Source organism: Candidatus Villigracilis affinis (assembly GCF_016705895.1).
GTDB lineage: Bacteria > Chloroflexota > Anaerolineae > Anaerolineales > Villigracilaceae > Villigracilis > Villigracilis affinis.
The window spans coordinates 1-57,671 of the sequence record NZ_JADJKT010000043.1 but is presented as its reverse complement, the minus strand read 5'-3'; the positions used below and the strand labels follow the sequence as shown (position 1 = coordinate 57,671).

50 protein-coding genes (1 of these 50 running past the window's edge) are annotated in these 57,671 nt (G+C 53.1%); 27 read left to right on the top strand and 23 right to left on the bottom strand.

The annotated features are described in order from the left end of the window. Positions 1-346: the 5' portion of a M23 family metallopeptidase gene (locus tag IPI86_RS25105; protein WP_345300785.1), read on the bottom strand. It extends 320 nt beyond the left edge of the window; 346 of the gene's 666 nt are visible here — the first part of the coding sequence; the start codon lies at positions 344-346; its stop codon lies beyond the left edge, outside the window. A 192-nt stretch (positions 347-538) separates the two neighbouring features. Between IPI86_RS25105 and IPI86_RS25100 the strand changes: the two genes are divergently transcribed. Continuing rightward, positions 539-1,330, top strand: coding sequence for a 4Fe-4S binding protein (locus IPI86_RS25100; protein ID WP_345300784.1), 792 nt, complete (start codon positions 539-541; stop codon positions 1,328-1,330). On the opposite strand, the gene IPI86_RS25095 is transcribed toward IPI86_RS25100, so the two are convergent. The 3 genes from IPI86_RS25095 to IPI86_RS25085 all read right to left on the bottom strand — a co-directional run bounded on the left by IPI86_RS25095 (position 1,327) and on the right by IPI86_RS25085 (position 5,890). Then, positions 1,327-2,547 carry a glycosyltransferase gene (locus IPI86_RS25095; protein ID WP_345300783.1) on the bottom strand — a complete coding sequence of 407 codons (1,221 nt, stop codon included), beginning with the start codon at positions 2,545-2,547 and terminating at the stop codon, positions 1,327-1,329. The two genes, IPI86_RS25100 and IPI86_RS25095, sit on opposite strands and share 4 nt — an antisense overlap. A gap of 2 nt (positions 2,548-2,549) precedes the next feature. After that, the gene (locus IPI86_RS25090) at positions 2,550-3,947 is read right to left on the bottom strand and encodes a GH116 family glycosyl hydrolase (protein ID WP_345300782.1); all 1,398 of its coding nucleotides are present in this window, start codon (positions 3,945-3,947) and stop codon (positions 2,550-2,552) included. A gap of 347 nt (positions 3,948-4,294) precedes the next feature. Beyond that, the gene (locus tag IPI86_RS25085; RefSeq protein ID WP_345300781.1) at positions 4,295-5,890 is read right to left on the bottom strand and encodes a hypothetical protein; all 1,596 of its coding nucleotides are present in this window, start codon (positions 5,888-5,890) and stop codon (positions 4,295-4,297) included. A 173-nt stretch (positions 5,891-6,063) separates the two neighbouring features. Here IPI86_RS25085 and IPI86_RS25080 point away from each other — a divergent pair, with 173 nt between their 5' ends. Next, positions 6,064-6,198, top strand: a complete 135-nt coding sequence (locus tag IPI86_RS25080; protein WP_345300780.1) for a hypothetical protein — start codon at positions 6,064-6,066, stop codon at positions 6,196-6,198. A gap of 42 nt (positions 6,199-6,240) precedes the next feature. Continuing rightward, positions 6,241-6,363, top strand: coding sequence for a hypothetical protein (locus IPI86_RS25075; RefSeq protein WP_345300779.1), 123 nt, complete (start codon positions 6,241-6,243; stop codon positions 6,361-6,363). Between the two features lie 368 nt (positions 6,364-6,731). Here the strand turns inward: IPI86_RS25075 and IPI86_RS25070 are convergent, their stop codons facing one another. Continuing rightward, positions 6,732-7,595: a hypothetical protein gene (locus IPI86_RS25070; protein ID WP_345300778.1), complete on the bottom strand. Its 864-nt coding sequence runs from the start codon at positions 7,593-7,595 to the stop codon at positions 6,732-6,734. A gap of 217 nt (positions 7,596-7,812) precedes the next feature. On the opposite strand from IPI86_RS25070, the gene IPI86_RS25065 reads away from it, so the two are divergent. The 3 genes from IPI86_RS25065 (at position 7,813) to IPI86_RS25055 (ending at position 9,749) form a co-directional block, all read left to right on the top strand. Then, positions 7,813-8,070: a hypothetical protein gene (locus IPI86_RS25065; protein WP_345300777.1), complete on the top strand. Its 258-nt coding sequence runs from the start codon at positions 7,813-7,815 to the stop codon at positions 8,068-8,070. Beyond that, the gene (locus IPI86_RS25060) at positions 8,067-8,399 is read left to right on the top strand and encodes a hypothetical protein (RefSeq protein WP_345300776.1); all 333 of its coding nucleotides are present in this window, start codon (positions 8,067-8,069) and stop codon (positions 8,397-8,399) included. Before IPI86_RS25065 ends, IPI86_RS25060 begins: the two co-directional genes overlap by 4 nt. A gap of 330 nt (positions 8,400-8,729) precedes the next feature. Continuing rightward, on the top strand, positions 8,730-9,749 hold the full coding sequence (locus IPI86_RS25055; protein ID WP_345300775.1) for a tyrosine-type recombinase/integrase: 1,020 nt from the start codon (positions 8,730-8,732) through the stop codon (positions 9,747-9,749). Positions 9,750-9,815: 66 nt separating this feature from the next. On the opposite strand, the gene IPI86_RS25050 is transcribed toward IPI86_RS25055, so the two are convergent. Beyond that, positions 9,816-10,640 carry an aminotransferase class IV gene (locus tag IPI86_RS25050; protein ID WP_345300774.1) on the bottom strand — a complete coding sequence of 275 codons (825 nt, stop codon included), beginning with the start codon at positions 10,638-10,640 and terminating at the stop codon, positions 9,816-9,818. Between the two features lie 71 nt (positions 10,641-10,711). Here IPI86_RS25050 and IPI86_RS25045 point away from each other — a divergent pair, with 71 nt between their 5' ends. Continuing rightward, positions 10,712-13,138 (top strand): hypothetical protein, encoded by a 2,427-nt coding sequence (locus IPI86_RS25045; protein ID WP_345300773.1) that lies wholly within the window; start codon positions 10,712-10,714, stop codon positions 13,136-13,138. After that, positions 13,135-14,817, top strand: coding sequence for a serine/threonine-protein kinase (locus IPI86_RS25040; RefSeq protein WP_345300772.1), 1,683 nt, complete (start codon positions 13,135-13,137; stop codon positions 14,815-14,817). Before IPI86_RS25045 ends, IPI86_RS25040 begins: the two co-directional genes overlap by 4 nt. Before the next feature lie 80 nt (positions 14,818-14,897). On the opposite strand, the gene IPI86_RS25035 is transcribed toward IPI86_RS25040, so the two are convergent. Then, positions 14,898-15,551: an intradiol ring-cleavage dioxygenase gene (locus IPI86_RS25035; RefSeq protein WP_345300771.1), complete on the bottom strand. Its 654-nt coding sequence runs from the start codon at positions 15,549-15,551 to the stop codon at positions 14,898-14,900. A 73-nt stretch (positions 15,552-15,624) separates the two neighbouring features. On the opposite strand from IPI86_RS25035, the gene IPI86_RS25030 reads away from it, so the two are divergent. The 10 genes from IPI86_RS25030 (at position 15,625) to IPI86_RS24985 (ending at position 25,471) form a co-directional block, all read left to right on the top strand. Then, the gene (locus IPI86_RS25030) at positions 15,625-17,004 is read left to right on the top strand and encodes an MATE family efflux transporter (protein WP_345300770.1); all 1,380 of its coding nucleotides are present in this window, start codon (positions 15,625-15,627) and stop codon (positions 17,002-17,004) included. Between the two features lies 1 nt (position 17,005). Continuing rightward, complete coding sequence (locus IPI86_RS25025; RefSeq protein WP_345300769.1) at positions 17,006-18,352, top strand: toll/interleukin-1 receptor domain-containing protein; 1,347 nt, start codon at positions 17,006-17,008, stop codon at positions 18,350-18,352. A gap of 332 nt (positions 18,353-18,684) precedes the next feature. After that, complete coding sequence (locus IPI86_RS25020; protein ID WP_345300768.1) at positions 18,685-20,037, top strand: ABC transporter transmembrane domain-containing protein; 1,353 nt, start codon at positions 18,685-18,687, stop codon at positions 20,035-20,037. Continuing rightward, a complete protein-coding gene (locus IPI86_RS25015; protein ID WP_345300767.1) occupies positions 20,030-20,443 on the top strand; it encodes an ATP-binding cassette domain-containing protein in 414 nt (137 codons plus the stop codon). The genes IPI86_RS25020 and IPI86_RS25015 overlap by 8 nt, the downstream gene beginning before the upstream one ends. A 27-nt stretch (positions 20,444-20,470) precedes the next feature. After that, a complete protein-coding gene (locus tag IPI86_RS25010) occupies positions 20,471-22,366 on the top strand; it encodes an ABC transporter ATP-binding protein (RefSeq protein ID WP_345300766.1) in 1,896 nt (631 codons plus the stop codon). A gap of 78 nt (positions 22,367-22,444) precedes the next feature. Further along, a complete protein-coding gene (locus IPI86_RS25005) occupies positions 22,445-23,116 on the top strand; it encodes a DUF3592 domain-containing protein (protein ID WP_345300765.1) in 672 nt (223 codons plus the stop codon). 115 nt (positions 23,117-23,231) lie between these two features. Next, positions 23,232-23,438, top strand: coding sequence for a hypothetical protein (locus IPI86_RS25000; RefSeq protein ID WP_345300764.1), 207 nt, complete (start codon positions 23,232-23,234; stop codon positions 23,436-23,438). Next, a complete protein-coding gene (locus IPI86_RS24995) occupies positions 23,387-24,232 on the top strand; it encodes a GNAT family N-acetyltransferase (RefSeq protein ID WP_345300763.1) in 846 nt (281 codons plus the stop codon). Before IPI86_RS25000 ends, IPI86_RS24995 begins: the two co-directional genes overlap by 52 nt. A gap of 63 nt (positions 24,233-24,295) precedes the next feature. Then, positions 24,296-25,069: a GNAT family N-acetyltransferase gene (locus IPI86_RS24990; protein WP_345300762.1), complete on the top strand. Its 774-nt coding sequence runs from the start codon at positions 24,296-24,298 to the stop codon at positions 25,067-25,069. 90 nt (positions 25,070-25,159) lie between these two features. Then, positions 25,160-25,471, top strand: a complete 312-nt coding sequence (locus tag IPI86_RS24985; protein WP_345300761.1) for a hypothetical protein — start codon at positions 25,160-25,162, stop codon at positions 25,469-25,471. A 43-nt stretch (positions 25,472-25,514) separates the two neighbouring features. On the opposite strand, the gene IPI86_RS24980 is transcribed toward IPI86_RS24985, so the two are convergent. The 7 genes from IPI86_RS24980 to IPI86_RS24950 all read right to left on the bottom strand — a co-directional run bounded on the left by IPI86_RS24980 (position 25,515) and on the right by IPI86_RS24950 (position 33,847). Further along, positions 25,515-26,333, bottom strand: a complete 819-nt coding sequence (locus tag IPI86_RS24980) for a hypothetical protein (RefSeq protein WP_345300760.1) — start codon at positions 26,331-26,333, stop codon at positions 25,515-25,517. A gap of 83 nt (positions 26,334-26,416) precedes the next feature. Then, positions 26,417-27,364, bottom strand: coding sequence for an alcohol dehydrogenase catalytic domain-containing protein (locus tag IPI86_RS24975; protein ID WP_345300759.1), 948 nt, complete (start codon positions 27,362-27,364; stop codon positions 26,417-26,419). Between the two features lie 33 nt (positions 27,365-27,397). Continuing rightward, positions 27,398-28,177 carry an RNA methyltransferase gene (locus IPI86_RS24970; protein ID WP_345300758.1) on the bottom strand — a complete coding sequence of 260 codons (780 nt, stop codon included), beginning with the start codon at positions 28,175-28,177 and terminating at the stop codon, positions 27,398-27,400. A gap of 27 nt (positions 28,178-28,204) precedes the next feature. Continuing rightward, the gene (locus IPI86_RS24965; RefSeq protein WP_345300757.1) at positions 28,205-29,197 is read right to left on the bottom strand and encodes an ABC transporter ATP-binding protein; all 993 of its coding nucleotides are present in this window, start codon (positions 29,195-29,197) and stop codon (positions 28,205-28,207) included. Beyond that, positions 29,194-31,122, bottom strand: coding sequence for a dipeptide/oligopeptide/nickel ABC transporter permease/ATP-binding protein (locus tag IPI86_RS24960; RefSeq protein WP_345300756.1), 1,929 nt, complete (start codon positions 31,120-31,122; stop codon positions 29,194-29,196). Before IPI86_RS24960 ends, IPI86_RS24965 begins: the two co-directional genes overlap by 4 nt. A gap of 6 nt (positions 31,123-31,128) precedes the next feature. Next, positions 31,129-32,157: an ABC transporter permease gene (locus IPI86_RS24955; RefSeq protein WP_345300755.1), complete on the bottom strand. Its 1,029-nt coding sequence runs from the start codon at positions 32,155-32,157 to the stop codon at positions 31,129-31,131. A 61-nt stretch (positions 32,158-32,218) separates the two neighbouring features. After that, complete coding sequence (locus tag IPI86_RS24950; RefSeq protein WP_345300754.1) at positions 32,219-33,847, bottom strand: ABC transporter substrate-binding protein; 1,629 nt, start codon at positions 33,845-33,847, stop codon at positions 32,219-32,221. A gap of 195 nt (positions 33,848-34,042) precedes the next feature. Here IPI86_RS24950 and IPI86_RS24945 point away from each other — a divergent pair, with 195 nt between their 5' ends. From IPI86_RS24945 to IPI86_RS24935, 3 genes are all read left to right on the top strand, one after another. After that, positions 34,043-35,896, top strand: coding sequence for a S9 family peptidase (locus IPI86_RS24945; RefSeq protein WP_345300753.1), 1,854 nt, complete (start codon positions 34,043-34,045; stop codon positions 35,894-35,896). Between the two features lie 74 nt (positions 35,897-35,970). Further along, positions 35,971-37,110: a creatininase family protein gene (locus tag IPI86_RS24940; RefSeq protein ID WP_345300752.1), complete on the top strand. Its 1,140-nt coding sequence runs from the start codon at positions 35,971-35,973 to the stop codon at positions 37,108-37,110. A gap of 100 nt (positions 37,111-37,210) precedes the next feature. Further along, positions 37,211-40,849, top strand: coding sequence for an adenylate/guanylate cyclase domain-containing protein (locus IPI86_RS24935; RefSeq protein WP_345300751.1), 3,639 nt, complete (start codon positions 37,211-37,213; stop codon positions 40,847-40,849). A gap of 247 nt (positions 40,850-41,096) precedes the next feature. Here IPI86_RS24935 and IPI86_RS24930 read toward each other — a convergent pair whose 3' ends face one another. From IPI86_RS24930 to IPI86_RS24900, 7 genes are all read right to left on the bottom strand, one after another. Continuing rightward, entirely contained in the window at positions 41,097-42,512 is a 1,416-nt protein-coding gene (locus IPI86_RS24930; RefSeq protein ID WP_345300750.1) for a trimethylamine methyltransferase family protein, read from the bottom strand. 71 nt (positions 42,513-42,583) lie between these two features. Then, positions 42,584-43,594 (bottom strand): RIO1 family regulatory kinase/ATPase, encoded by a 1,011-nt coding sequence (locus tag IPI86_RS24925; protein ID WP_345300749.1) that lies wholly within the window; start codon positions 43,592-43,594, stop codon positions 42,584-42,586. Between the two features lie 278 nt (positions 43,595-43,872). Then, complete coding sequence (locus IPI86_RS24920) at positions 43,873-46,329, bottom strand: ABC transporter permease (protein WP_345300748.1); 2,457 nt, start codon at positions 46,327-46,329, stop codon at positions 43,873-43,875. 83 nt (positions 46,330-46,412) lie between these two features. After that, complete coding sequence (locus IPI86_RS24915) at positions 46,413-47,516, bottom strand: acetylxylan esterase (RefSeq protein ID WP_345300747.1); 1,104 nt, start codon at positions 47,514-47,516, stop codon at positions 46,413-46,415. Further along, positions 47,513-48,634, bottom strand: a complete 1,122-nt coding sequence (locus tag IPI86_RS24910; protein ID WP_345300746.1) for an alpha/beta fold hydrolase — start codon at positions 48,632-48,634, stop codon at positions 47,513-47,515. The genes IPI86_RS24915 and IPI86_RS24910 overlap by 4 nt, the downstream gene beginning before the upstream one ends. 96 nt (positions 48,635-48,730) lie before the next feature. Further along, positions 48,731-49,063: a DUF4491 family protein gene (locus tag IPI86_RS24905; RefSeq protein ID WP_345300745.1), complete on the bottom strand. Its 333-nt coding sequence runs from the start codon at positions 49,061-49,063 to the stop codon at positions 48,731-48,733. Next, positions 49,060-49,479 (bottom strand): DUF4491 family protein, encoded by a 420-nt coding sequence (locus tag IPI86_RS24900; protein WP_345300744.1) that lies wholly within the window; start codon positions 49,477-49,479, stop codon positions 49,060-49,062. Before IPI86_RS24900 ends, IPI86_RS24905 begins: the two co-directional genes overlap by 4 nt. 218 nt (positions 49,480-49,697) lie before the next feature. Between IPI86_RS24900 and hemG the strand changes: the two genes are divergently transcribed. Both hemG and IPI86_RS24890 read left to right on the top strand, forming a co-directional pair. Further along, a complete protein-coding gene (gene hemG, locus IPI86_RS24895) occupies positions 49,698-51,059 on the top strand; it encodes a protoporphyrinogen oxidase (protein WP_345300743.1) in 1,362 nt (453 codons plus the stop codon). Between the two features lie 141 nt (positions 51,060-51,200). After that, a complete protein-coding gene (locus tag IPI86_RS24890) occupies positions 51,201-52,523 on the top strand; it encodes a BCD family MFS transporter (RefSeq protein ID WP_345300742.1) in 1,323 nt (440 codons plus the stop codon). Positions 52,524-52,710: 187 nt separating this feature from the next. Here IPI86_RS24890 and IPI86_RS24885 read toward each other — a convergent pair whose 3' ends face one another. Beyond that, positions 52,711-52,929, bottom strand: a complete 219-nt coding sequence (locus IPI86_RS24885) for a type II toxin-antitoxin system MqsA family antitoxin (protein ID WP_345300741.1) — start codon at positions 52,927-52,929, stop codon at positions 52,711-52,713. A 41-nt stretch (positions 52,930-52,970) separates the two neighbouring features. Further along, on the bottom strand, positions 52,971-53,246 hold the full coding sequence (locus tag IPI86_RS24880) for a DUF4258 domain-containing protein (protein ID WP_345300740.1): 276 nt from the start codon (positions 53,244-53,246) through the stop codon (positions 52,971-52,973). Positions 53,247-53,449: 203 nt separating this feature from the next. On the opposite strand from IPI86_RS24880, the gene IPI86_RS24875 reads away from it, so the two are divergent. The 4 genes from IPI86_RS24875 to IPI86_RS24860 form a co-directional block, all read left to right on the top strand. After that, complete coding sequence (locus IPI86_RS24875; RefSeq protein ID WP_345300739.1) at positions 53,450-55,399, top strand: AAA domain-containing protein; 1,950 nt, start codon at positions 53,450-53,452, stop codon at positions 55,397-55,399. Between the two features lie 227 nt (positions 55,400-55,626). Continuing rightward, positions 55,627-56,145, top strand: coding sequence for a hypothetical protein (locus tag IPI86_RS24870; RefSeq protein WP_345300738.1), 519 nt, complete (start codon positions 55,627-55,629; stop codon positions 56,143-56,145). Beyond that, on the top strand, positions 56,138-56,653 hold the full coding sequence (locus IPI86_RS24865) for a DUF6036 family nucleotidyltransferase (RefSeq protein ID WP_345300737.1): 516 nt from the start codon (positions 56,138-56,140) through the stop codon (positions 56,651-56,653). Before IPI86_RS24870 ends, IPI86_RS24865 begins: the two co-directional genes overlap by 8 nt. Before the next feature lie 478 nt (positions 56,654-57,131). Next, positions 57,132-57,671, top strand: a 540-nt coding sequence (locus IPI86_RS24860) for a hypothetical protein (protein WP_345300736.1), incomplete at its 3' end; no start/stop codon positions are given.

Below are 57,671 nucleotides of genomic sequence, written 5' to 3'. Positions count from 1 at the left end.
CCGTGCTGCGACCGGTGTTTCCAGAGTAGCCAATGTGCTGGCCTGCTGTGACCGCGTCACCGACTTTGACGAGGGCGTAATTCCTCTCATCCATGTGGCCATAGATGGAGAGCAGGTTGCCATCGTGACTGATGCGGATGTGATTCCCATAGCCGGTGTTATCGGCTGCCACACGGACCACACTGCCCGGCAGGGTGGCGTAGATCGGTGTGCGCAAGGGGATGCCCCAGTCGATGCCGTTGTGCCCATTCGTGATCGGATACCATTGCGGATTCTCACCGAAGCGTTGGGTGATGGGGAAAGTGGATTTCACAGGGTAGAGCAGTTTGAGTCCAGCGGGGGGCATGGTGTTCTCCTTTTTTGTGCTTTGTCCAATTGGCGGGTAGTGCAAACCCATTGTAGCAAATTGAGTTGAGCTATTCAAGCAATGACCATTGCGCAACGAAACGGGAGGAATGTCACTTGGGTGAGGAATATCCGCTGGCTATACTGATGAAACTGTGGGGATATTTCATCATAAAAGCATCAGGAGGCTTGCATGTGTGAATTCTGTACGCAGCATGGGGAAGGGGAGAAGTGGTATTTGACCATGGAGAACTACTCCAAGGATCTGTTGAACCAAAATCAACGCCGCAAATATGCAGCGGACTTCCTGAATGGGTTCGACAAACGGGTTCCGAAGAGCATTAAGCAGTTGGACAAGATCCGCAAGACACCTTTGATGAAGCTCGCCAAGCCTGTTTTGACTCACATGCAAAAAGAGGATCATTACGGGCAGGTTGTACCGATGGAAGATGTGGAGAAGATATTTGGGATGGTGCAGGGCGCGGTGCGGCTTCCGTGTGTTTGTCGGCGCGTGACCACGGGCAACATGAACGCACGTTATTGCTACGGCCTGACCATGGACAAGGAATTGATGGACTCGCTAGACGATTCCTTTAGTTTGGAGACTTTATCGAAGGAAGAAGCACTTGAGTCCATTCGCAAATTGGACAAAGAAGGACTCGTCCATTCTGTGTGGACATTCAAAACCCCGTTCATCGGCGGGCTGTGTAATTGTGACCAGGATTGCATGGCCTACCGTATTACCCATGCCCGCAAAGATTACCCTGTGATGTTCCGCGCGGAATGGATCGCAAGTGTCTCTGCGGATGCGTGCAACGGCTGCCGCCTGTGCATGAGACAATGTCAATATGGCGCGATACGATATTCATCGAATAACAAGAAAGTGGTGATCGACCCGACGGCTTGTTATGGCTGCGGTGTTTGCCGCGCGAGTTGCAGCAAGAATGCGATCGAACTGCATCCGCGGGAGATTGCTTTCAATTAAACTTGCGTCACTGATTCGGCAGGAACGGAAACAGGCGGAACGACAGTCACATAGCGATTCTTCTTTTTATCGCGGATGGCTTGTTCGTATACATCCAGTAGTTTTCCCGTCAAATTCTCGATGTTGAAGGACTGGGCTTTTTTATAAGCCGCTTGCGCGAACTTTTGCATTCTCTCGGGGTTTGAGAGGAGTCTTTTGATCGCAGCTGCCAATGCCTCGGGGTTATTCTCTACGAGATAGCCCTGCTGACCGTGCTTGAGAATATCGCGCGTGCCACTGGCTTCAACTGCAACCACAGGCAGGCCAGCCGCCATCGCTTCGAGTGTTGCAAGTCCCTGAGTTTCTGTGATGGATGCAAAGCCGAATAAATTCGCTGCTTTCATATAGGAGGGAGTCTCAGCAAATGAAAGCGAGCCGGTAAACGTTACACGCTTTTGGATGCCAAGTTCTTTTGCCAGCTCTTCCAGGCTTTTTCTATCGGTACCATCGCCAATCAGCACGAAGCGGAATTGGGGAATATCTTTTATGACCAGAGCCGCCGCATGTAATAAAGTCGGCCAATTCTTTTCCGGGGCGAGCCTGCCAATGGAGATCATCACAATATCTTTTTCCCAGCGTCGTTTTTTGCGTATCTTTTCTCCGCTGGCGGTGCGATACGCTTCCAGGTCTACACCTGTGGGGATTACCGTAAAGTTATTCTTCAGCCCGTAATTATTGACCAGTGTTTCGCGCATACTCTCTGATGGGATAATGATGTGCTGGCAGCGGCGCATGAAATCCTGAAGCAAACGGTCCACAGTACTCTTTATAAAATTCTGGACGGTCTCCATGGGGAAAGGTACGTAGTGGGTATACTCACGGTATTGCGTATGGAAGGTAAAGACCAATGGCAGGTTAAGCTCCTGTGCTTTTGTTGCGGCAGTATTCCCAAGCAGAAAGGGATGATGGGTGTGAATAACATCCAGCTTGATGGCGGGGATCAAGCGATCAATAAAAGGAGAGATGGGAATCGCGGTTGGAATATCAATCCCGGTTGGCAGGTTTAGGCTTGGATAGCGAAAAATGAACGGGTCTTTATCCGTATAATCCATTTGTTCCTGTGCAAAGATGAACACATTGTGGCCCCTGTGGGTAAGTTCATCCCGAAACGAACGCACAGAGCGGACAACCCCGCTGATGACTGGTAAATACGTGTTCGTAAAATTGGCGATATGCACGGTTACTCCTTTTCATCCTTGCTGACAGAGGAGACAATATCGGTTTTTGTTTTCATAAAATATTCAAGCACATAATAGGCATAGACCACCATGCCGGCATTCCATGAGAGCGGCGATTCAGACTTATACCAAAAACTGGATAAAGGTCTCCCGTTGGGGCCGTAGACTTCATGCACCTGCTGATCGTCCACAATGACTTCTGCAATGCGTGACAGGATTCCATGTGATTCTTCGACTCGTCCGCTGCGCGCGAGTGCCACCACGTGCCAGGCACCGATCCAAAGCCAGGCAGCGTCGGTGTGATAATTTGCCACGCCGCCCAGACGGTTTTCCAGTGCGATCAGGTTGGGCGGATAGGATGGATACGCAACCTTGGTCGGAACCGGGCTGGCCATCCCGTTGACAATGATCGCATCCATAATGAAATTTGCCTGTTCTGTGGATGCCAATCCCCAGGCGACTGCCAACAGATTCCCACTGCTGGTGAGTTGATCGAGCGAGTCACTGGCGGCGTAATAGCCAAGGGCAGGGCGCCAAAGATGTGCCTGAATTGCCTGTGCAACCTGCTCTGCTTTTTTTGAGTAAAAAGATATTTGATCATTCAGCCCAAAATGCTTGGCGGCTTCGGCCATTTCCTGCAGGGCTTTCCAGTAGGTTACATTCGTATAAAGCACGCGTCCATTGCGGGCGATGCTATCGGCCCAATCGGCGAAGGCTGCCTGGGTGAGCAGGCCGTCTGTGCTTTCCAGGACCGATCTCTCCGCCCATGAAATGGCGTTGACGAGTGACTCCCAGTGCGTTTTGAGGAATTCGCGGTCTTCTGCCTGAAAGCTGTAGTGAATGGCTGCGATGACCATCAAACATTGACCATCCAATGAGATCGTGCCGTGTCCGCTGATGTATTTCGGACGCATGGGAATTTCAGTGGGCTGTTCCCTGCCAAGCAGGGAATGCATAAAGCGTGTGACCATGCCCATGGAATGTAATTTGACGGGGAATTGCCCTTCGGGAGTCTGGTGATCGAGAAAGGCTTCCAAGGTGTCTTTTACCACCTTGAATTCCTTCAAAGCCAGCAGCCCAAAGGATGCAAAACTGAAATCACGCGCCCAACTCTCGCGGAAGTTGCGATAGCCGGCATGCAGGATCTCTCTTGTTTTGCGATTCCCGAAGCGGCGCACTTCAATAGCCGACCGCAGGTTGTCGGCTGCGATGAACAAGGCTTGGGCTTCGATCGTATCAAAATCCTCCGCTTTGGACAGCACCGCACGCGACATCAGCCTTGGCTGTTTGATGATGGCATGGATGTATTGATAGGCGATCAGGGATGCGATCCCGGCGGCGGCCCCGGTAATCAAGCCTTTGATGAAGCTGGGCTGGTCAACACGTTTTTGAGAAGTCATAAATTCATTATAGACCCTGAAGATGAGTAAACCCATTTATTTTATTTTTTCAACTCTTCCCTCCGAGGCAATCTCCTGTTATCATTTTATTGGCAAATGGGTTGCAGGTTTCTTTGCCCATAGTGAAAGACAAATCATTTTTGTTCAAGGGCCGACCCACATTGGTTCTTGGAAAGGAGATAATTATGGCAAACAAGGAACAAGGCAAGAATAAGGAAAAGAAAAAGAAGAAGAAAGAGAAGCCAGCGCCGCCGAAGAAGTAATTTCTTTCGCCCGCTCGAACTCGAAAGCAAACTATTGCATCCCCCGGCAGAAACTGCGGGGGATGCGTCATTTAACTCATCATGCTAGTAAACGCGCTTGAGACGGGCCAATAAAGCCAGGGGCAAGGCGATGGCCACCGGGCTGGGGCAGGGGATGGTTGGATTGTTTGCGGCTGGAGCAGAAGCGGATTCAGATTCTGCAGTCGGCTGGGGTTCGGGGGAAGCGGCTGACTGTGTGATGAGTTGAATATCGTCCACCCAGATCGTGCCGTTGTTGCTGGTTGAATCGAGGCCGCCGAAGCCGATGGCGATCTCTTGAATTTGGTCGGGCTTGTTGAAGGCTGCGCCTGCATCGGCTTCCCAATCGGCACGGTGAAATTCGCTCCACGGAATTTGGACATCGGCCCAGCCGTTCACGGCGTCAACGGGCACGGTAGCGGAATCGAGATAGGTTTCGCGGGATTCATTTTGACCGGTGTAGATATCCACATCGTAGGGAATGCCTGCTTCTACGGCACGGATGCGGAAGGACAGGCCTTGTCCACTGCTCCAGTTTTGGGTGGTGTCAAAGGAGAGCACACAGGTGGCCCATGCCCCGGGCGTGACGTCGAACTCGATCTGCAGGGAATTTTCCACGGGGGCGCAGGTGATCCTGGTGGGCGAGGCGTCGTCCCAGTAGGCGTTGAGGGTTGGCGTGAGAGTCTCGAAATCGGCGATCAAGGTGGAGGGGGAAGGTTGAGCAGGAGACTCTTGCGGCATCGATTCTGTTTGAGGTGTTGTAACAGGCTCAGGCGCGGATTGATTCGGGGCGTCCGCCTTCCAGCGATGATAGAAATAATTCAGCATCGGCACGAATTCATCGGTGGCTTTCTGACTGCCTGCGGCAGAGGGGTGGTCGTCGCCTGAGGGATAGTGCAGGGTGTTGCTCGCGCCGATGAGGTGCTCGACCCCGACCTCCGTAACGCGGTGATGTGCATCAGCGCTGGTGAGGAGGTTGTAAAAATCGAAGACCGCCACGTTGTGCTGGGTGTAATTGTTTTCGGCAAGCCAATCATTGACGAGCCATTCGTTGAAGGCGCGCGCATTTTCGGCGTGGGTGGGGTCGCTAAGTGGGGGAGCGGTGATGACGATGAAAAGTTTATCGGGGCGCGAGGCGAAGAACGGCAGGATGCGATTATAGACATACTTGGCGCCGCTCACCGAGAGTTCTTCGTAGGTGCCAGGCGGGTCATTGGGGCTGCCTTCAAGCGCGGAATTGGGGAAACAGGATTTGAACAGGATGATCTCGTTCTCGCCGCCGGGGTCGGCGAGGGTACGCGTGTACGCGGCGTGCTGTTCGCTTTCGTTGAAAAGCGCTTCCATGTAGACGGGGGTGTTTTCACTGGCGAACCACTCGACCCAATTGGGAATGTCGGTGCGATCACCGACCGCTTCTGGTCCCCACCCGTAGTTTGTATCGCTGACGAAATAATTATTCTCCCCGAGAGTCTGACCGAGATCTCCGTAACCATCGGCCAGCCAGTTCTCGCCCGTGGAATGATGGATGAAAACCAGTTTGACGACCTGCTGCGGCGGTGACGCATCCACAGCCTGCCGATAGGGCGCCGAGGCGCTGAGAAGTATTGTGACGAGAATCCACACAGCCATGCCCCCGTGGAAGTGAATTGAATTTGTTTTCATACGGCCCTCCCGTATCCATTTTTATTATAGCCACGCGGACGGGAAAGACAAGCGGGGGCACAAAATTTAATGCAAAGACGCGGGGTCGCAAAGTGGTAACTTGAGTTAAATGATGCAACAAGCGGTAAAATACATACAATCGTGGTTATGGAAAATGTTTGAGGGAGCTTTGCATGGCAATCACATTGAAGTTGCGCGAGGAAGATGGGGGACTGGTCGTTACTTTTGATGACCAGACCGTGAAGACCGCTAAAATCCAGCGATTGACCGATTACAAGCCGACCCGTTCACGAACGGACAGGTTCTGACTGCCGCGCTGGGGGGCGATGAGATGTTGAAGCGGCTCGCTGATGACCCAGATAATAAGTTGGATGGACGAAAAGCCGATGCCTTTGCATGGGAGCCACGCGCCTGACCGTCAGTTGTGCGAAGGCGGGGATGCGCGGACGCCCAAGCCCGCCGCAGGCGCTTGATTTCAGCTGGCGGCTGACCCGGATAGGGGCAACCCGTGAGGGGTATCGCTCGATCTGGATAACGAGAGCGTCCATCCGTGAGACTTGCAGAACAGCGGAAAGAACTCACGGCGGAACCGCCGACGCGAAACCGCTTTGCGGCAGGGACCCTGTGCTGCACCTGACCTGTCATGGGAAGTGGTGATACGCCACGGGCAAGTGGCGGTGCTGGCGCTGAAAAAAAGATGGAAGCATTGACCCCTAGGGGACTTGTGAACATGTCGCCCGGTCTGCGGATGGTGTTGTTGAGTCGCATGACCCCACAGGCCCAGGCAACTGGCTGTTGGCGAGGCGCTGCGTCAGGCGCGGATGAGTTTGGCGCGCCACCCTCAAAGCGTGGGACTGCCCGTCGGGTATGTATCAGCGAACGGGTGGAGCGAAGCGTTTCCCATCCAGCAGGGGACGCCCTCGGTGGGTGGACTCGGCAAGCCTGGCGAATCTGCCCTTGGGGGAGAAATCCAGCCGCCGCGCCCGTGTTGGGACGCAATCTGGAACTGCATCAAATTGCAAAACATTTTACCGACGGCGGTAAGGTGATCACGGTGGCGGGGACGGGCGGCATGGGCAAGACCGCGCTGGCGGCTGCGTTTGCCGAGCGTTTCGCGTGGATGTGGACGCGGGGCGTGAGCGGCTATTCGTTTGCCAACGAGGTCAACGCGGCGAATTTCAGGTACGCGCTGATGCGTGTACTTTTTGGCGAGGAGGGGGCGCAGAAGGGCGCGAGCCTGAGCGAGAGCCAGCAGCGCGAAGCCATTTTGAAAGCGGCGCGCGAGTGGAGCGGCTTGTGGCTGTTCGATAATTACGAGAGCATTATTCAGGGCATACAGGAAAAACAGCCCGAAGCCGAAAGCATCCACAGGCTGATCGCCGACCTTGCCAACGGCGACGCGGACATGCTGTTGACCAGCCGCGAACAACCCGCAGGCTTGAGAAATGAACGCCTCTTTCCCGATGGCAATCACGCCCTGCAGGCTGGGCAGGCGGGAATTATTTTTCAACAGGTAAGGCAAGAAGACCCCCTCAATTTCCGCACCCGCGACCTGGCGGGGAGTACGAGACGCGTGCCGATGCAGGCTCTGGGTAACTGGCAGGATGAACTTGCCAGCGCCGGGCTGGCGGGCATCACGCACCTTCACCATGCCTTGGCGCAGTGCACTCTCCAAGACTTGCGAAAAATTGGCATCCTTGAGCATTTTCCCATTTCCGTTTTTCCCCCCCCCCCCCCCCCCCCCCCCCCCCCCCCCCCCCCCCCCCCCCCCCCCCCCCCCCCCCCCCCCCCCCCCCCCCCCCCCCCCCCCCCCCCCCCCCCCCCCCCCCCCCCAACCCCCCCCCCCCCCCCCCCCCCCGGCCCCCCCCCCCCCCCCCCCCCCCCCCCCCCCCCCCCCCCCCCCCCCCCCCCCCCGGAGATAAATGAGCGAGAAGATCAAGATCACTTGTCCGCGCTGCAAACATAAATGGGAAAAATCTCTGCCTGAACTGGAGGAGATAAAAACCATTTATCGCGGCGATGAAAAAGAAAAAACGAAAAGAAAAGTCGTAGAGTATCGTGCAGTTTGTCCCGTTGATGGCACGTTTGTCATTATCGAAATCGAGGAGGATTGCCAACAACAAGTTGAAACGCAGGCGCTTGAGTCCCCGAAAATCTGGAAGAAGCCGCGCGGCTGTTGATCGGTCTGGTCACGGGCTTGCTAGGCGCGCTGTTTGGTGTGTTGACTGTCTCTGCCGAGACATTGCCCGCGTATCTTTCATTGTCCGCTGTCAAATGGTGCGGCATTCTGGCGGTGGTGCTGTGGCTGTTGTCACTGCTGTGCGCGCTGGTCGTGGTCACGCCGCGCAGGTGGCAGTCCGATGCGGGCAAGCCTGAGACGCAAAGCGAGGTGTTCAAAGCCATGCTGAGTCACAAGTCAAGGTGGCTGAGGGATTCGGTCACATTGTTTGCGGGAGGAGTCATTGCGCTGGGAATCGTGCTGGTGATTGCACTGGCTAGTGTAAAGTAATGTGAATAATGGTTAGTGCAGGTCGGTGCGGGCTAAAGCCCTGCCTCAGTTCAAAAAAGTCCTTCGGACTGGGTTTCCAGCCCAGAAAGTAGGTAGGGCAGGGGAGGTACGGGGGAAATGCTGATTGCTTCGCGTGAAGGCTGAATTTACGTGCGGAGTCTCCTGCTGTTGGGATTTTGTCCGCTTTGTTTGGATGTGTCCGCGAAACGAGTGGTAGGGGAGCGGGGCGGAGGTAATTTGTCCGCTATTCTTGTTTTTTCCTCTTATGGTTTCGATAAGTATTATTACCGAAAGCATTGACAGGAGGCAATAAATTCATATAATATAGGCATGACTGACACATCTGAGGCAGAATTCCCAAGCATTTCCCACGTGATTAGCGCATATTTACACATGGTTGAAGGTGCCCGCAGCAAATCTACAAAGCTTGCGTATAAGAAGGCGTTGAAAATTTTCGCTGAATTTCTACAGGAAAATTTGATCGCGCCAGACACCACCCCCATCAAAGTTTTGTCAGAAAACCTCTTTGCAAAGTTTCTGGAATACTTGCACGGTTATGCCCCAAAAACAGAGCAATTATATCTACAAGCGGTCAAAGGGTTTTACTTGTACGTTGATTCAGAGAAGCTTATACAGCTCAGCCAGTCACGCCTGACCGTGCTTATACGACAACGCTCACGGCGTCCAGGAAGACGCTTGCCACAATCTGAAGATCGTTATTTTGAACTATTGCTGGAAAAGATTCAGGATGTTCAGAACTTAATGATTTCAAGCGCAGATGATGAAAATGAAGCCGTCAACGCTAAACTACGCGCATATCGCGACCGAGCATTTATGATTACTCTGGCAGATACTGGTTTTCGCGTTCACGAAGCTTGTAATCTCCGTCGAGGCGATATAGATTGGAATGAAGGCCGTGCCATCATCATTGGTAAAGGCGATAAAGAAGCCGTTGTGCGATTTACTGCAAGATCAATGCGAGCCATGAAAGATTATCTTTCACAACGCGCTGAGCTGGATGGAAATTCCGGTAGACCATTAAGTTCCCTCCCCATTTTTGCAAGGCATGATAAAGGCGCTGGCAAACGAGTTGTGTCTATTACGACCACAACCGGGCGCAATATCGTCAAAGAGCGTGTGGAGCAATTTCTAGGAAAGGAATTAGTTGGAAAAATTACACCCCATTCCTTTCGTCATTATTTTGTAACTGCCACCCTGCGAGGCACTGGCAATCTGGCAATCGCCAAGAAACTGGCAAGACACGAAAATATTGCGATGACTGAAAGGTACACTCACTTAACCGATGAAGAACTTGACAAAGCATATCATGATGTCTTTGAGAGAGACTAAAAATGAAGTTCAACTTCAACATGTAGATCAAGCCTGTGACGAAATTTTCAACAAGAAGCTATAAAACTAACTAACTATCTTTTCGCTTCTTTCCTTAACGTAAGCCTGATACGCCTTCGAAAGCATTTTCGTCCATTCCCCCACTCTCCCCTGCCCTACTGGCTCTCCGTCAATGGAAACGATCGGCACCACACCGCGTGAACTGGATGTAAGAAAGGCCTCGCTGAATTTTTCGTCCACGTGCGGGGAGCGATATTCGATGGACATCCCCTCCCCTCTTGCGAGTCGCAGCACGGCGCGGCGTGTGACCCCGAGCAGGATTCCGCGCTGGGCGGTGATCAGCGTATCCTTTTTGACGGCGTAAAAATTTGACGTCATTCCCTCCAATATCTTCCCCTCTTTGGTTAGCAAGACCTCAAATACATCTCCGCCCACCAGCCTGCGCTGGTGATTGCTCGATGAAATAAAGCCCGTGTCCTTCACCCGTGGGGCAATGCGTGCCAACGCAGCCGTGACCACCTGCACACCCTCTTCAAAAACCTTCCTTGGAAGCGCATCAAACTGCTGAATAACGATATACATGGATGCATCGTTCTTCGCCAGGATCAAGCGTATACGCGCCTCCTTTGGCAGGAATGTTTTGGCTAGCTCGGCAACCCTGTGACGTAAAGTCATCTCGTCCACTGCGGGATGAAAGCTGAGTTCCTTTGCGGGGATATACAGTCTTTGCAGATGCTTGTGCATACCCAGAACTCTTGTCCCTGCGTTGAGGGTGGAGAAGGTGGTGTAGAAACCTTGCGGTAATTCGCGGGTGATCTCATCCAGAGTCCGCGCGTGGGTTTGGATGGGACGCATCCCTTTTTTCGTGATCTGAAATGCGGAGATGGTCATAATTTGATTTTACACTTTTGAAAGCAAAAATACGAGTTATCGGGAAGTGCAATTATAATTACGCACCAATCATGAGCGGAAAGAAATCGAACTTACAGCGTGCGTCCCAGTTAACCGCAACGAACCTGCGTACGGTCGCAAAGACGATCTCCGTCCAGCAATTGTCGCGGCTCTCTTTGCCTGAAGTGGAGGCAGTTGTCGATCTGGTTTCGAAAGTTGTCCCTGCCGGCAATGTGCCAGGCATGATCCTCAGCGGATTGGCCCGCCTGCCCGGCCGACGCATCCCCATTCAAAAAATGCATCAGGATATCAACGCCCTGTTCAGCGGCGTGGAGCAGATCCTGGATTCGGCGATGTATGGCGCGATCTTTGCGGGCCCTGCCGCGATCATTTGGGGATATCAAAATCTGCTTAAGTTGGCTGGGAAGGATCCCGATGCAGCCTTTCCCGAAGGCGTGTGGCAATTTTATGCGAGCTACGCGTTGCGCGAAGACACCGCCCGCCACACGAACGAAACTCACGGTTTCGATACCCTGCTCCGCGAACACAAAATCCACTTGAATGCCGTTGACCGCCTGACCGCCTGGCTGATGGCGGCGGTCACCTGCCTGCATCAATACAACGGCCTGCTTGAAAATGAATGGCGGGAACGCGTCTCGATCTCTACATTGGAAGACTCAAGCAGTGCGCGCGCCAAACGTCTGCACCGTGAATGGCAGATCAAACTGCCCTATCGCCGCGAGGAGGAAGCTCCCGATCTCGATTACCCCGCCTACCGCCGCTTCAAATTCGATCAATTCCTGAAAGCGAACCTGACCTCCCTGCCGAAACAGTCATTCGAAAAATGGGAGGCGAAACTCAAACTGCTTACACAAAACAGCCTGCCCGCGTACCAACGCCAGATGTCGATCCTTGCTTATTTGGAACCAGGCGCTTATGGCGAAACGAGAGTCCCTTTTGAATTGTCCGATGCCCAGATCGGCGTTATTCATCGTGACAGCTATTACCTTTTCCCTGTGTGTGAGCCAGGCTCGAACAAACCCTTGAATGTGATGACCGCCCGTGCGCAGGTTGCGGCATTACTGAAATCCCCCTTTGCATCTCCGTCGCAAATTTCTTCGCTTGCGCGTGTGAAACGGTCAGCGCTGCCCAGCCTGCGCAGCCATTTGAATCCCATGCTGGTGAGCGATCTCGATAACTTAAAATATGCACCCATCCTGATCTCCACAGATGTGCGGACGCACTCGCTTCCGCTTTCAGAATTGCGCCAGACCGAGCGCGGAATCGGCTCGCATGCGCTGACGATTTTCGACACAGGCGACACTTTTGTCTTTGACCAGTCGCATATTTTCTTTGACGGCGCATGGGGTACGGCACTTTCCGAGATCATGACGAACGAGGCGCTTTCATGGGCGCGCTATCTCAGTCTGCTCCCCTCCCCCACTCCTGCTGAGTCACGCGTGTACACATCGCTCACGCTTCAACTTCAACCCGCCGATGTTGACCTGGTTCAACAGGCGCCGCACGTTTCCCCCGAGTCTGGTGCGGAAACGGACAAGGTCAGGCTCAAGGAATGTGTTGCCCTGCGAAAGCAATTCAAGCAGCGGAATGATCAGATCCAGTTGACCATCAACGACCTGCTGGTTTTGTATCGCGCCATTCATGCGGCCACGTATAAACCCTCGCAAGGACTGCTGGACGAGATCGCCAAACTCAGCGCCACCAAACCCGATGTCGCCGCATCCATTCGTCAGGTTGTGGAAGAAGCGAGCCGCACCAATCCTGCGATCCTGATCCCGATGGATGCCAGTCTCAAGGTTCCGCGCGAGCGGATCTATCCGCTCAATATGGAAGTGCCGCTCCACGAATTGAATCTGCTCAGCCTGCACAAGCAAACCATGAAGCTGCTCGCCGCCTACGAAGATTCCAAAGAAGACCGCGCGGCTATTTATTCGAGCTTCGACCAACTGCAAAGGATGTATCTCGCATCGCTTGCGGGGTTTGGATTGTATTTGAATCGCGCAAAGGAAATCGCCATTCAAGGGGAGAGCGCAAGTGTGGGTGCGATCAAATTGCTGGCACATCTCCCCCTTCCGCTTCAGCATATTTTGGATAAAATCCCCGAGCGTTTTGAATTATTGAACAACATCCTGAAAGGCCGCGAAGTGTTCTCGAATGTCGGCGCGGTTGTGCCAATGAGCACACTCACACGCTTTAGTACTGCAAAAGATGACAATACGCAGAAACAACTCGCCTGGGGTGTCATCACCGATGCACGATCCGTGATGCGCATTCATTTGCGCGATTTCCGTCCGCAGGTTGCGACGCTGCTGTCAATCGGCCGAAAAGACCTTGCGAATTTACTGACTCAGGATTATCTTGACGCCTACGCCGATGGATTCAACCTCTTTATCAGCGACCTTTCCAAGATCACGCAAGCCAGCAGAGAAACACTGCCTACATCCAAAATAAGAAAGCGAACTCCAAACAGTCAATGACAGACCAAATGATCGGACGGCAGCTTGCGAACTTCCGCGTGGAACGCTTGATCGGGCAGGGCGGCATGGCCACCGTGTACCTCGGGCAGGATGTTAAACTCCAGCGGCCTGTTGCCATCAAAGTGATCGACAAACGCTATAAGAACGACCCTGCCTACACCAGCCGCTTCATCAAGGAAGCACGCATGATGGCGAAATGGCGCCATGAGAATCTGATCCAGATCTTTTACGCCGATGAGGAAAAGGGACACTCCTATTATGTGATGGAGTATGTGGACGGGAACGACCTTTCAACGGTCATGTCGATGTATGCCGATGAAGGCGAACTGATGCCCATCGCCGATGTTTTGCGCATTGGCAATGCGGTGGCAGGCGCCCTCGATTATGCCCACAGCCAGGGTGTGATCCATCGCGATGTGAAACCGTCGAATGTGTTGATCGCCAACGATGGCCGTGTTTTGGTCGGTGATTTCGGCATGGCCATGGAAGTCAGCGACGGCTCGATGGGAAATATCTTCGGCACGCCGCATTATATTTCGCCCGAGCAGGCCCGTCGGTCGGCAGATGCGGTTCCTCAATCCGACTTATATTCGCTCGGCGTTATTTTGTATGAAATCCTTACCGGCTCCGTGCCCTTCAACGATCCTTCCCCGGCAAGCATTGCCCTGCAACATATTTCACAGCCACCTCCATCGCTGCGCAGCCTCAACCCAGAGATCAGCCCCGCAGTGGAAGCTGTGGTTTTGAAGGCTCTGGATAAAAGCCCTAAAAACCGTTACCAAACGGGCGCGCAATTAATGGGCGCGCTCAACGAAGCCATAAAGGCCGTGGCATCCTCGCCAAAGATATCGCTGCCTCCGCTGCCAGTTGGCGTGCCAACCATTCGCCGCAGCGGTATTCCCATCGATCACATCACCAAGCGCAACAATACCAAAGTGAAGGGCAGTACGATCCATCAGCCCGTGGATCTGCCAGCAACCGTGCGCGGCGCAAATCAAAATAAAAAAGGAAAGCGCTGGGGACTTGCCCTGCTTGCGCTCCTTCTTTTATTTGGGATCGGAGGCTGGTACCTGCTGAAAAATAGACCGACGTCAGCCGCAGACTCCCCCACCCCGGCATCTACCTCTGCGCCTCTCGAATCGACCGTTGAACCTGCCCAGCCCACTGAGACCTTGATCTCAGCCCCGGCCACTGCACTTCAACCGACCGTCGAAGCATCCCCAATTCCTTCGCCAGTTGTGCCAGTGGTTATCCCAACCATTAAATATCGTGACGGCAACAACCTGACCCTGTTTTGGAACGAGACCAGTTTTCACATGCTCAATCGTTCGGGTGAGCCGCGCAGTTTATCTGGTTTTTCGTTCGAACGACTCGACCCAAGTGGAAAACCGACAGACCGTTTCCCTGGTCACCTTTGGGAGAATTTGAAATTCAATTACATTCCTTCCAAGTATTGCGTGAGCATAAAAATCTACAAGGACGAAGACCCGCCATACATTGACCCACCCGATTGCCACGGCGGATATGTGAGCATCATCCAGCCGCGCAAGGATGAGGATGCCGAATTGTTCTTCTGGAATCTAAAGGAAGATTCGACCCAGTTCCGCGTGGTTTGGGTCGGTGAGGAAGTGGCCCGCTGCGATATCAGCGCGGGGACTTGTGAAGTGTATATTCCGTAAGAACATAAAAGAGCGACGATAAAAGTCGCTCTTTTATTTTGAGGGACGCGTGGACTGAAGTCCGCAAGCTGTTGTAGGTGTTATTTCATAATGAAATTGAAGTATGCCACAAAATGATCGCCTTTGTCTTCCAGTTGCACGGTGAGGCCGTTGACGGGTTGAATGGGGAAATATAGCTGGGTGGTAAACACTTCCCCACCAGGGATCTGCAACTTCACATGAATATGCTCGATTGGCCGCTGGGGATATTCGCCGGGCAGGATGGTTTCAAGATAGTACCTGCCTTTGTTGTCGGTAAATTGATGTCCGCGCAGGGTGTAGCCTTCATTATCATATTCACCGTTCACATCTGCCTGCCAGAAATCCAGCCAGGCGGTGGGGATAGGGAGACAATCGGCGGTGAGTACATACCCGGCCAGAATCAGCTTTTTCCCTTGCATACCTTCATCAATGAGGGATGTCCGCTCAGGGGTGTCTGGGGTGTAATAGGGTCCTTCCTGGTCGGCAGGAGTGAGTGCGGAGCAATCGGGGTCGGGGAGATTGGCGAGGATGTCTATATTGGATTCGTCTGTAACCTCAGCTGCTGGGGCGCTTGTAGCAGGGTCCACTTGAACGGCGGGAATGCTGGTTGGGGTTGAATCAGGCAACGGCGGGGCAAGAGTCGGGTTTACATCCACAGAGAGAGGTGCACAGGCGGCGATCATAAATATCAATAAAATCAACAGTCGTTTCATTCGTTCTCCTTTTGGCTATAGATGGCAAATTTGGCAGGTCTCTTACTGCTATAATGACGAACCCTGAGGTAAAGTGTTCAATAAAATCATAACTTTATATAGTGACCGTGAATATTTTGATAATGTGCGCAGGATCGCACTGCCGATCATTTTTCAGCAATTCGTGTTTGCTTTGCTGAATATGCTGGGCGTGGTGTTCGTTGGGCAAAAGGGCGATGTGGCAGTGGCGGCGGTTGGACTTGCGGGTCAGGTGGCCTTTCTTTTGAATTTGGTCCACTTCGGGATCATCAGCGGCGCGGCGATGTTCACCGCGCAATTTTGGGGGCGACAGGACATTCCAAACCTGCGGCGCGTGCTTGGCCTGTGTTTGATGTTTGCGATCTCGGCAAGCGGGGTGTTCTTTGCGATCTCGCAATTTGTCCCTGAATGGTTTTTGAGCATTTATTCGAAAGACCCATCTGTTATTGCAATCGGCGCAGATTACGTCCGCACATTTTCGTGGACGTTTCTTTTCATGGCTGTTTCTGCAAGTTATATTTTTGTGATGCGTTCCACGGGGAGTGTGAAGCTGCCTACTTATGTCAGCGTTGGAACATTGTCGCTGAACACCTTCCTTTCATATTCGTTGATCTTCGGTTATTTTGGGTTGCCTGAATTGGGCGTTCAGGGAGCGGCGATCGCGGCGGTGATCTCCCGTGCGCTGGAGTGCGGCGTGTTGTTGTACGTGATCTACGCCTACAAGTTCCCTGTCGCGGCTACCTTCAAGGAGTTGACCGATTTCGACCTGGCATTTACTGCCCGCGTGATCAAACCGATGCTGCCAGTGATGCTGAATGAATTGTTCTGGTCGCTTGGGATCACCACTTATAATGTCATTTACGGGCGCATGGGCACGGAAGCCATTGCAACAGTGAACATCGTTTCGCCCATCGAGCAAATGGCGTTCGTGATTTTCGTTGGACTGGCCAATGCCACTTCAGTTTTGGTGGGCAATCGTATTGGCGCAGGCAAGGAGGACGAAGCGTATTTATACGGCGGCCGCTCGATCGGTCTCGGCATTGCCGGCGGATTATTGCTCGGCGTTCTTTTGCAGGTTTTCAAAGTTCCGGCACTCTCCCTGTTCAACGTTTCGCCAGAAGTGCTGCAGAACGCCAAGTCGATGGTCAACATTGTGTCCATTTTTCTTTGGGTACGCGTTAACAATATGACCATTGTGGTGGGCATCCTGCGGGCAGGCGGCGACACACGTTTCTCCCTCTTCCTGGATGGGATCATCATCTGGCTGGTGGGCGTTCCACTTGCGGCGTTGGGCGCTTTTTATTTTCATTTACCGGTGTATTTCGTTTACCTTTGCGTGATGAGCGAGGAAGTAACCAAATGGATTTTGGGCATCTTCCGCTGGCGCTCACGCAAGTGGATCCATAATCTCGCAAGCCAAATGGAAGGAATTTAATATGAACCAACTCTTTATCTCCTACTCTCGAAAAGATACAGAAATCGCCCGTCGACTCACTGATCGTTTTACCGCGCAAGGCCTGAACGTATGGGTGGATTGGCAGGATATTCCCCCAAGTGTGGATTGGATCAAGGAGATCCAAAAGGGAATCGAGGAGGCGGATATTTTCCTGTTCCTGATCAGCCCGGATTCGGTCGCTTCGCAGATATGTAAAGATGAAATCGCCCATGCGGCACTCAACGGCAAACGCATTATTCCAGCCGTCGTACGTGATGTTGATGCAAAACTGGCTCCGCCCGCGATCACCCACTACAACTGGATATTCTTTTCACGTCCGCAGGATATATTCGAAGTATCGTTTGAGCAAATACAAACTGCCATCCACACCGATTATGACTGGGTACAGGTCCACAGGCGCCTGCAAATGAAGGCACTGGAATGGGAGCGCAGCCAGCAAGAATACAGCTTCCTGCTACGCGGCAAGGATTTGCAGGATGCCGAGGCGCAGTTGATGGTCAATGGAGAGAAAGACCCCAAAGCCACCGAGCTTCAAAATGAATTCGTTCGAACCAGCCGCACGATGGAAAATAAAAAGCTGGAAGAGGAACGCGTAAAGGAACAGCAGCTTCAGCTTGAAAAGAGCATGGGGTCGCGCCTGCGCCGCCTAACCTATCTCATGCTGGGTGTGTTTACTGTTGCATTCGTTGCCTTATTTTTCTGGCTCAATCAGGTTACGACCAACCTCGCGTTGACCGCCATCAAGGATCAAATGCTTGCCCTGGTTGAAACCAGCGTTTGTTTTATCGACGGCGATGAGTACGATGCCTTTATTAAATATTTTCCTCCTGCAAGCAGGGATGTGTATGATGACTATTATTACTCCACCCTCGATTTCTTTATGAATGACGTCATTGCGACGAATCAAAATATCGCCGCTGATGTTGTCTTGTACACCATTGCCAGGGGCGGGAGTGCGAATGAAATATTCCTGATCGCCTCCACCGAAAAGAATGTTGAATTCAAAACAGCGCTTTCCACCGACAATGTGGGCCTCGCCTTGAGAGAGGGTATGAAAAAGTCAGTGGCCGATCTGCAGATCACTCAGGATGAACATGGTTCATGGGTCTCTGCCTGTGCGCCTATTCACACCGTCACGGGAGAATCTGTCGGCGCGCTCTGCACCGATTTCAGCGCCCAGCTTCTTACCGATACGCGCGAAAAAGTGACCACCACATTGGGAATCGCTTTTCTCGCCATTTACCCCGCCATGATCGTGCTGGTGGTCTTCTCCGCGCGGTCTGCTTCAACATTGCTGGGCAAATTCGAGAAAAAGAAAACCAAATAATATCTTGACACATCCCGTTTCAAAGGTGTAAACTATCGGCTGTAGTATGAGAAAAAACTCATCTGCATATTCCAAAGAAAGGAGCGCACTCTTGATGTTGACCATCGTTTTTATCACCCCCGCTGCAGTTGGCAATTTGCCTTCTCGGAGTGCGCCTGTAGACCGCCGCTAGGTCTCTTTCTGTCCCTTGTTCGTTACGGGCTGTGGTGCACTCACCACAGCCTTTTTGTTTCCCTTTTTATCGGAGAATATACAAATGACCACCACTACCCTCCCCATATTTTGATTTCCGTGACGCACTGCATCCGAACCGCCTCGTCGGTTTGTGGCGCATGATGACGGACTTCCGCGTTTCCTATATCGCGGCGACAGCCTCACTTGCCATCTCAGCACTGGCGAAGACCTCGGTCTATCTCCTGCTGCGCTTTTTCGCCGATGATGTACTTGGCAAAGGCGCAATGCTTGGGACATCGATGACTCAAACCTTTCTCTGGATCGGATTGGGATTCATCCTCCTGGCCCTGGTCGAAGGCGGCGGCGCGTTTCTCTCTGGACGTTTTGCTGCATACACCGCCGAGGGCATTACCCGCCGTTTGAGAGACTTCCTCTTCGATCATATCCAGCGCTTGAGCTTTTCCTATCACAGCGCCACTCCGACAGGCGACCTGATCGAACGTGTCACCTCCGATGTGGATGCGCTGCGCCGCTTCTTTTCGGAACAGGCCATCGGCGTGGGAAGGATCATCCTGTTGTTCGTGATCAACTGGGTGGCGATCCTGTACATCAACGTGAAGCTCGGACTGTTGTCTGTGGTGGTCATTCCGCCGATCTTGTGGGTTTCGCTCTGGTTCTTCAAAAAGGTGACCAAAGCCTACGAAGAATATCAGGCACAGGAAGCCCTCCTCTCCACCACTCTGCAGGAAAACCTGACCGGTGTGCGCGTTGTGAAAGCCTTTGCCCGTCAGGATTATGAAAAGACAAAATTCGAGAAGGATAATTGGGGCAAATACTTGAAGGGCAAATTGCTGCTGCTGATGCACTCGCTCTTCTGGCCCCTTTCAGACATTGTGCTTGGTGCACAGATGCTGTTCGGATTTGTTTACGCGGCATTCATGGCGATCAATGGCGAAATCACCGTCGGTGATTATGTAGCCTATGTAGGCCTGGTCGTCTGGCTGATCTTCCCCATCCGCAACCTCGGGCGGACGATCGTGCAGACCTCAACAGGCATGGTCTCCTACGCACGCCTGATGGACATCACCAAACAGGCGCGGGAACCTCTCACAGATGGCAGCATCCAGCCGACAGGTCCAGCGCGAGGCGAGATCGAGTTCAAGAATGTCGGGTTCATTTATTCCGATGGCACACATGATGTCATCAAAGACATTTCGTTCCACGTCAAACCCGGACAATCCATCGCCCTGCTTGGGTCGACGGGATCGGGCAAGACCTCCATGGTGAACCTCCTGCCGCGCTTCCACGATTACACCAGCGGACAGATCTTGCTTGATGGAGTCGAATTGAAGGATTATCCGCGCAAGTATTTGCGTGAGCAAATTGGCATCGTCCAGCAGGAACCGTTCCTGTTCAGCCGCTCGATCCGCGAGAATATTTTGTATGGTGTGGGCCGCAGTGTGACCACAGGAAGAGATCGAAGCCGCCGCGAAAGCCGCCGCCGTGCATGATGTGATCCTGACCTTCCCCGATGGCTACAACACCATCGTCGGTGAAAAAGGCGTGACCCTCTCCGGCGGGCAGAAACAGCGCGTGACCATTGCGCGGACCATTTTGAAGAATCCGCGTATCCTGATCCTGGATGACTCGACTTCCTCAGTGGATACAGAGACGGAAGCCTCCATTCGCGATGCCCTGAACAGCCTGATGGAAAATCGCACGACCTTCATCATCGCACATCGCATTCAATCCGTAATGAAAGCCGACCTGATCCTGGTGCTCGATAAAGGCCAGGTGATCCAAAAAGGTGACCATGAAGAATTGCTCAAGCAGTTCGGCGGCATGTATCGGAAGATCTACGACATCCAAACGCGAATCGATGAAGAACTGGAGCAGGAAATTGCCAGAGTTAACTAAAACACATTCGAATCATGGAGAATTATCATGACCGACGAAATACTCGAACTCGAAGAAGAAGAATACACATCGAACCTGACCGCCCCTGTATTTTGGCGCATCTTTGGTTTGCTCAAACCGCACTGGAAGTGGGTGCTGGGATTTTTGGTCACCATCGCCTTGGTCTCCAGCATGGATGCGTACTTCACGTACCTCAACAAACAGATCGTGGATCAGGGCATCAAGCTCAATGATTTCGACAGGGTTATTGAGATCGCGTGGATGTACGGCTCGTTCCTGCTGTTCCAGGCCGCGTTCATTTTCATTTTCATCTACCTCGCGGGCGTGTTGGGCGAGCGTGTGCAGTATGACTTGCGCAAGATGCTGTTCAACCACTTGCAGGATCTGTCGCTTTCATACTATGCCCAAAATGCGGTGGGACGTCTCATTGCGCGCGTGACATCAGACACAGGCCGCGTCTCTGACCTGGTGACCTGGGGCATCGTGGACAGCGTGTGGGCGATCATGAACATCACCACGTCGCTGATCTTCATGGCCATCATCAACTGGCGGCTGGCGATCATCGTATCGGTCATTATTCCGCTGATGATGTTCGTGGCGACGAAATTCCAAAAATATATTCTGGTGGAGTTCCGCCAGAGCCGCCGCGCCAACAGCAAGATCACAGGCGCGTACAACGAGAATATTCAGGGTGTGCGCGTGGTCAAGGCGTTGGGACGCGAGGATGAAAATCTTGTCGAATTCCAGCAGCTGACCACGCGAATGTACCGCGCATCCTATCGTGCGGCCTGGCTCTCGGCGCTCTTCCTCCCCACTGTGCAGATCATCGCCGCCATCGCACTGGGCGCCATCGTCTGGTATGGCGGTGTGCAAATTCAGATCGGGCTCATTACCATCGGCGGTATTCAGGCTTTCGTCTCGTATCTTACTTTCATGATGTGGCCTGTTCAGGACCTGGCGCGCGTGTATGCCGAAATGCAGCACAGCATTGCCTCAGCGGAGAGAATTTTCAAATTGGTGGATACCCCGCCCGATGTCCACAATAGAAGCGATGCCATCGAAGCGAAGACTCTGCTCGGTGAGATCGAATTCGATCACGTGGATTTCTTCTACGAAGACAGAAAATCCGTATTGAAGGATTTCACGCTGAAGGTGAAGCCAGGTGAGACGATCGCGCTGGTCGGACCGACAGGCGGCGGCAAATCCACGATCGTGAATCTACTCTGCCGCTTTTACGAACCAAACAACGGCGTGATACGGATCAACGGGCACGATTACATGGACTATACGCTTGAGTCGATCCACAACAAGATCGGCATCGTGCTGCAGACTCCGCACCTGTTCTCCGGGACAGTGCGCGAAAATATCCGCTATGGAAACTTGTCGGCAAACGATGCGGAAGTGGAAGAAGCTGCGAAGATCGCTGGCGCGCATGATTTCATTGTGACCCTTGAAAAGAGTTACGAACAGAACGTGGGCGAAAGCGGAAATCTGCTCTCGGTTGGGCAAAAGCAATTGATCTCATTGGCACGCGCGGTGCTTGCCAAACCCGAGCTGTTCATCATGGACGAGGCAACTTCCTCAGTGGATACGTTGACCGAAGCCTTGATCCAGCGCGGCATGGAAGCGTTGATGAAGGGACGCACGTCATTCGTCATCGCGCACCGCCTTTCGACGATTCGCCGCGCAGATCGGATCATTGTCATTGAAAACGGAACCATCGCCGAGCATGGCACCCACGCCGAATTGCTCCGCCAGCGCGGACATTACTACCGCCTGTACACCCAGCAGTTCCGCCACGAATTGGAAGTGGCCTATGGCGTCACCGAAGAGATCGAAGGCAATGAGCGCGCCAACGTGACCGCAGATTCGATCATGGTCAGGCGCGAAACGGCTGGCGAAGAAGCAGTCGCCGCTGATTAAATGAATTCAATCCAGCGGGTCAGGTTGAAAAGCCTGACCCGCTGGATAAACAAATTTTAGAAATCGGGATTTAAAGAAATGGCAAGGAAAAAGTATTCGATCGACTGGGAAAATGATGAACCCATATCCTTTGAAGTGGACGGCGTAACCTACAACGCATTGGACGATGTTCCAAACGAGAAGGATCGGGAAAAGCTCTCGGCAATGCTGGACGCGTCATTTGATGATGCTTTCGATGACTCCTTTGAAGACATGCAGTTTGATGAAAAGGAATTCGAGGAATTGCAAAAGTCCTCGGCGGGTATGGAAAAAATCCTGCTGGGAATCTTCTCCGGCGTGGCTGTGTTGATGCTGCTGATCGCAGGGATTTCATCCTATTTCGCCATTCAAAAGATCAGCAAAGAAGAAAGCGCACCCGGCCGCATTGCGGACGTGGTCGTGCGCAAGGAATACATCAACGAGCAGGACCGCATCACACGGGATTTTTATTATCCTGTGATCGAGTTCACCGCCAGTGACGGAAAAAAGCGCACGGTTCAAATCAGCGAAGGCAGTGATTCGCCGTACTACGAAAAAGGCGATGAGATCACAGTCCTTTACGACCCCGAGCATCCCCTCGATGCGCGGATCCAATCCGCTGGCAGCAACGCCCTGATGTGGATTTTGCCAGCCATCACGGGGATTTTAGGAATTGCTTTTACAGGCGCGGTTCTTGTTGTAAAAAAACTGATGCCGCCCGCTGAAGAATAAAAAAATAAACGCTGGAGAATTGTCATGTAACACCGCAGCGAACGATTGAAAAGATGAAGGCTGTGAAAGAATTTGGCCTGATGTTCTATTTATTGTTAATTTTTAGTGGAGAAGTATGATGAAAACTGAGATCAAACCATTTACGGCAGAAATGATTCCCCAGGCAGGAGAATTGTTGTCTGCGCGGCATAAACGAAACCGCGCGAACCTGCCTTTGCTGCCTGAGCGTTTTGAAGATGCGGCTGTTGCGATCAAAGCTGTCGAATCCCTGTGGCAGAAGAAATTCAAAATGGATATGCCGCTTTTCGTGATGGAAAGATGACCGCCTATTTGCTGGGTGATTTTTCAGTCCAACCTTGGGGCCGCTGTGGATATGTCTATTTGCCCGGGTATGCGCTGGCGGAAGGCGAAAGCCTAAAAACGCTCCAGGACCTATATTCCCTGCTTGGCGAGGACTGGGTCAGGATGGGCATCTTCAGCCACGGCCTGTATATTTCAGCCGCGGATGCAGATGTCATCGATGCCCTGTTCGCGCTTGGTTTTGGCAAGGAACGCGTGGATGCGCTGCTGGATTTACGCAGCGCGGAAATTTCCGAGCCTGCCAACCCCGCAGGCATTGACATTCGACTCGCTGGCGCGGGTGACAATCCCCACCTCGGCAACCTATCCCACGTCATCATGGAAGCGCTGGCGAATGCGCCCAACTGGCACCCGACCATTCCAGAAGATTGGGAGGAACTGCGCGAAGGCTGGGCTGAATTGGCAGACGATCCAGAGTGGACCGTGTGGCTGGCGCTTGAAAAAGGGACAGCTCTCGGCACCGTTAGCTTCTGCCCCGAAGAAGAGAGTGACACTGCGATGCTGGTCTCTCCGCGCACAAGCTACCTGAGCGTAGCCGCCACCCTGCCGCAAGCCCGTGGACGCGGCGTCAGCACTGCGCTCACTCTACGCGGATTGAAGCAGGCTCAAAATGAAAACTTCGAGATCTGCTACACCAACTGGATCAGCCCCAACCTGCCAGCCTCCCGCTTCTGGCCGCGCTTTGGATTCAAAGATGCCGCCTATCGCCTCGCGAAGCGGATCGACCCGATGATCGCGTGGACAAAGAATCACTAAACTCATATCTTGCTCCCGCCGCCATCCTCGGCGGCGGGTTTGTGAATTCAAACAGGAATAATCATGAACAACAATCAACTACTACAATTATTTGACAAGGAAATGCGCGAAGAGATCGAATACCCCGAAGCCCGCAAAGAGATCACCGCAGACGTGGTGCGCTTCACCCGCGAAGCGCCCGCGATGAATTTCGTCTCGAAGACCTTCGCTTCCGACGCCGACCTCGACCGCGTCATCGAGCAGGAACTGGCCCACTTCGCTCCCATGAATCAGCCGTTCACGTGGAAGGTGTACAGCCACGACACCCTGCCCACGCTGACAGAGAAACTCGAGCAGCATAATTTCGTGCGCGATGAAGATGACGGCGACATCATGATCCTGGATGTGGACTCTGCGCCTTCCCATTTGTTCGACCCCGTCAAAGCGGACATCCGCCGAATCACGAATCTCAAGGGACTCAAGGATGTCGTTTCGGTTCTGGATAAAGTCTACGGCAACAACAACGAATGGGTTTACAAACGCCTCGGCGGACATTTAACCATCCCCGGTTACCTGAGCATTTACGCCGCCTATGCCGACGATCAACCCGTCTCCGTTGCGTGGACGTATTTCCAAAAAGGAAAATTCGCCTCGCTGTTCGCAGGCTCCACGCGGACCGAATACCGCAAACGCGGATTGTACACGAGCCTGCTCTCGGCACGGCTGAAAGAGATCCGCGAGCGCAGGTATCAATACGCCATGGTCGAAGCAGGTGAAATGAGCCGACCCATCGTGGAGAAGCACGGCTTTCAGTATCTGGCGACGGCCTGGGATTATTTGTGGGAAGGTGGGAAGTAAGGAGAAAGAAAGAAGAAAGAAGAAAGAAAGACTTCCGAGATGGTGAATGTCTCGGAAGTCTTTGGTTATTAAACAGCTATAATCCGCTCCATGCCCACACAAACCGCAAAGAAAACCCATTTCGGATTCGCCGCGCTCATCCTCGGCGTGATCTCCATTCTGCTTTTGGGGACCCGCTTCGCAGTGGCTTATATGCGCATTTCTCCAGAGATCTTCGGCAGAATGAATCAATTCACCACCCTGTTCTTCTGCATCCTCACCCCGCTGGCGTTTGCCCTGGGCGTTTGGGGGCACACCCGCAAAAACGACTCAAAAGCCTATGCACGCATCGCGATCGGCCTGACAACGCTTCCGTTTTTGGTACTGCTCGTACAATTCGCTCTTTCGTTTTTCGTGCGTTAGATAACCCAATCTTTTTTCTACTTCGTGCCTTTGTGGTAAAAAACTAAGGCACTTTTTCAGCCTTTCCCGTTCCATGTTTTCGAAAGACAAAGAACAACGGAATGCCCACGGCCAGATAAGCGCCAAAATAAAGCAGGCCGCCGGGGCGCGCGGCAAAATCAAACAGGCGCAGGTAGGCAAACGCCGCAAGTGTGATGATCACGACCAGTCCATACGAAGCGAGCGAGTGATGCAGGATCGCGTCCAAATTACGATCCCATAAAAATACTCCAACGGCAATGGCAAGCGCCAGATAGAACACCGCAAAACTCCGCAGCGTGAACGGAGACATCACCTCGGGGAAAATTCCGCCATTCGTACCAGGTGCGCCTACTGGAGCGAACAATCCATACAACGCCAAAAAGCCGACAAAGACAATGAACGCAACGATATACGGAAGCTGGGCATTCCCGAATTGCAGGCCAAACTTCTCTCGGGCTGGGCGGAGTCGCAGCCAGTCAAAGAATCCAAGCAGGGCAGTCAACACATTGACGGTCAATGCCGCAAGATACAACCAGGCAATCGGGTGAACCAGTTGCAGTTTTGCGCGAAAAGCGATCACCACGCCCGATTCAAAGATCCCGAACAACCATAAATAGATCAAGGCCGAGTACACGAGTCGCCACTCCCAACGTCTGGCGCTGATCCATGCCAGCCAGGCATTGCCGAGGCACCATGCGCCGATCGTCATTGTCATGAACGCGGTCACCTTCCATGCAAAAACGGGCGCGAGTTGTTCAGGGAGAAAGAAAAGGAAGGCTCCCAAAACCGCATAGAGGATGGCCGTAAAATAAGTTAACCAGCGGGAAGTAACAGTAAGCATTGCATCTCCTTGTTTGGATGGCGATATTGGATCTAAACATCTGACGCGAAAAAGCCTGGCCGCCCAAGTGTGAAGATGCTTTATCAATTCTCCAGCAGAATTTTCAAGACCCCAGCCTGCGCAGCGTGATCAAATGCCTTCACCGCGTCAGTCATTTTATATTGATCCACGATCAGCACCGTAGGGTCAACTTCACGCTTTTCCAACAGACGCAGGGCAGGCGCGAACGGGCCGCAGCGTGAGCCGATGATGTTGATCTCGTCCACCACAATGGATGAGAAATTGACATTCACATCGCCTTTGTAGGTGGATTTCATCACCAATGTCCCGCGCGGACGGATCGCTTTTCTTGCGAGGTTGAATCCATCAGCAGACCCCGTGGCCTCCACGACCACATCCCATTTTCGCGGTTGAACTTCCTCCGCCGTGGTGAATCGGATTCCTCGCGCCGCCAGCAGGCTTTGCGGGTGAGCGTGACGCGTCACCACTTGCAGGTCACAGCCTGTCAACGCGAGCGTTTGCGCGATCAATTGTCCCAGCCTGCCTGCGCCGACCAGCAGCACACGGTCATCTGGCTTGAGCTGGATCTGTTGTTGAATTTCAAGCGCCGCCGCAAGCGGTTCGGTGAATACGGCCATTTCATCTGAAACCGATTCAGGCACACGATGCAAATTTTCCAGCGGCAGGGTGGTGTATTCGGCAAAGACCCCATCGCGATTGGCAATTCCCAACACGGTGCGGTTTTCGCAATGAGTCGGGCGTCCATTCAAACAGGCTTCACATGCACCGCACACGGCATTGATCTCCCCCACCACACGCTGCCCGATCCACGCGGCATCGGGCGCATCCACCACCTCGCCCACAAATTCATGGCCGAGGATGCCCGTATACGGATAATAGCCCTTCACCAATTCAAGGTCGGTGCTGCAAATGCCCGCCTTGCGGATCTTGATCAACGCTTCGTTCGATCTCTTCGGCTGCGCCACATCGCGCAGTGAAATTTGATTGTCTTCCAGCCACAATGCCTTCATCGAATTTACCTCTCACTGTTTCCTTCCTGCTTTCTACCTTCCACCTCTTTGCCGCACTGCTTCGTATGTGATGAGTGCAGTTGCGATCGAAACATTCAACGAGTTGACTTTCCCCAGCATGGGAATCTTCACCCTGATATCCGCGTTCTGCATCCAGAAATCGGTGAGGCCTTCATCTTCGGTGCCGACTGCCAACGCGATGGGCTGATTCAGGTCCACGGAAGTGTGCAACACCTCGGCAGAAGGCGTGGCGGCAAGCACGCGCATCTTTCTTAACCTCAGCCAGTCCAGCGTCATTTGCGAATCAGCTTCGACGGTGGGTACGGTGAAAACCGTTCCGCGGCTGGCACGGACCGTGTTCGGATTCCACACATCCACGCGCCCGTCGCAGACGATGACCGCGTCCACGCCCGCCGCATCGGCTGTGCGCAGGATCGCGCCAAGGTTGCCAGGCTTCTCCACCGACTCAGCAACGATCACAAATGGGTTTTCGCTTAATTTCAGATCGTCCAATGTGTTTTGGGGAATAGGGAAGAGTCCCAGCCAGCCATCGGGGTTATCGCGATAGGAGATTTTCTCGAAGACGACGCGGGTGACGGTGGTAATTTCAGCGTTGGGAATGTCAATCGAAACAGAGGCAATCTCGGGCGCGGTCAGAAGCGTATGCGGCTTGAGTCCAGTACTGAGGGCCAGAGTCAACTCATCGCGGCCTTCCACAAGCATCAAACCATCCTGCCGCCGCAGACGTTTGTCTTCGCGCAGTTTGACAATGTATTTGATCTTCGGGTTTTGTAAGCTGGTGATGTCCATCATGTTTTTACAGGGTGCGGCGTTGTGACCTTACTTCACTAAAAGCAGGCAGGCTGCATGATGTGTCTTGGTGAGGATTTCGAATTTCGGGTCGCTGACCCTGCATGCAGGCATGGCCACAGGGCAGCGCGGATGAAAACGGCAGCCCGTGGGCAGGTCGATGGGATTGGGCGTTTCGCCTTGCAGAATAATGCGTTCACGGCGCATACGCGGATTTGGCACAGGGATGACGGAGAGCAGCGCTTTTGTGTAGGGATGCTGCGGTTTTTCCAGCACTTCGAGCATGGTGCCGATCTCAACGATACGCCCAAGGTACATGACGGCGACACGGTCGGCAAAAAAACCAACAGAGCCAAGATCGTGTGTGATGAAAATGACCGCGATCTGCCGCGTAATGCGCAGCTCGGCCAGCAGGTTAATGATCTCGGCGCGAATGGAAACATCGAGCATTGAAACAGGCTCGTCTGCGAGCAATATCTCAGGTTCGAGCACAAGCGCAGCCGCAATGACCACGCGCTGACGTTGTCCGCCCGAGAGTTCATGCGGGAAGCGGCCCAGATATACATCGGCGGGTTTTAAGCCTGCATCTTCCATTGCCTTTTTTACGCGTTCATCGCGTTCGTTTTTATCCGTGGCGATCCCATGTACCAGAAGCGGCTCGTTGACGATCTCTTCAATGGTCTGTGTGGGATTCAAGGATTCATACGGGTCTTGAAAAACCATCTGGATCTTGCGGCGCAGTTCCTTGCGTTCATGATCTTTCAAATGCGTGATGTCATTCCCTTCGAAGGTGATGGTTCCTTCGGTCGGATCTTCCAGGCCCATCAACAATAAAGAGAGCGTGGATTTTCCACAGCCGCTTTCACCCACCAGGGCCAACACTTCGCTGCGCCTGAGCGTAAAATCCACCCCATCCACCGCATGGACGTAGCGGGGGGTCTTTGTGCTGGAGAGCAGGCCGGGGCGTCCCGCGTCGAAGTATTTTTTCAATCCGCGTACTTTTAGGAATTGGTCATCGCTCATTTTGACGCCTCAACAAGATGGCAGCTTGCGATATGATTTTCGCTTAATTGATGCAGGGCAGGTTGTTCAGTATGACAGCGGTCAAACGCCGCAGGGCAGCGTGGAGCAAACCGACAACCCGCGGGCAGGTCATCCAAACGCGGCGGGTAGCCCGGGATGGATGAAAGTTTTTTCTTCGGCTTGGTCAGGTCAGGGAAGGCTTTGATCAATTCCTGTGTGTAAGGATGGCGCGGCTCGTTGTAGATCGTATCCACGTCAGCATATTCCGCGGTCACACCACCGTACATCACCAGAACCTTGTCGCAGATTTCTGCGACGACTCCAAGGTCGTGTGTTACAAAGATGATCGAAAGTCCGAGCTTCTTGCGCAGCGAATCCAGCAATTCCAGGATCTGCGCCTGAATCATCACATCCAGCGCGGTGGTGGGTTCATCGGCAATGATCACTTGCGGATTGCAAGCCAATGCCATCGCGATCATGGCGCGCTGGCGCATGCCGCCTGAATATTGATGCGGAAAATGATCCTTATGGTCAGCCGCGATTCCCACGAGGTCGAGCAGGTCGATCACCCTTGCCTGCAGGCGCAGGTCGCGCGGGAATTCAGGCATATGTTTGATGATCGCTTCTGCGATCTGATCGCCAACAGTACGCACAGGGTTCAACGCATTCATTGCGCCCTGAAAGACGATCGAAATTTCCTTCCAACGGACTTTGTTCAATTCGTCATCGCTGAACTGGGTCAGGTCTCTTCCACGGAAGTTCACACTGCCGTTCACAACCTGTCCCGCTGAAGGCAGCAGACGCAGCAGCGCAAGCATCAGCGTTGTTTTTCCGCAGCCACTCTCCCCCACCAAACCGATTAGTTCGCCTTCCTTCAAAGTAAAACTGACATTCTCTACAGCGCGGGCAGGCGCTTTTCCTTCGTTGACGTAATTGACCGATAAATTCTGGACTTCGAGTATTGTGCCTTTTTTCTCCACAGATGGCTTCGCCGCTTCGCTCTGGACCGCAGGCCTGCCTGGTGTCAAATGGTGAGTATCCAGCCTTGGGTTTAAGGTCTGCTCAAGTCCCTGTCCAAGCAGGGTCAACCCAAGCACCACCCACACGATCCCAAAGCCAGGGACAACCAATGCCCACCATGCACCAATGGACATGGCTCCGCGGCCAAAGGCGTAATTCAACATCTGTCCCCACGAAAGCGCGGTGGGGTCACCAAGACCTAAAAATGACAGGGCGCTCTCACTGAGAATGGCACCCGAAACAACCAGTACCGCCTGCACCACAAGAATGGGCATTACCAGCGGCAGGATGTGACGCACAATGATATGTCTTTTGCCTGCGCCGATGGCACGTGCACGCAGAACAAATTTCCGTGATTTCACTGCCAGCGTCTGTGAGCGGACCACACGTGCAGTCGTTGTCCACCCAAGCAGACCGATGACGAAGATGATGTTGAGCAGTGAGGGTTTGGTCAACGCCACGATGACCACGATCAATGGCAGGTCTGGAATCACGAGCATGATATCGGTGAAACGCATGATGACATTGTCCGCGCGCCCGCCGAAAAAGCCCGCCACCAATCCAAGCGTACCGCCGATGATGAGGGAAATGAACGCGGCAAAGAAGCCCACGATCAGGGATATACGCGCCCCAAAGATGAAATTCGAAAATACATCCTGGCCGGCGTCATCGGTGCCAAGCCAGTGCTCGAGATTTGGCGCATTATAAATATCGCCGATCTCAGCAGATGCTGAAGACGACGAGTCATGGGTAGCGATAAAGGGAGCGAAGACGGCGAGAATAAAAATTACAGAAAGCATCACAAGACCGACCAACCCGATGCTGTTCTTTTTGAAGCTCTGCCAAAAACTCTGACGGACGCCCAATTGACTGCTTGATTCATTGTTTTTTACAACAGTTTCCATTGGGCTCTACTCCGTCTGCACGCGCGGATCAAGATAGGTATAAGTGAGGTCGGCAAGGAAATTGGCAAAGATGACCGCCACCGCGATCAGCAGGAAGGCTCCCTGCAAAACAGGGAAATCACGCCGATTGACCGCCTCGAAGATCGCGCTTCCAAGCCCGGGCCACGAAAAGACCGTCTCGATCTGGACCACACCTGCCACCGTAAAGCCGAGATTGATGGCAATGACCGTTACCAGCGGGAGCATCGCATTCTTCAAGGCATGGTCTTTCAGAATCTGAAAGTTGCTCAGCCCCTTGGCTTTGGCCGTCAGAATGTAATCTTCCGAGAGGACGTCCATCAGGCTCGAGCGCATGATCAAGGTGTATTCCGCCATATAAATGATCGTATACGTGAGTGTGGGCAGGAACATGTGAACGGCAAGATCGCCCCACTGCTGTAAGAGCGGCATGGAGCTCATGCCCGGGGTTGTCTTACCTGCCAGCGGAAATCCATTTTGACTGCCCCAAAAGAGCAGGATAATTCCAAGCCAGAACGTCGGCAGACTCCACGCAACCAGGCTGGAGATCACAGCGACGCGGTCTATCGAGGTGCGCGCCTTCCACGCGGCGACAATACCAAAGATCACCCCGATAATGATCGCCAGAATTTGCCCCGCACCGATCAGCAGGACCGTGTTCCATAGCCGTTCAGAGAGGAGTTCTCCCACAGGACGGTTGGTGTGGTAACTGAATCCCAGTTCGCCCTGCAACAGGTTGCGGACATAAATGAAGAATTGCGTATCTAACGGGTTGACATCGCAGCTTCCGACCTTGATCGGGTTCAGCGACTCAAAGCAGTTGATAATGGGCTTATCCAACCCAAAACGGACCCGCAGGATCTCGATGGATTCCTTCTTCAAGCGCGGATCACGAACTCCCGCCCGCGCCGGGTCGCCGGGCAGAATGCGGAATAAAAAGAAATTCAGGATGATGACGAACAGAATGGTAAAAAGAGCCCAGCCTATTTTTCTTAGTAGAATTTGATAACGGTTCAAGGTCGCTCCTTGAAAGCAAGATACGGGGAGCGGAATATATATTCCGCTCCCCGTATTGAATTTACTTGACTGGCTCGATTACCACCAATGAGGTAACGTCTGAAAGCTCAACTTTGGGCTGATCGGTGATCCAGCCTGTGAAGCGGTCAGAGCGATATGCCTGAGTCTCGGCATCATAGAATGGGATGATATACACCACGTCGTCATGTACCATCTTCTGCATTTCCCAAACGATACTCTTGCGGGTCTCGAAATCCAACTCCGTCTGCTGTTGTGCGTAAAGCTCATCATATTTCGGATTGGAGTAGCCTGTTTCGCTCGAGCCTGTCGGAATGCCTTCGGAAGTGTACACGTACAACAGAGCGCTCGGGTCGGGATCAGAGCCCCAGCCCCAGATCATGATGTCAAAGTCGAAAGCAGGGCAGCACTGAGCGGTCAGCGCATCGGGGTCAACGGCCTGCATTTCAAGGGTGATGCCGATCTCTCCCCACATTTCGCTCAGCAATTCAGCGGTACGGGGTGAAGTGATGCTGTCGCTGGGCCAGTTCAAGCGGAAAGTGAGCGGACGTGAACCGTCAGGCATTTCACGAATCTTATCGCCATCCGTATCTTTGTAGCCGGCATCGTCAAGAATCTTGTTCGCCGCGGCGACATCATATTCATAATCCTTGAGGGTATTGTTGTACCAAACGCCAAGACCATCAGGGATGAGTGTCAGGCCGGGGGTTCCGAGGCCAAGCAGGATCAGGTCGATCAATTTTTGCTTGTCGGTTGCATGCGCCATCGCGAGGCGCACATCGCGGTCGCGCAGAGCGGGATGGCCCGTACAAATCCCGCCCGCATCGGTGGGACAATTCTCGGGATCAAGCTGGTTGAAGATGATGTCGGTCACACCTGGGGAGAACGGCGCACCGATCACAACTTCCACGTTTTCTGTGGTCTTTAGGGATTCAACCGAAGTATTCGGCATTTCAGTGATCAGATCCAATTGACCGGTCTTGATGCCCTGCACGAGCGCATCCTGGTTTTCAAAGGTCTGGAAGACCACTTCATCGATCTTTGGCGGCCTGGAGAAATGTTCCTTGTTTGCAGTGAGGCGCACAAATTCATTCTGGGCGTATTCAGCCATCTTGAACGGACCGGAACCGATCATTTCAAAGTTTTCATATTCCAGTTTATTCACACCTTCCCAGACGTGCTTGGGCAGGATGTAAAGGAAAACCAACTGGCTTTCAATATTCGGGATCGCCTCTGTGAGGGTCAGAATCACTTCATTACCCTTGGCCTCAACAGCCGAGAAATAAGTCGTGTAATATCCGTTCAGGTACGGGTATTCAGGTGTATCCTTATAGAGGTTATAGGTGAAGGCAACATCTTCAGCGGTCAGAGGTTTGCCGTCATGCCACTTGATGCCATCCTTGATCTTGAACGTATAGACCAACCCATCGTCAGAACGCACTACGCTGTCGGCAATGCTGAGCGTGAACGAGCCATCGAGGTTGAGGTTATACATCGTGTCATAGACCAGCCCATAGATGGTATATGATTCGGTCAAAATTCCCATGCCGGGGTTGAGGTTATCGGGGCTGCCCGCCCAACCGATTCGGACGATCGATTTTTCGCCACCTCCTCCGCAAGCCGAGAGAACCAGCGCCAGGATGACCAAAATAAATAAAAATCTTCGTTTCATATGCTCTCCTCTTTGGTTGTGTTTTGAATAACAAAACGCGCCAAGGCAGAAACCTGCCCTGACGCGGGTACTCAACATCTCGTAATACTAAAATAATAAAGACATTCCAAGGGGTCCAAGAGTTTATCCTGCAAAAATTGTACTGTAATTCGGGCTATTTTGCTATACTTGGCACGAAATGGAAAGGAAATCATCATGGATAACTCTGTAAAACTCACTGAAAAATACGAACGGAATGGATGGCCTTCGGTCAAGCGACCTGACTTAAATCCACCTGCTGGACTAAATCTCTCGCTTCTCACTTCCCTTGAGCGGATTCGGTCTCACACGCTTTCATCTCAGGGACAGATCGCCTGCATCAAAGACGGCGAAAGCCTTTCCGATGTCTTCACGATGTCGGCAAATGGCGGCTGGCTTTCACGCATCACCACCGAACGTCCGCTTGCCCCATACTGGGACGATGAAACTCCCGAATGGTCGCCCGATGGTAACTGGCTGGCCTTCGGAATCAAAGGCCATGTCCATATTGTTCCGCGTGATGGCGGACTTCCCAAAAAGATCACCGACTTCGCCGTCGCCGCCAGCGGCCCGCGTTGGATGCCCGACTCAATCGGCTTGATCGTCACCGTTGAACGAAACGACACCGATCAATTACTGCTCACCGACCGCGATGGTTCATGGCCGCGCGCTCTCACCACAGACACCCTCGGCGATCACTGGGATGCGCGTCCCTCGCCCGATGGAAAATTCATCGTCTTCAACCTGCGCCGCCTCGACGATTTGAATCGACTCGACATCGTCCTGCTTGAAATTGCAACGGGCAAACAAACCACGTTGTACGGAAAACCGTCCACGCGCGCGATGTCGCCGAAGTGGTCACCCGATGGCCAATGGATTTCGTTCATCTCACAGGAAACGGGGCGCGAAGAACTGTATCTCATCAAGCCTGATGGCGAAGGTCTGCATCAACTTACCAAGGCTGGAAAAGATATCTTTCAATACGAATGGTCGCCTTCGGGAAAACAGATGCTTGTGGTGGAGAACAACGGCGGCTCGTTTGAGTTAATGATGCTTGAGACAGAATCAGGTTCAAGGTCCGCATTAAGAAGCGAGAAGGGCATTCATTCAAATCCAAACTGGGCGAAGGATGAATCCTTTATCACGTTCGAGTTCGAAGGTCCGACCCTTCCGCCCGATGTTTATCGCATGGAACTTCCGAGCAAGCAAATTACGCAGCTTACTTTTTCAAATCCGCCTGCGTTACAGAGAAATAAATTCATCGTGCCTGAAGTGGTTTCGTACAAGAGTTACGATGGGCTGGAAATTCCCGCATTTTTGTATCGCCCTGAAAAATCAAATGGCGCGGCAATTTTGTATCCGCATGGCGGGCCGAAAGACCAATATGGTTTTGGGTGGGATGAACTCGCGCAATATTATGCCGCAAAAGGCTATACCTATCTCGCGCCGAATTATCGCGGCTCCACAGGTTACGGCCAGGAATTCGAGCGCGCCAATTACAACGATTGGGGCGTCGGCGACACGCAGGATTGTTTGCACGGCGCAAAATATTTGCGCACGTTCAAAGACATCAAACCCGATCGCATCGCCATCACAGGCGGAAGTTACGGCGGCTACATGACCATCTGCTCGCTTTCGCGCGACCCCGAATATCTTTTCGCCTGCGGCATCACAAAATATGGCGATTCGAATTTGGTCAGTTCCTGGGCGCAATGTGAAAAACGTCTGCGGGTTTACACCGAAATTTTCCTCGGCCACCCAACGGAGAATTTACAAACCTATCTCAAAGGCTCCCCCATCACCGAAGCGAAGAACGTGCAAAAACCTGTGCTTATTTTGCATGGGTTGCTCGATAGCATCGTTCCGCCCGAAGCCAGCGAAGAATGGGTCGAAGCCTTGCGCCATGAGGGGAAGACCTTCGAATACAAAACCTACGGCGACGAGCCGCATGGTTTCCTGCGCCGCGAGAACCTGCTTGATGTTTACGAGCGCATGGAGCGGTTCCTTGATTGGTATTTACTTCCTTCTTAATAGAGAGGAAAAACTAAAATGAATAACAGTTCTTTTTGGCTACACGAAATTCTAAGTTCTTTTTATACGAGGAGATGACTTGGGATGCAGTTGCTGAACTTCCACGTGACACGCCGCTCGTCCTCCCACTCGGATCTGGATACAACCTCGACCTGCTCGCTGACCAATTAAGCAATCCGCCCCGTATCGGACTCCTGCCACCATTCCCGTTCGGCTGGCGCGGCAGTGGACTTGAGGTACCAGACCCGATTTTCACGCAATACATCGTCAACCTCATGGATAGTCTGCGCGATGACGGATTTACGCGGGTTTATTGCCTCGCACCACAGGGGCTCGACCCGCAGTCAAGTTTCATCGTTCAAAATTCTGCGTCCATTCTTCGCCAGCCGCATCCATCACTTTACGAGGCACAAACTTTTCTCCCACCTGATAGCGAACGCGGAAAAGTAATCCTGATTCCCATCGGTCACACCGAACAGCATGGATACCACCTCCCTCTTTCCGTTGACACCATCATTATCAATTCAATCGCCCAAGGCACATCAGCCAAAGTGCCTACACGCAGTTGGGCGATGCCTGTCATGCCGTATGGAGTCAGCACACATCGGTCATCGTTTGCGGCGACCCTGAATGCTGGCGGACGCGCTTTCGAGGATTTTTGGATTGCGGTCATTGATGTTCTCGTCGCGCGCGGATTCGACCGCTTCTACTTAATGAGCGGGCACGGCGGCAACACTTCGTTTTTGGTCAATATCGTGAAATATGCTGGCGAACGTCACCGCCGCATTTTCTGCGCCACCGCATTTTTGCATACCTCAGGCCGCATCGGCGCAGAGGCATTGGACAAATATCGCACATCGAAAATCGGCGGCATGGGACATGCGGGCGAACTGGAAACATCCTATATGCTTCACTTGCGCCCCGACCTCTGTCAAATGGAGCGTGTCGTGGACGAAACAGATTTCGTCGCCACACCCGATTACTACATGGATTGGATCGAAGGCGGGTCTTTGGTTGCCAATCCGCCCTGGGATGATGACACCAAAACAGGCGCATACGGCGCGGGCAGTCACGCCACCGCAGAAAAAGGCCGCCTGTGGCTGGAAGCCGCTATTAATGAGAAGGCAGATCATGTGGAGCAAATCCATGAACAGCACGAACGGCGCGAACAGAGAAGGGATGCAGGATATGGTTTATGGGGCAAATTTAAGTAAATGGCTTCCGCACCTTTTCTTCCATCCCGCCCTCCATATCTTCACTATAACTATTGGCGTATAATCGCACCATTAAACTCCACTTAACCAAAACCAATTCATGACATTACACACGTATCTCCCTCAAGACCGCCTGCGCGCCTTATCGCGCGGAGGATCATTGCCCGACCGCACGAGCGGAGCTGCGCTATTTGCCGATATCTCTGGCTTCACGTCCTTGACCGAAGGCTTGCGTGAATCGCTTGGTTCGCGACACGGCGCTGAAGAACTGACGAAACATCTCGGCACGGTGTATACCGCGTTGATCGCTGAAGTTGAAAAACAGGGCGGCAGTGTAATCAACTTTGCTGGCGACGCGATCACCTGCTGGTTCGACGATTCAAATGGACCCGCTACGCCACGCGCTGCAACTTGCGCTTTTGCGTTACAAACTGCGATGGGCGTGTTCAGTTCGATCGCATTACCCAATGGCTCGACAACGGCATTGACTTTGAAGGTCGCGCTTGCAACAGGTGCGGCGCGCCGTTTCGTGGTGGGCGATCCGATGATCCACTATCTGGACGCATTGGCGGGGGCGACGGTGATGCGGACGGCAGTCGGGGAACATCTTGCCAACAAAGGTGATGTGCTGGTGGATGAAGCGACAGTGCAAGCGTTGGGAAATGCAGTGGTTGTCAAAGAATGGCGAAGTGACGAGAATGGGGAGAGGTTTGCCTTGGTGGAGAAGTTATCAGTAACCAGCGATCGGTTATCAGTGCGTGATGAAACTGTAGACGAATCACTGATAACTTCTGAACAACTTAGACCGTGGATTCATTCAAGTGTGTATGACCGCGAGACAACAGGACAAGCATCGTTCCTGACCGAGTTCCGTCCGTGTGTGGCGTTGTTTGTGCGGTTCACGGGCATCGACTATGATTCGGATTCAGCCGAGAGCGAGTTGGATGCGTTTATTCGCGAAGTGCAGAGAATCGCTTCGCGCTATGACGGCACGTTGATGGGCATTTCGATCGGGGACAAGGGCAGTTATGTGTATGTCGACTTTGGAGCGTTGAGCGCGCACGAGGATGATCCTCGTCGCGCGGTGAAGGCGGCATTGGAGTTGCGGGAGAAAACCAAGTTGCAGTTGCAGATGGGCATCACACAGGGACTGATGCGTGTGGGCACGTATGGCGGTGTGACGCGCAAGACGTTCGGCACGTTGGGCGATGAAGTCAATCTCGCGGCGCGCTTGATGAGCAATGCTGCACCTGGTGAGGTATTGTTGAGTGGTCACGCGTATAAAGCAGTTGAAAATTATTTTTCGTCAGAACCCCGTTCGCCATTAGCAATGAAAGGCAAAGCGGAGCCGTTACCTGTGTTCGCAGTGACGGGGGAACGCCAGCAACGTGCCATTCGATTACAAGAACCAACCTACGCCCTGCCGATGGTGGGAAGAACGCAAGAGCTGCGAGTCATCAATGACAAATTAGAGTTGGCGGAAAAAGGTCAAGGGCAGATAATAGGTATCGTGGCAGAGGCAGGCATGGGCAAGTCCCGACTCGTGGCGGAGGTGATTCGACTCGCCCGTCGCAAAGGCTTCGCTGGTTATGGCGGAGCCTGTCAATCGGATGCGGTCAATACGCCGTATCAAACATGGAAATCCATCTGGCAGGCGTTCTTCGATGTGGACCCGTCTGCGCCGTTGAAAAAACAAATGCGTAATCTCGAAGGCGAGATCGAAGACCGCGCGCCTGAACGTGTGCAAGCCATGCCGCTGTTAAACGTCGTGCTGGGTTTGGAAATCCCTGATAATGATTTCACCAAAACACTTGAACCGCAGTATCGTAAGAGCGCGTTGCGGGCATTGCTCGAAGATTGTTTACGCGCGGCGGCAAAAGATGAGCCGCTGTTGATCATCATCGAAGATATGCACTGGATCGACGCGCTTTCGCATGACCTGCTCGAAGAATTGGCGCGCGCATTGAATGACAGCCGCGTGTGTTTCGTGCTGGCATATCGTCCGCCGCAATTGGCGCGGTTGGAAGCGCCGCGGCTCGAAGCCATGCCGAACTTCACCAAGATCGAACTGCATGAATTGAATCAAGCCGAAGCGGAGAGTGCCATCCGCGCGAAACTGGCGCAGTTGTATCCTGCGCGCGGCGGAGCACTGCCGAGCGGCTTGGTGGATAAACTAATGGCGCGCTCGCAGGGCAATCCGTTCTATCTGGAAGAACTGCTCAACTACGTGCGTGACCGTGGACTCGATCCCGCCGACCTGAACAAAATTGAACTGCCCGACAGTTTGCACACGCTGATCCTCAGCCGCATTGACCAGTTGAGCGAGCGCGAGAAGACCACCCTGCGCGTGGCGAGCATCGTCGGGCGTTTGTTCCGCGTCGAGTGGCTGACGGGGTACTATCCCGAATTGGGCGGAATGAATCGCGTGCAATCTGATCTGGAGCAATTGGCGGGGCTGGACATCACGCCTCTGGACACGCCCGAGCCTGAGTTGGCGTATCTATTCAAGCACATCGTCACGCATGAAGTGACCTACGAGAGTTTGCCGTTTGCCACGCGCGCCAAATTGCATGAGCAGTTGGCGGCGTATCTGGAAAGACAGATCGCGGCGGGGGCGTTGACCGAAGCATCCATGCTGGACACTTTGGTGTATCACTACGAGCGCAGTGACAACCCTGCCAAACAGCGCGCCTATTTGAAGAAGGCGGGGCAAGCCGCATTGGATGTGCTCGCCTTAAACTCCGCGCGGGATTATTTTTCCCGCTTGCTGGAACTGACCCCCGAGGACGACCCTGAACGTTCCGCACTGGCGTTGAAACTAGCGGATTCGATTATGGACGACTTTCCCGCCGCGCGCGCCGCGATCGATCAGGCACAAGCCGCCGCGAAAACTGATGCCGACCGCGCCTCCGCGCAGGTATATTTGGGCGAGCTTGTTATGGGATTGGGCAATTATGCCGAAGGTCAGGCGATTATCGCCGAAGCCGTGCACATGGCGCGCGCCAGCGACGACTCACGAACATTATGTCTCGCGTTGTATGCGCTCGGCGATGTGAACTGGTATTTGGGCGAACTGGAAGATGCCAAAGTAGCGCTCGATGAAAGCCTGAGTCTGGCACGTGCGTTAGGAGACTTGGATGCTGAGTTAAGCGCGCTCAATCGGATGGGGCTTGTGGCGTTATCTCAAAGTGATCTAGCCGAAGCAGAACGGCTCTTGCGCGAAGTCCACACGCGGGCTGTGGCGGCGGGCTACCGCTTGCTGATACTGAGAGCGCTCAACAACTTGGGCTGGACTGCGGGTGAGCGCAAGGATTACGCAATGGCGAAGGAATATTACCAGCAGAGGTTGGCACTGTCCCGCGAGATGGGTTGGCAATCCGCCATCGCCTTGGTTCTCGGTAATCTGGCGGGAGTGGACATCGAACTCGGTCAACTCGCCGCGGCACGCGCGGGCTTGCACGAAGGGCTTGCGCTGGCGCAACAGAGCGGCCAGCCTTACTTGGTGGTGGGGGTGGTGAATAATTTTGGCTTTCTCTTCCACGCCGAAGGACAGACCGAGCGGGCGTTGGCTTTATTTGGCTTGGTACGCAACCAGCCTAGCTGGACCAGCGATTTCCAGCGCCAAATGGACAGGACGCTCGCCGAATGGGCGCTCGACCCGTCCGTGGTGGAGGCGGGGTTGAAGGCGGGCGCAGAGTTGGATTGGGATGAGACGGTGAAGGAGCTATTAGCTGGGTGATGGGAGTTAGGGTTAGGGGATGGTTCTGACCCCCAACCCCTAGCTCCCGACTCCTGAAAGGAGAATTATGGGGATAAAGAGTTATCGCGACCTGCGCGCGTGGCAAAGCGGCATGGAGTAGGTCGTGATGGTGTATGAGATCAGAGAGAAGTTTCCGTCGAAGGATAGAGTCGTATGCTGTTACCCTAATATGCGCATACTTTTTCTTTCAACGTTTACAAAATGATCCATTTCCCATCCACGCCTGTTACCTCCCGATTTTAGAAATAAACTCCTCACCCTTCCCAATAAATTCAGCATGGTCATCAGGCGCAGAAGCAGACGCCATCAAATCCTGTGTCTTTTCACGCAAAACCTGACGGGCGGTTGGCGCACCTGCCTCCTGCCATTTTTCCATGCTGTAATGCGGATACACGTTGCTGATGTAATATCCGTTCTTATAGTTTCGCAGGGTGGATGGAGATTTCAAAAAGTTATTTCCTGGTCCCACTTTTGCAATCTCATCTACAGCAGAATTGACATCATCCAGTTGAAAGCCATCATGCAGGCGCAGGGCCTGGTCAATGATCTCGTGCGCGTGGACGAAGGTTGTTGGCGAGATCGATTTCGAGCCAAGCGAATCTCCAATGAACGGAGCCAGATGTCCGTGTGAGAGAAGAAGCGCGAGGGTATTCATCCAGTAGGTGTCTGCGGAAATCAAATCCATGCCCCAGCCCGTGCCGCTTCCTGAAGTGGAGCAATGCGGAATGCCGTAGTATTTCAACATCTCGGAGCAGGCCACGCTGATGAGAATGCTTTGCGGATCGTAAAAATTGAGCATGGTGCGCATGTCAAAATAGACGGGTAACATGCCGAGCAAAATGGGCGCGCCTTTTTTGATGGTCTGGCTGATGACCAGCCCGGCGAGCAACTCGGCCATGAGCAGAGTCAACGTGCCCGCAGGCGTAAGCGGCGTGGATGCGCCCGCCATGCTGTAATTTGAAAAGATGATCGGCAGGCCGCGTTCGATGGAAATTTTCATTTTATCCACTGTGCCTGCATTCATCACCAGCGGGCTGACGGGATTGAAATACGGAATGATGAACGGCTTGCTGCCGAGATCACCATGCAGCATTTCGAACATCTGCATCACATCGGGAAACCTGTTTTCATCTGAAACGAGCAAGACCAATGGCTTGGTGGTATTCGCAATGTGTTCAAGTGAGCCGTACAGGTCGGTCAATTCCTCAGGCACATCACGCACGATCCCCACGGTTGAAATCACATCGTAATGCTTGAGGCTCGAGCCGAGGCGCACAAGGTCTTGAAAATTCTTGCGTTTGAAAATATCGAGCGTTTCATCCACGGGGTTTTGATAAAACAATGCAGTCACCCCCACCCCAAAGCGCAGACGATCTTCCCCCAGTTTTAGCTTGTGCTCGCCGCGGCGATCGTACACATCAATCGTCTTCGGCGTGGATTTGATCGCCTCTTCCACAATTTCAGGCGGAAACTTGATAATGCGATCCTCTGATTTCAAGCCGAGTTTCCACTCGAGCATTTGCAGGATCGCAGGCGAATCCACGCGCACACCAGTTTCGCTTAACACCTTCAAAACGTTTTTATGCGCTTCGAGGATCTGCTCTTCATTCATTAAAGTTAATTTGGGGCGGACGTTATTCATATTTCACTCTCCTGCGCGCAATTGTACCGAATAAACATATCCCCTGACCAGTGTGGTCAGGGGATATGTTTTTATTGTTGAGCTTCCCAGGCATGCCGATCTTCAGAACTTTCAGCATCCAGATACTTCGGGTCAATCTTGAAGACCTTGTGACCATGAGATGTCCACAATTCGGTGGCAAGGGAAAGCCCGTTACATTGAACGCCCTGAGACGAAAAATACTGACACACCCGTGAGACATCGCGCAAAAAGATATTCCACGAAGCAGGATTCGATTCAGGAATGACCACCTGCGGGAAATCGATCAACGTAATGTCGCCATCCCAATACAGGATGTTATACGCAGACAGATCGCCGTGGATGCGGCCATGCTTAAGCATCAAATCGATGTTGTACACCGCGCGATCAAAAAGCGATTGGGCTTCGTCCAATTCCAGATTCACAGCATTCAACGGAGGCGCGGCAGACGCCAGATCGCCGATGTAGCCCATCAGGATGGCATTCTTCTCCATCGCATACGGCTTTGGGACATCCGCGCCTGCTTCGTGCAGGGATTTCAGGGTCTGGAATTCATAGGCGATCCACGATTGATGCCTTGCCTCTTCACCGAAAGCGGTGCGTTTTCGCATGGCGTGCAGTGTGCCATCATCGACGATGACGTTGCCGCTCTCATCCAAATCGGCGCGGCCCGTGCGATATTGCTGGTCATTTTTCAGGTTGCGGAGCATGCGCGGACGATAAATCTTCGCGGCGACCAGTGGCGCATCCACAGCAACGCCAGACTTGCACAGATACACCGAGGCTTCCTTGCCGCCCTTCACTTTGCGAAGCACATCCGAGATCCACTTATGTTCGGCAATTTCCGAAAGAGAATCCAGCAGCCAGGCTTCTTCAAAGCGGGCGGCCTTGTAGGTAAACTGAAATTCGCGTGAAATTTCCTGAGCGCGGACAAAAAGACTGGCCTCCATCACGCGCTTCCTTGACTCACGTTTCTGCGAGACGCGTTTATGGGAAGATTGCGTCCCGTCTTCATTTAATTCGTCGAGTTCTTCATAAAACTCAAGAAGTTGATTTTTACTCATTTTCAAACAGCCTTATACGTTATAGAAATCTATTTTCCATCGCCTTGCGTTAAAAACAAAACCGCAGGGACAAGCCTGCGGCTGATCGGAATCAAAAACCGCAGGGCAAAAGCGCACTGCGGTTCAATGTTGAAAAGGCAAAAAGCCAGTATTACATTAACCCTGCAGGAGGCGCGCAAACAAGTGCTTTGACAGCTAACAAGATGGATTTCATTTTTTCGTGCCTCCTTTCAAAGTGAAATATAGTAACGCGATTTTATCGCGGGAAATCAGGCGTGTCAAGAACGGCGGCGGGAGCGTATCAAGACCGTCAGATAAAGCGCAATGCCGAAATTGAAAAAGCTCGCGCCGCGAATATCAGGAACCGACCCAATGGCAACGGGCCAGATCAACGCCAGCCAGTTCGCCAACTGTGGAACAAAGACCTTGTCATAAAGAATGATCGTCACCGCGCCGATCAGGGCGCCAGGCACACTCCCTGCCCCACCCAGAATCACCATCGTCAGGATCATGCTGGAAACATGAAAAGCCATCAAATCTGGTTCAACAAAAGACAGGGTGCTGGCATATAAAACGCCAGCCATGCCCGCCATAGCCGAGCTGATCATCAATGCCTGCGTGCGCGCAAGGTTCACATCCACGCCCACAGATAAAGCTGCCAGTTCATCATCACTCAACGCCATCCAGGCGCGTCCGGTGCGTGAAGAAATGATCTGCTGACTTATCCATGCGAGCAAAACGATCACAAAGAAGACCAGATAATATCTCTGCATCTGCCCTGCAAGGCTGAAGCCCAAAATATGCGGCGCAGCGATCCCGCCAATACCGCCCATCCCGCCTGTGAACTCGAGGTTGATGATCACCTGCCGAACCAACAAGCCAAAGGCAAGAGTCGCAACTGCAAAAAAATCGCTCCGCAATCGGCGTGCGAGACCGCCTTTCAACCATCCAAAAAATGCACCCATCGCTGCGCCCAACAGCAAGGCGATGGTTATATCGAATTTTGCAGTGAGCAAAGCCGTCAGATACGCAGACAGCCCGAAGCTGGCGGCAAAACCAAGGTCCAGCAAGCCCGCGACTCCGAGCGCAAGATTTAGCCCAAGCGCCAGCAGAATAAAAATCCCAGCCAGGCGCAAAATGACCTGTCCGCCTTGAAACATCAATGGAAATGCAAACAAAATCAGCAATGCGATGACGAGCCAACGCCTCCCACTGGACCCTTGAACTGGTGCCGTCAAAATTACAGAATCACGTACGACAGTTGTTTCTCCCCCATCCCCCTCCGAAGTGAATCCAGTCGGCCGCCAGGCAAACAACAAAATCAGGATCAACAACAGCAACGCAGGAGTCCACTGTGCGGTGAGGTAATAATCGCTTAACGAGGAAAGTCCGCCGATCAAGAATCCACTCACCAGCGCGCCAAACGGATTCCCAATGCCGCCCAACAAGGCAGTCATGAACGCAAATAGTCCGCTTTGTGCGCCATGCGAGCCAAATGGGCGTGAATAATATAAAGCGAAGATAAATCCTGCCGCCCCAGCAAACGCACCGCCAAAAGCAAACGCCTTGCGGATCGTCCCACCAATGTTGACTCCCAATATTTGCGCCGCCTGCTGGTTTTGAGAAACCGCCCGAATGGCGCGGCCCGTACGTGATTTTTGAATAAACCAATTGGCAAGTGCCACCAAAACAACCGCGGAGAGAATCACAAATACATCGCTAAAGCGGATGATGACATTCATCGGCAATCCGAAATATTTCACCAGATTGATCTCAGGCAGGAATGAAGGAATGCCATCTGTGGGCACTTCAGGCAAACCCGGTACGCTGCGATGCTCCCCGGGGATCCACGAGCCTTGATAGGTGCGCCAGACAAGAGCGCCTTGAAAAAGAATAAACGACAAGCCAAGTGTGGCGATCAATGGCCCAAGCCTTGAAGCACCTCGAAATGGAGCAAAGCCCAATATTTCCACACCCACACTTAGCAACGCCCCCAAAGACATTGCCAAAAGAAATACAAAGAATAAAGCGCCCACAAGTTGAAGCGGGGGCCAGTTTTCACGAATGCCGATGATATTAATAATGGAGGTGACCAATGCAGTCGTCAGCGCGAAGACATCGCCGTGCGCCAGATTCAAAGTGCGGACCGTGCCATAGATCAAGGTCACGCCGATGGCGTTCAACGCAAGAACTGCGCCGTTCGACAAGCCAAAGACAAGAATTTGAACAAAGGTCTCGAACGAATTCGGCGCATTTGGGTTTCGTGGCTGCCCAGCCTGCCCAACTTGAGTCTCGGCTTTTTCTGCCTTCCAATCCACTTCATAATCACCGTTGCAGCGCGGCTGTCGGTCATGCCAGTGGATGGTCATATGCCCCGAGGCAGACTTCAAATTTGAAAACGAAGCATCGATGGAAAGGTCGTCACCAAGCACTGCGGAAAACCGATCGTCGACGATGGCGAGTTCATCTGCGACATCCAGATGCCCGTATTCGATCCCAGTGCAACTGATGCCATCTGTCCCTGTAAAACTGTACACGATCCCAGCAAGATGATTCTCGCGGATGGTAAATTTGACCGTAAAGGATAATCCGTCCTGCGAGAGACCTGTACCACCCCACTCCCCATCGTTGGATGGGATTGCAATTAAAGCTTGCGCAGGCTGGGTCGCGATCTGCTGATTACCACAGGCAACAAGAAAGAAAAGAGCGATACCAATAAGAAGAATTTTTTTCATAAGGCGGTAAGTTTACTTGCGAAGCAATCAATTGGAAATGGTCATCTGCGCACTTCGGCTGCGCACCACTCAGCGCGCAGATTTTACTTCACGTATTTATCAAACAGTTGCGCGGAGCGTTCCATCAAATAGAACCACTGATCGTATTTAAAGGAATGTTCCTCGCCTTCCACGCCAATGAGCTGGGCTTCCCTGCCTGCTTCAAGGAAGGCATCGTATAACTTCTTCGACCATTCGGGCGGCGTGCCTGCAGAGGTTTTGCCATCTTCGGTGCCGTAATTGATCTGCACAGGCGCTGTGACGTTCTTCAAATGATAGATCGGAGAGACCGCTTTCAGAATAACAGGATCAGTTGTCCCTTTAAAGTAGGCCTCGATCAAGTCATCGGGTAAATCCAAGGGGAGAATGTCGGAAGAATTACAGCCAAAGGTCGCTTCACCTTCGAAGACATCCCCGAGACAACCCGGCCCCCAACGGCCGATGACCTCTTCAAAATCACCGCTGACGGTGGAATATAAAACCGCAGCTTTCACGCGGTCATCAACGACAAGCACTTTCAAAGTTGTGCCGCCGCCCATGCTGTGCCCCCACATGCCGATGCGTTCGGTATCTGCTTCAGGAATGGAAGGAAGTGCGTTCATTAAATTGATGACATCGATGGCAAGACCCGAGTAAAACAAACTCACACCTGTCTCCGCATTTGCCCAGCTGCGATAATCAGAGGAGACCGTGAGGTAGCCGCGTCGATTCAGAAACTCGGCGGCGCGGTCGGTGCCATCGCCGGAGTTATAAATGTAACGGGAAAAGAACCCGTGATTCATCACGATGACTGGGAACGGAGCTTCGCCAGTTTTCGGGATTTGCAAAATTCCCGTGATGGTCAGGCCGTCGCTGGGATATTCGATCAAGTAGCGCGTGAAAACCTCAGTCTCAAGCAGAGTCTCGCGAATGATGATCTTTCCACTTTGAAATTTATGTTTCCGCAAGCCGTCAATGGTGAATGGCTGCAACGCTTCTTTGGGTGTCATCGTCGCCGTCGGCGAGGGTGTGATGGAAGGCGTAAATGTAACTGGAACGGATGTATGGGCTGCAGTTGAAACCACTGCCGTTGAACTCGCAGGTGTGGACAGGCAGGCAGAAAGGATGAGCAATACAGGGAGTATTAAATATCGGGCACGGCTATTCATTGGCTTATTGTATTCGTATTTAACGCCGCATCGAATAATGTAACCGCACGATCCATGAACAAAAGCCATGCATCACCCGTAAAGGAATGACGCTGGCCGTCATAAACAAATAATTCCACGTCCTTGCCTGCATCCAACAAGCCTTGATTCAATTTATATGACCACTCGGGCGGCGTGGAACCGATGTAGTCTCCATCTGCGGAGCCGATGTGGATTTGGACTGGAACAGATATATTTTCCAGATGATAGAACGGAGCGATCTCGCGCATCCTCTCCGCGCTGGTAGCGGATTCAACATACGCGGCGATCATCTCCGCTGGCAGAGACTCTGGAATGACATCCGCCGAGTTGCAGGTATCCAGAAGTTCACCTGCTAAAATATCGCCGATGCAGCCATAGCCCCAGCGTGCGATCAAGTCGGCATCGTCGGCGGAGTTGGGTGCATACAACACCGCCGCGCGGACAGGGGTCTCAAGCGTGAGTATCTTCGTAGTGATGCCGCCGCCCATGCTATGTCCCCACATGCCAATGCGCGAAACATCTGCCTGTGGGATGGATGGCAGAGATGCGATCAGATTCATCACATCAGTGACCAAACCTGTGTGAAAGAAAGACGGACTGATATCCGAGCCGCCCCAGGTGCGGAAGTCTGATGCGATGGTGATGTAGCCGCGCGACACGAGATATTCGGCGGCACGGTCTGTGCCGTTACCTGAGGTGTAACTGCTGCGAGCGGCAAAGCCGTGATTCATGACGATGACGGGAAAAGGCCCCTGCCCTGCTGGGATCTGGAGAATGCCTGTGATGCGTAATCCGTCTGAGGGGTAGGAAATGAGATAACGGGTGTAGGTGTCCGTCAGCCCGAGGACAACATCCAGCGAAATCTCGCCGCCTGTGAAAGTCCGCTCGCGCAGGCCTGCAATGGTGTAGGGATACATCAAATGCGGGAGTGCAGTCGGCGAAGGAAGGACAGTTGGGGTTTCAGTGATGGGTATTTCGGTGGGACGAATGATGGTGACGATCGGCGGAGGCAATGTGACAGTGGGAGATGCGGGAGCGGGCGAGCAGGCAAAAATGGCAAGACAGATGAGAGAAACAATAAGAGTGGTTCGGAGCATCAGGGAATTGTATCAGAGGTTAAGTGCTCGCCCACAATCACCTGCGAGGTCAAGGAACTTCCACCCGTCTGGTGCGACGCACTCATCGCGTAACCGCTACAAACTTGGCGCTTTCCACTTTTTGATCACCTCCACAAATGGAGGGAGAATCTTTTTTGCATTAAACGGATACCAACCGATCTCACCGCGCACGGCTTGCTCCTTCAACTCGGTGGAGCCCCAAATGAGGGATGCGCCAAATGCGCCAAGCAAAGCCGATGCCCAGTTGTTTGAAATGAACAACGAGCCAAGAATGCATAACACCCCCGCCCCCATCACATACGGCCACCACAAGTGACCGAAATAACGTTCCCCACGGATCACCCACACAAAGCCCAACCCAATAATGAAGAGAGTAGCAAGACAAAGCCAAAAACCAAACCAGTTCATTTCGCACTCTCCTTGATGGACGCCAACTCGGCAGCAGAATATGGAGTGCCGCGCGGGTCGCGGTCGAGCCAGTCTATCGTTGTGGCTTCGGGATATTCAGCAAGGATCTTCGCATGGCGCGGATTCTTCGGGTTGGCGGGCGCATGTCCATGCTTGATGCGTTTCGGTTGGCGAACAGCGATTTCGAGCGCGTCCCAAAACAATGTCACAGAGAGGATGCCGCAGATCGCAGACAGAGGCATGCTTGAGGTTAAGAAAGAGGCGGCTGCAAATCCCCCACTCAATACAAGTGCGCTCACAGTCGGCTTCCATAAATGAACCGTCTCACGTTCGATCTTGCGGACAGAGACATGCCCCAGCCATACGCCGAGGAACGTGGCCGCCGCAGTAGCCAACCCAACAATGTTAATTTCCATAGTGATATCCCATCGTTTATAAATTTAGAATCGTGGCGAAAAATTATATCTTGCACTTTATGATATTGCTTACGTAATATGTCCATTTTAGTCCGTGACATATCACATATTTAATCTCTCACGCAACTCTTAGTGAAATCTCCAAAATCTATATATACATATCAGGTAATAAATATAAAATATCACAGGCCGAGGAGAGCAAAAACAGGAGACTGTGTATGCACATTGCTGTCATCGGCGGGGGTATTACAGGTTTGAGCGCTGCGTGGGAACTGCAACAACGCGGCATCAAATTTACCTTACTTGAAGCCTCAAATCATTGGGGCGGCAAGGTCATTTCATCGAAACTTGAATTGAATAAAGACGCACACTTTCTGGTTGAAGGCGGGCCTGATACTCTTATCACGCGCAAGCCTGAGGCTTGGGATCTGGCAAACGAGCTGGGGATGCTGGACCAGGTGGTGAACCCTGGCTCTGAAACCAGCGGGACCTACGTGCTGGATAACGCCTCTCTCTACCCGATCCCTGTTTCGCCGACGAAATTCATCTCCTCCCCGCTGCTGACGGTACGCGGGAAATTGCGCATGCTGGCTGAACCATTTCAACCTGCCCGCCGCGATGACGAAGATGAATCGCTGGCTGATTTTGTGCGCCGCAGGCTGGGACATGAAGCACTGGATAAATTCATCGGCCCTGTGCTGGGCGGAATCTACAACACGAACCCAGAGACGCAGAGCATCATGGTCTCTTCGCCGATCATGCGTGAAATGGAAAAGGATGGCGGCGGCTTGTTTGCGGGCGCGTTGAAGCGCGCCTTCCGTGCAGGAAAACAGAAGGGACCGAAGAAGCCGCGCTTTGTTTCCTTCAAGAATGGCTTGCAAGCGTTGACAGATGAACTCGCCCGTCAACTCAAAGGGGATATGCGCTTGAATGCGCGGGTTGAAAAGATCTCACATCACGGGAATGGCTATCAAATCTTCATGGCTGATGGAAGCTCAGTACAGGCAGATGGTGTCATTCTCGCGACGTTGGCGAATCAGACATCAGCGATGATCAAGGAGATTGCCGCAGAGGCCAGCCGACAGTTAGGTGAGATCCGTCATCAGAATATTGGCACGCTCTCGCTCGTGTACCGCGAGGCGGATATTCCGCGCGAACCCGTCATCAGCGGATTGATGATCCCGCGCCGTGAAAAGCGGATGATCGATGCGGTCACGTTCACGTCCCGCAAAATGCCAGAGAGGTCAACGGCTGGGTATGCTGTGCTGCGAGTCTTCATTGGGGGCGGCGCGCCTGAGATGGTGGAATTTGACGATGAGAGGTTGATCGAGGCTGTGAAGAAAGAACTCGCAGAGCTGCTCGGCATCACCGCTGCACCGCAAACGTGGACGGCCTTCCGCTGGCAAAGCGGATTCCCGCAAGCGCATGTGGGTCATTTGAAACGCGTGGATGAAATTGAAAAGTTGCTGCCAAAAGGCCTGGCGCTGGCTGGCAGTTCATATCGCGGCATTGCCGTGCCTGATTGCATTCATCAGGGACGTGAGGCGGCGGCTAGGTTGGCAATGAAGGGAAACATGTGAAAAACCTTTTTGAACCACGGAGACACGGAAACACGGAGAAAAAACAAAAAAAAAAACTCCATACCCTCCGTGCCTCTGTGGCTCAGTGGTTAGATGTTTGGATTTTTTCAATTGGTCAATTCAATTCTAGGAGCATACAAAATGAAATTCGTTCGTACTCTAAACAATGCACGGCTGGCGTTCTTCTCCATCGCGTATGGGTTGAGCGGCGCGTTGATCGGCGGGACTCTAAACCGCATCATGATCGCGGAGTTGGGTCTGCCCGCAACACTGGTGGCATTCTTCTTCGCCATCCCGCTGTTGATCTCGCCTGTGCGCGTGTGGCTTGGGTATCGCTCAGATGGATACCCCGTCTTTGGGAAGCGCCGTGAGCCGTATATCATCTTCGGCGCATTGGTGATCGGGTTGGGAATTATCGCGACCTCACGACTGGCAGCGAACCCAACCAAAGTGACCGCACTGCTGCTCTTGAGCGGATCGTTGTCCTTCATGCTGTACGGCCTTGGACGCAACCTTGCGCACAACACCTATCAGGCGTTGGTATCCGACCGCTATACGGGAACGTATCGCACGCGCGCCATCACCTTCTATGAAGTAGCGACTCTGCTTGGCTCCGTGATGGGAGCGGGATTCATCGGCAAGGCACTGGAAACATACGACCCTGCCAAGTTGATCAGCGTTGCGACAGGCGTGGCAGTTGCCATCTTTTTACTGGCGACCTTCGCCGCCATTGGACAGGAATCCAAGAATCAAGTTGCAGAGACTGCCGCAGAGCAGGCACGCAAGATGCCTTTCCAGCAAGTGCTGCGAGATGTGGTCTTCGCTGACCCGCAGGTGCGCATTCTTTTTACGCTGGTGATCTGCACTTTCATTGGAACACTCGCGCAGGATGCTTTGCTTGAGCCGTACGGTGCGCTGGTACTTGGCATGAGCGTTGGCGATACCACCCGCCTGACCATGTACTGGGGACTCGGTGTATTGGCATCCATGCTGATGTCTGGCTTGTTCCTGATCAAGTGGTTGGGATATATGAAGCTGATGCGCACAGGCATTATTGCCAGCATTCTCGTTTTCATCGGGTTGATCGTGACGGGATTGATGGGCAACGTGGGTATCTTCAAGAGCCTGGTCTTCGTGATGGGAATCGGCACAGGCTTGGCGGGCGCGGGCATGTTGAGCGCGATCATCTCCTTCACTACACCGATCCGCGCGGGGATGTTGATGGGCGTATGGGGTGTGGCGAACATGGTCGGCCATGCGGTCGGCAATTTGACGGGCGGCATTCTCGTGGATAGTGTCCGCTATGCGACGGGGAATGCGTTCTTTGCGTATTCGTCTCTGTTTACGATGGAGGCGGTGATCCTGCTTGTGGCGTTGAATTTGACGACGAAGCTGAATGCGAACACATCCCGCGCACATGTGGAAGAGACTGAAATATTGGCTGGTGTTGCAGCAGCAGATTAATAACTCATCTTACACACCCAGCCGTGATTCCCTCCCGAAGGATATCGGGACATGGAATAGCACCTTGTGCCCACGCCAGTGCGGTGAGGGCCGCCAGAACACTGCACAAGGTGAGGTAATTAGCCATTTTCCAAAGATGGACGGGGCTCTCTGTCCATCTTTGATGATGATCTGGCTTCGGGGGAATTCAATATTCGCGAATGTCTTCGATCAACCCTTGTGCAAATGAATCTTCCGCCTGGCTGATCAATTGCAGGGCAACGTCTTCGTTGACGATGGCTTCGCCGCAGTTGGGGCAAACCTGGGCTGGGATATTATGGATGACCAGTTTGAATTCGTCGCGTTCAAAGGTGATGGAGGTAAAACTGTGGGTTGTCTCGGCTTGTCTACAGATGATGCAATTCATAGAGAGTTCTTTCACCACGAAGTGGCATAAAGTTTTTAGGGTTACTTGCGGCTCCGAAAGTCTTTTTTCCATTTACTGGCGTCGGGCAGGTACACGGTGATGATCGTCGTTTGCATTCTGGCGTGGTTCTCAGAGGTCACCACATGGAAGGGACGTTTGCCCTGAAATGACAGGAGCAAGCGGCTGGGTTCGGGCATTTCGGAGGAGTAATCCTCGATCACATCCGCGGTCTCCAAGGCTTTGCGGACCTTGCTGACGGGTATCTCACGTTCGAACATTCTTTGCACCGCATGGGCGCGAAATAGGATGGCAGTCATTCGGACATTATACTTGCAGGTCATGTTAAGTGCGTGTGTTGTCCTTCGACTGCGCTCGGAGGGCACTCGCTCCGCTCAGGACGAAGGGATTGAAGGCACTTGCACTCAATGCCCCACCCAACCTCCCCCAAATGCGACGGTATTTCTGTCGTATTTGGGGGAGGTGCCTGCGAATGCAGGCAGAGGGGGTAAAATAACCCGCCATGAAAAACTCTCCGACTGAATATTTTGGAAATCTTGCTTTGCTGCTCGATCTGGAGGCGGAGGCTGAGAAGCGGGAGGCGGTGCGTGAGCGCACGAAGCTCTCCCCTGCCGAGGCTGAGGCAACGGGCAACAGCTTGATCAACCTGGTCATTCGCGAGGAAGGCTATGGGCTGGGTGGACATTTCCTGTTGGGATTCGGCAAGCGCAACGAGACCCTCTCCCTCCCGTGGACAAGGCTTGGGGTGGGCAGCCCCGTCATCGTGTCGGAGGAGAACGCCTCTTCGGCCAGCGAGGAGAATGGCTGGCGGGGAATCGTCAGCGCGATTCGCAGGGATGCGATTCAGGTGGCGGTCAGTCAATTCATCGAAACAGAAGCGGAGAAGCCCACGTTTCGGCTGGACCGTGCCACAGATGAGATATCGCGTTTTCGACAGAGACAGGCCATGGAGTTGGCAAGAGGCGCGAGCGGGGGCAGTCGGCTGGAAGTGCTGCGCGATGTGCTGATCGGGGCGGCGGGACCCGTCTTCGAGAAGATCGAACCGATTCAAGTATTCAACAAAAAACTAAACGCTTCGCAGATCGAAGCGGTGCAATTCGCCTTGAGCGCGGAGGATGTGGCCATCATCCACGGGCCGCCTGGGACGGGCAAGACCACCACACTGGTGGAGTTGATCCGTCAGATCACGCGGCGCAGACAAAGCGTGCTGGCCGTGGCATCGAGCAACCTGGCGGTGGATCATTTATTGGAGCGACTGATCGCCGCTGGAGAGAATGTCGTTCGGCTGGGGCACCCCGCACGCGTCACACCCGAACTGCGTGAACACACGCTCGACCTGCTGGTTGAAAATCATCCCGATGTGAAGATCGCGAACAAACTCACACGCGATGCGTATGCCCTGCGCGACCAATCCGTCAAATGGACGCGCGCCAGACCCGAGCCTGGTGCGAAGCAGTCGATGCGGCAGGAAGCGAAAGACATGCTCAGGGAAGCATGGCAGATCGAAGAACAGGTGACCGAAGGCATCCTGAGCAAGGCGCGCATTGTGTGCGCCACCGCCACGGGCCTCGACCGCGATCGGCTCGAAGGGAAATATTTCGATTGGTGCATCATGGATGAAGCCAGCCAATGCACCGAGCCCGCCGCGTGGATCCCCCTGCAATATGCACAGCGGCTTGTGCTGGCGGGCGATCACTGCCAGCTTCCGCCGACAGTGCTTTCGTCTGAGGCGATGCGCGGCGGTTTCAACATCAGCCTGATGGAACGCCTGCTTACTCTCCACGGCGCCCCCGCTGGGGACGGCGGGTGGAGCAGGTTACTAAATGTGCAATACCGCATGCATCAAGACATCATGTCTTTTTCTTCGGATGTCTTTTACGATGGGAATTTACAAGCCGACGAAACGGTCCGCACCGCCCTGCTGGCTGATCTTCCTCAAGTAACATCATCGCCACTGACAGCGACTCCCATTCACTTTATCGACACGGCAGGCGCCAGCTACGACGAAGAGCGCGAACCCGACGGGGACAGCCGCCTGAATCCGTTGGAGGCGAATCTGGTCATCCAGAAAGTGGACGAACTGCTCGCCTGCGGAGTCTCGCCCGCAGACATCGCTGTGATCTCGCCGTATTCGGCGCAGGTGAAATTGCTTCGAGAGAAATTATCCAAGTCTTCCATCGGGGACAGCGGAAGGAGCAGCATTGAAGTAGACAGCGTAGACGGGTTCCAGGGCCGCGAGAAAGAAGCGGTGATCGTCAGTCTGGTGAGGTCGAACCGTGAAGGTGAAGTCGGCTTTCTGGCGGATACGCGCCGCATGAATGTGGCGATGACCCGCGCACGGCGCAAGCTGATCGTGATCGGTGACAGTGCGACGATCACAACGCATCCGTTCTACGAGAAGATGGTGAAGTATTTTGAGAGTGTGGGGGCGTATCATTCGGTGTGGGAGTGACCCTCCGTCCGATTGGGGAGGAGGTGGAGGATTTTGACTCTGTGGGCGTATCATTCGGTGTGGGAAGAGTAGAGCGCCCCTCCCGTTGGGTCTCGATATGCTGGAAGAACACCAGCTACTCGACCAACAGCGGTACCTACCGCTCACTTCGCTCGGGTACGATGTCCCCCAATACAACGGTATTTCTGTCATATTGGGGGGATAAGATGAAGGGTTATAATTATTGCATGAGTCATTCTGTAGAAGTGACGGGCGCACAATTGGCCAATGCCTTGCATATGCTTGGCGTCAACTTCATCATGGGCGGATCAAACGACAGCGAGGCGCTTCACCGAGATCCCAAACGCATGATCGCAGCATTGGCGGATAGCAAAGAAGCACGTTTACGCCTGTCTCTCATTCCTTTATTTCTTGAGCACCCTGAATTCTCAAGCCATGTCCGCGAGGTCGTCCATACTTTACCGCCCCGCACGCGACTTATTCTTCAATGTTATTACAGCGCGGCGGTTTGGCTGCAAAGAGTTCATCGCTCAAAACTCACCACATTCACAGGGGAGAAACAGACTCTGCCTGAGCAGTTTTCCAGGGATCTGAACCTGCAAATCACAGACGACCCTGAAACGAACTTATTCCTGCTCGCTGAACGGCATAGAGAATTAAGCGGCGAAAAAGTGAACTGGCTGGGAACCTACAAGCACGCCGCCCAGATATTCATCAAAGGATTGGAAATAAAAAGCCGTGGATAACAATGAGCTTCAAAATGCACTGTCGAAACTGGGGCAACATATTACAACCCCCATCCGTCTATACCTGATCGGGGGAAGCGCACTTACGCTACTGGGAAGTCCCCGCCAAACCATTGACATTGATTTTATTGGAAGCGATCTTCCCACAGACATGGAACATCAGGCTTTGCTTCAAGCGGCAAGAGAACTTAATATTTTTCTGGAACCTGTACCTCTTGAGCGCTTCATCCCCCTGCCTAAAGGCGACAACAATCGCGCCATCAGAATCGGACAATTCAACAACCTCGAGATCTACGTCGCAGACCCATACAGCATCGCGCTCAGCAAATTAGACCGCGGGTTTGACACCGACCTTGATGACATTATCTTCCTTATCCAACATGGGTACATTGAGATCGAAACACTAAAACAAACCACAGAAACCGCACTGCAACGAGCACGCGAATTCGACATTAACCCGAGCGACTTACAGGCACATCTTCAAATCGTGCAGGAACGGTTGAAATAATTCTGCGATCTGACGAGTACGGCGTATCTGTTCCACGAGAAGATGGTGAAGTATTTTGAGAGTGTGGGGGCGTATCATTCGGTGTGGGAATGACCCCCTCCGCCTTCGGCACCTCCCCACTTCGCGCCCAAATCAAGATCGGATTTGGGGGAGGGTAATATGAATGGGGTGAGATTTATTACCGATACGGTCTGATTGCAACTTTTGGGGGATATTGGGTTTTGGGCGTGGTTTTGTAAAATGGGCGAAATGGCGGGACATGGATCGTAAATTTCCACTTTAGTTGATTTTGATGAGTTGAATCCTGCCATTGTCGAGACCCAGGGGTCGGGGTGTTCCGTCCGTTTGGGATAGGTTTTTGCGTCGCGGAGATGCGGAAAGGAGGGCCTATTTGAGGGATACAGAATCGATAGAGGATGGATAGAGGATGGATAGAGGATGACCACACCAATAACTCAATCAAAATAAGGAGCTAATCATGGCTAAAGTACGCAACAACATCATCATTCAGGGTCTGAGCGGTTCGTTGGGAGAGCAGCTTGTGATCAAGCAAGACAAGGCGGGACGCACGATCGTGGGCGTAGCCCCATCCTTCGACCCGAACCGCACCTACACGGAGGCGCAAACCGAACAGCACGAGAAGTTCCGCGATGCGTCCATCTATGCGAAGGGCGCGAAGGGGGAGGAAATCTATGTGGAGAAGGCGGAAGGGACGCCGATGAATCCGTACAACGTGGCGATGGCGGACTGGTTCCATGCGCCCGAGGTGACGGAGATCGATGCCGAGGCGTGGAGCGGACAGGCTGGGCAGGTGATCCGCATTCAGGCTGTGGATAACGTGCAGGTGACTCAGGTGAATGTGGTGATCACCGACGCAGAAAATGCGGTGGTGGAGCAAGGCGCGGCGGTACGCGCCGAGGGGGCATGGTGGGCGTATACGACGACGGCCGCCGTTGCGGGTGAGGTGAAGATCGTGGTGACGGCACGGGATCTGCCTGGGAATATTGCTTCGTTGAGC

What these genes read in the sequence shown, in the direction of transcription:
- IPI86_RS25100 (WP_345300784.1), top strand. Translation starts at nt 539, where the DNA reads ATGTGTGAATTCTGTACGCAGCATGGGGAAGGGGAGAAGTGGTATTTG.
- IPI86_RS25090 (WP_345300782.1), bottom strand. Translation starts at nt 3,947, where the DNA reads ATGACTTCTCAAAAACGTGTTGACCAGCCCAGCTTCATCAAAGGCTTG.
- IPI86_RS25085 (WP_345300781.1), bottom strand. Translation starts at nt 5,890, where the DNA reads ATGAAAACAAATTCAATTCACTTCCACGGGGGCATGGCTGTGTGGATT.
- IPI86_RS25080 (WP_345300780.1), top strand. Translation starts at nt 6,064, where the DNA reads ATGGCAATCACATTGAAGTTGCGCGAGGAAGATGGGGGACTGGTCGTT.
- IPI86_RS25075 (WP_345300779.1), top strand. Translation starts at nt 6,241, where the DNA reads ATGACCCAGATAATAAGTTGGATGGACGAAAAGCCGATGCCTTTGCAT.
- IPI86_RS25070 (WP_345300778.1), bottom strand. Translation starts at nt 7,595, where the DNA reads ATGCTCAAGGATGCCAATTTTTCGCAAGTCTTGGAGAGTGCACTGCGC.
- IPI86_RS25065 (WP_345300777.1), top strand. Translation starts at nt 7,813, where the DNA reads ATGAGCGAGAAGATCAAGATCACTTGTCCGCGCTGCAAACATAAATGG.
- IPI86_RS25055 (WP_345300775.1), top strand. Translation starts at nt 8,730, where the DNA reads ATGACTGACACATCTGAGGCAGAATTCCCAAGCATTTCCCACGTGATT.
- IPI86_RS25050 (WP_345300774.1), bottom strand. Translation starts at nt 10,640, where the DNA reads ATGACCATCTCCGCATTTCAGATCACGAAAAAAGGGATGCGTCCCATC.
- IPI86_RS25045 (WP_345300773.1), top strand. Translation starts at nt 10,712, where the DNA reads ATGAGCGGAAAGAAATCGAACTTACAGCGTGCGTCCCAGTTAACCGCA.
- IPI86_RS25040 (WP_345300772.1), top strand. Translation starts at nt 13,135, where the DNA reads ATGACAGACCAAATGATCGGACGGCAGCTTGCGAACTTCCGCGTGGAA.
- IPI86_RS25035 (WP_345300771.1), bottom strand. Translation starts at nt 15,551, where the DNA reads ATGAAACGACTGTTGATTTTATTGATATTTATGATCGCCGCCTGTGCA.
- IPI86_RS25025 (WP_345300769.1), top strand. Translation starts at nt 17,006, where the DNA reads ATGAACCAACTCTTTATCTCCTACTCTCGAAAAGATACAGAAATCGCC.
- IPI86_RS25020 (WP_345300768.1), top strand. Translation starts at nt 18,685, where the DNA reads ATGATGACGGACTTCCGCGTTTCCTATATCGCGGCGACAGCCTCACTT.
- IPI86_RS25010 (WP_345300766.1), top strand. Translation starts at nt 20,471, where the DNA reads ATGACCGACGAAATACTCGAACTCGAAGAAGAAGAATACACATCGAAC.
- IPI86_RS25005 (WP_345300765.1), top strand. Translation starts at nt 22,445, where the DNA reads ATGGCAAGGAAAAAGTATTCGATCGACTGGGAAAATGATGAACCCATA.
- IPI86_RS25000 (WP_345300764.1), top strand. Translation starts at nt 23,232, where the DNA reads ATGATGAAAACTGAGATCAAACCATTTACGGCAGAAATGATTCCCCAG.
- IPI86_RS24990 (WP_345300762.1), top strand. Translation starts at nt 24,296, where the DNA reads ATGAACAACAATCAACTACTACAATTATTTGACAAGGAAATGCGCGAA.
- IPI86_RS24985 (WP_345300761.1), top strand. Translation starts at nt 25,160, where the DNA reads ATGCCCACACAAACCGCAAAGAAAACCCATTTCGGATTCGCCGCGCTC.
- IPI86_RS24980 (WP_345300760.1), bottom strand. Translation starts at nt 26,333, where the DNA reads ATGCTTACTGTTACTTCCCGCTGGTTAACTTATTTTACGGCCATCCTC.
- IPI86_RS24975 (WP_345300759.1), bottom strand. Translation starts at nt 27,364, where the DNA reads ATGAAGGCATTGTGGCTGGAAGACAATCAAATTTCACTGCGCGATGTG.
- IPI86_RS24970 (WP_345300758.1), bottom strand. Translation starts at nt 28,177, where the DNA reads ATGATGGACATCACCAGCTTACAAAACCCGAAGATCAAATACATTGTC.
- IPI86_RS24965 (WP_345300757.1), bottom strand. Translation starts at nt 29,197, where the DNA reads ATGAGCGATGACCAATTCCTAAAAGTACGCGGATTGAAAAAATACTTC.
- IPI86_RS24960 (WP_345300756.1), bottom strand. Translation starts at nt 31,122, where the DNA reads ATGGAAACTGTTGTAAAAAACAATGAATCAAGCAGTCAATTGGGCGTC.
- IPI86_RS24950 (WP_345300754.1), bottom strand. Translation starts at nt 33,847, where the DNA reads ATGAAACGAAGATTTTTATTTATTTTGGTCATCCTGGCGCTGGTTCTC.
- IPI86_RS24945 (WP_345300753.1), top strand. Translation starts at nt 34,043, where the DNA reads ATGGATAACTCTGTAAAACTCACTGAAAAATACGAACGGAATGGATGG.
- IPI86_RS24940 (WP_345300752.1), top strand. Translation starts at nt 35,971, where the DNA reads ATGACTTGGGATGCAGTTGCTGAACTTCCACGTGACACGCCGCTCGTC.
- IPI86_RS24935 (WP_345300751.1), top strand. Translation starts at nt 37,211, where the DNA reads ATGACATTACACACGTATCTCCCTCAAGACCGCCTGCGCGCCTTATCG.
- IPI86_RS24930 (WP_345300750.1), bottom strand. Translation starts at nt 42,512, where the DNA reads ATGAATAACGTCCGCCCCAAATTAACTTTAATGAATGAAGAGCAGATC.
- IPI86_RS24925 (WP_345300749.1), bottom strand. Translation starts at nt 43,594, where the DNA reads ATGAGTAAAAATCAACTTCTTGAGTTTTATGAAGAACTCGACGAATTA.
- IPI86_RS24920 (WP_345300748.1), bottom strand. Translation starts at nt 46,329, where the DNA reads ATGAAAAAAATTCTTCTTATTGGTATCGCTCTTTTCTTTCTTGTTGCC.
- IPI86_RS24915 (WP_345300747.1), bottom strand. Translation starts at nt 47,516, where the DNA reads ATGAATAGCCGTGCCCGATATTTAATACTCCCTGTATTGCTCATCCTT.
- IPI86_RS24910 (WP_345300746.1), bottom strand. Translation starts at nt 48,634, where the DNA reads ATGCTCCGAACCACTCTTATTGTTTCTCTCATCTGTCTTGCCATTTTT.
- IPI86_RS24905 (WP_345300745.1), bottom strand. Translation starts at nt 49,063, where the DNA reads ATGAACTGGTTTGGTTTTTGGCTTTGTCTTGCTACTCTCTTCATTATT.
- IPI86_RS24900 (WP_345300744.1), bottom strand. Translation starts at nt 49,479, where the DNA reads ATGGAAATTAACATTGTTGGGTTGGCTACTGCGGCGGCCACGTTCCTC.
- hemG (WP_345300743.1), top strand. Translation starts at nt 49,698, where the DNA reads ATGCACATTGCTGTCATCGGCGGGGGTATTACAGGTTTGAGCGCTGCG.
- IPI86_RS24890 (WP_345300742.1), top strand. Translation starts at nt 51,201, where the DNA reads ATGAAATTCGTTCGTACTCTAAACAATGCACGGCTGGCGTTCTTCTCC.
- IPI86_RS24885 (WP_345300741.1), bottom strand. Translation starts at nt 52,929, where the DNA reads ATGAATTGCATCATCTGTAGACAAGCCGAGACAACCCACAGTTTTACC.
- IPI86_RS24880 (WP_345300740.1), bottom strand. Translation starts at nt 53,246, where the DNA reads ATGACTGCCATCCTATTTCGCGCCCATGCGGTGCAAAGAATGTTCGAA.
- IPI86_RS24875 (WP_345300739.1), top strand. Translation starts at nt 53,450, where the DNA reads ATGAAAAACTCTCCGACTGAATATTTTGGAAATCTTGCTTTGCTGCTC.
- IPI86_RS24870 (WP_345300738.1), top strand. Translation starts at nt 55,627, where the DNA reads ATGAGTCATTCTGTAGAAGTGACGGGCGCACAATTGGCCAATGCCTTG.